The organism is Roseateles sp. P5_E8 (assembly GCF_054177665.1).
This window is the reverse complement of sequence record NZ_JBGCUM010000047.1, coordinates 1-44703: the sequence shown is the minus strand read 5'-3', so window position 1 is coordinate 44703 and position 44703 is coordinate 1. Positions and strand designations below refer to the sequence as shown.

The 44703-nt window shown below is 68.5% G+C and carries 42 protein-coding genes, 1 tRNA gene and 1 pseudogene; 22 read left to right on the top strand and 22 right to left on the bottom strand.

Going from position 1 to position 44703, the window contains the following annotated elements:
- Positions 1-529, top strand: a 529-nt coding sequence (locus ACXRVZ_RS21650; RefSeq protein WP_458232809.1) for an aldo/keto reductase, incomplete at its 5' end; no start/stop codon positions are given.
- A gap of 30 nt (positions 530-559) precedes the next feature.
- On the opposite strand, the gene ACXRVZ_RS21645 is transcribed toward ACXRVZ_RS21650, so the two are convergent.
- Positions 560-1888: an FAD-dependent oxidoreductase gene (locus ACXRVZ_RS21645; RefSeq protein ID WP_457425481.1), complete on the bottom strand. Its 1329-nt coding sequence runs from the start codon at positions 1886-1888 to the stop codon at positions 560-562.
- A 269-nt stretch (positions 1889-2157) separates the two neighbouring features.
- On the opposite strand from ACXRVZ_RS21645, the pseudogene ACXRVZ_RS21640 reads away from it, so the two are divergent.
- Positions 2158-2592: pseudogene (locus ACXRVZ_RS21640) on the top strand (M20/M25/M40 family metallo-hydrolase); the annotation flags it as partial.
- Positions 2593-2686: 94 nt separating this feature from the next.
- On the opposite strand, the gene ACXRVZ_RS21635 reads toward ACXRVZ_RS21640, so the two are convergent.
- Together ACXRVZ_RS21635 and ACXRVZ_RS21630 are read right to left on the bottom strand one after the other, a co-directional pair.
- Positions 2687-4708, bottom strand: coding sequence for a hypothetical protein (locus ACXRVZ_RS21635; RefSeq protein ID WP_458232808.1), 2022 nt, complete (start codon positions 4706-4708; stop codon positions 2687-2689).
- Positions 4709-5114: 406 nt separating this feature from the next.
- Complete coding sequence (locus ACXRVZ_RS21630) at positions 5115-5585, bottom strand: MarR family winged helix-turn-helix transcriptional regulator (RefSeq protein ID WP_457425477.1); 471 nt, start codon at positions 5583-5585, stop codon at positions 5115-5117.
- A 35-nt stretch (positions 5586-5620) separates the two neighbouring features.
- Between ACXRVZ_RS21630 and ACXRVZ_RS21625 the strand changes: the two genes are divergently transcribed.
- Entirely contained in the window at positions 5621-6349 is a 729-nt protein-coding gene (locus ACXRVZ_RS21625; protein ID WP_457425475.1) for a siderophore-interacting protein, read from the top strand.
- Positions 6350-6352: 3 nt separating this feature from the next.
- On the opposite strand, the gene ACXRVZ_RS21620 is transcribed toward ACXRVZ_RS21625, so the two are convergent.
- Positions 6353-7237: a LysR family transcriptional regulator gene (locus tag ACXRVZ_RS21620; protein ID WP_457425473.1), complete on the bottom strand. Its 885-nt coding sequence runs from the start codon at positions 7235-7237 to the stop codon at positions 6353-6355.
- Between the two features lie 113 nt (positions 7238-7350).
- Here ACXRVZ_RS21620 and ACXRVZ_RS21615 point away from each other — a divergent pair, with 113 nt between their 5' ends.
- From ACXRVZ_RS21615 to ACXRVZ_RS21600, 4 genes are read left to right on the top strand one after another with little or no spacing between them, the layout of a single operon-like run.
- Entirely contained in the window at positions 7351-8046 is a 696-nt protein-coding gene (locus ACXRVZ_RS21615) for a substrate-binding domain-containing protein (RefSeq protein ID WP_457425471.1), read from the top strand.
- Between the two features lie 8 nt (positions 8047-8054).
- On the top strand, positions 8055-9083 hold the full coding sequence (locus ACXRVZ_RS21610) for an amidohydrolase family protein (RefSeq protein ID WP_457425469.1): 1029 nt from the start codon (positions 8055-8057) through the stop codon (positions 9081-9083).
- Between the two features lies 1 nt (position 9084).
- The gene (gene ligK, locus ACXRVZ_RS21605) at positions 9085-9768 is read left to right on the top strand and encodes a 4-carboxy-4-hydroxy-2-oxoadipate aldolase/oxaloacetate decarboxylase (RefSeq protein WP_457425467.1); all 684 of its coding nucleotides are present in this window, start codon (positions 9085-9087) and stop codon (positions 9766-9768) included.
- A 26-nt stretch (positions 9769-9794) separates the two neighbouring features.
- Complete coding sequence (locus tag ACXRVZ_RS21600; RefSeq protein WP_458232807.1) at positions 9795-10787, top strand: Bug family tripartite tricarboxylate transporter substrate binding protein; 993 nt, start codon at positions 9795-9797, stop codon at positions 10785-10787.
- A gap of 12 nt (positions 10788-10799) precedes the next feature.
- On the opposite strand, the gene paoC is transcribed toward ACXRVZ_RS21600, so the two are convergent.
- From paoC to ACXRVZ_RS21560, 8 genes are all read right to left on the bottom strand, one after another.
- Positions 10800-12998, bottom strand: a complete 2199-nt coding sequence (paoC, locus tag ACXRVZ_RS21595; protein WP_458232806.1) for an aldehyde oxidoreductase molybdenum-binding subunit PaoC — start codon at positions 12996-12998, stop codon at positions 10800-10802.
- On the bottom strand, positions 12995-13960 hold the full coding sequence (locus ACXRVZ_RS21590) for an FAD binding domain-containing protein (RefSeq protein WP_457425461.1): 966 nt from the start codon (positions 13958-13960) through the stop codon (positions 12995-12997). The genes paoC and ACXRVZ_RS21590 overlap by 4 nt, the downstream gene beginning before the upstream one ends.
- Positions 13957-14592, bottom strand: a complete 636-nt coding sequence (gene paoA, locus ACXRVZ_RS21585) for an aldehyde dehydrogenase iron-sulfur subunit PaoA (RefSeq protein WP_457425459.1) — start codon at positions 14590-14592, stop codon at positions 13957-13959. The genes ACXRVZ_RS21590 and paoA overlap by 4 nt, the downstream gene beginning before the upstream one ends.
- Before the next feature lie 94 nt (positions 14593-14686).
- Entirely contained in the window at positions 14687-16432 is a 1746-nt protein-coding gene (locus ACXRVZ_RS21580; protein ID WP_457425457.1) for a gamma-glutamyltransferase family protein, read from the bottom strand.
- A gap of 8 nt (positions 16433-16440) precedes the next feature.
- Entirely contained in the window at positions 16441-17817 is a 1377-nt protein-coding gene (locus tag ACXRVZ_RS21575; RefSeq protein ID WP_457425456.1) for a DUF1501 domain-containing protein, read from the bottom strand.
- Positions 17814-19511 (bottom strand): DUF1800 domain-containing protein, encoded by a 1698-nt coding sequence (locus ACXRVZ_RS21570; RefSeq protein WP_457425454.1) that lies wholly within the window; start codon positions 19509-19511, stop codon positions 17814-17816. The genes ACXRVZ_RS21575 and ACXRVZ_RS21570 overlap by 4 nt, the downstream gene beginning before the upstream one ends.
- Positions 19512-19616: 105 nt before the next feature.
- The gene (locus ACXRVZ_RS21565) at positions 19617-20255 is read right to left on the bottom strand and encodes a 3-oxoacid CoA-transferase subunit B (protein WP_457425452.1); all 639 of its coding nucleotides are present in this window, start codon (positions 20253-20255) and stop codon (positions 19617-19619) included.
- 1 nt (position 20256) lies between these two features.
- On the bottom strand, positions 20257-20964 hold the full coding sequence (locus ACXRVZ_RS21560; protein WP_457425450.1) for a CoA transferase subunit A: 708 nt from the start codon (positions 20962-20964) through the stop codon (positions 20257-20259).
- 106 nt (positions 20965-21070) lie between these two features.
- On the opposite strand from ACXRVZ_RS21560, the gene ACXRVZ_RS21555 reads away from it, so the two are divergent.
- From ACXRVZ_RS21555 to ACXRVZ_RS21540, 4 genes are read left to right on the top strand one after another with little or no spacing between them, the layout of a single operon-like run.
- Positions 21071-22300 (top strand): hypothetical protein, encoded by a 1230-nt coding sequence (locus ACXRVZ_RS21555; protein ID WP_457425448.1) that lies wholly within the window; start codon positions 21071-21073, stop codon positions 22298-22300.
- Positions 22301-22305: 5 nt separating this feature from the next.
- Positions 22306-23385 carry a substrate-binding periplasmic protein gene (locus ACXRVZ_RS21550; RefSeq protein WP_457425446.1) on the top strand — a complete coding sequence of 360 codons (1080 nt, stop codon included), beginning with the start codon at positions 22306-22308 and terminating at the stop codon, positions 23383-23385.
- 5 nt (positions 23386-23390) lie between these two features.
- A complete protein-coding gene (locus ACXRVZ_RS21545) occupies positions 23391-23939 on the top strand; it encodes a LuxR C-terminal-related transcriptional regulator (RefSeq protein ID WP_457425444.1) in 549 nt (182 codons plus the stop codon).
- Entirely contained in the window at positions 23936-24886 is a 951-nt protein-coding gene (locus tag ACXRVZ_RS21540) for a DUF3667 domain-containing protein (RefSeq protein WP_457425442.1), read from the top strand. The genes ACXRVZ_RS21545 and ACXRVZ_RS21540 overlap by 4 nt, the downstream gene beginning before the upstream one ends.
- Positions 24887-24898: 12 nt before the next feature.
- On the opposite strand, the gene ACXRVZ_RS21535 is transcribed toward ACXRVZ_RS21540, so the two are convergent.
- The gene (locus ACXRVZ_RS21535) at positions 24899-25801 is read right to left on the bottom strand and encodes a LysR substrate-binding domain-containing protein (protein ID WP_457425440.1); all 903 of its coding nucleotides are present in this window, start codon (positions 25799-25801) and stop codon (positions 24899-24901) included.
- A 95-nt stretch (positions 25802-25896) separates the two neighbouring features.
- On the opposite strand from ACXRVZ_RS21535, the gene ACXRVZ_RS21530 reads away from it, so the two are divergent.
- Positions 25897-26736, top strand: coding sequence for an SDR family NAD(P)-dependent oxidoreductase (locus tag ACXRVZ_RS21530; protein WP_457425438.1), 840 nt, complete (start codon positions 25897-25899; stop codon positions 26734-26736).
- Between the two features lie 13 nt (positions 26737-26749).
- Positions 26750-27862 (top strand): aldo/keto reductase, encoded by a 1113-nt coding sequence (locus tag ACXRVZ_RS21525; RefSeq protein WP_457425436.1) that lies wholly within the window; start codon positions 26750-26752, stop codon positions 27860-27862.
- Between the two features lie 9 nt (positions 27863-27871).
- On the opposite strand, the gene ACXRVZ_RS21520 is transcribed toward ACXRVZ_RS21525, so the two are convergent.
- The 4 genes from ACXRVZ_RS21520 to ACXRVZ_RS21505 are packed head-to-tail and all read right to left on the bottom strand — an operon-like array spanning position 27872 to position 30330.
- Positions 27872-28714 (bottom strand): 2OG-Fe(II) oxygenase, encoded by an 843-nt coding sequence (locus ACXRVZ_RS21520; RefSeq protein WP_457425434.1) that lies wholly within the window; start codon positions 28712-28714, stop codon positions 27872-27874.
- Positions 28711-29490: a peroxide stress protein YaaA gene (yaaA, locus tag ACXRVZ_RS21515; RefSeq protein WP_457425432.1), complete on the bottom strand. Its 780-nt coding sequence runs from the start codon at positions 29488-29490 to the stop codon at positions 28711-28713. Before yaaA ends, ACXRVZ_RS21520 begins: the two co-directional genes overlap by 4 nt.
- Positions 29491-29506: 16 nt before the next feature.
- Positions 29507-29905 (bottom strand): DUF6691 family protein, encoded by a 399-nt coding sequence (locus tag ACXRVZ_RS21510; protein ID WP_457425430.1) that lies wholly within the window; start codon positions 29903-29905, stop codon positions 29507-29509.
- Positions 29902-30330: a YeeE/YedE family protein gene (locus ACXRVZ_RS21505; RefSeq protein WP_457425428.1), complete on the bottom strand. Its 429-nt coding sequence runs from the start codon at positions 30328-30330 to the stop codon at positions 29902-29904. Before ACXRVZ_RS21505 ends, ACXRVZ_RS21510 begins: the two co-directional genes overlap by 4 nt.
- 37 nt (positions 30331-30367) lie before the next feature.
- On the opposite strand from ACXRVZ_RS21505, the gene ACXRVZ_RS21500 reads away from it, so the two are divergent.
- The gene (locus tag ACXRVZ_RS21500) at positions 30368-31231 is read left to right on the top strand and encodes an MBL fold metallo-hydrolase (protein ID WP_457425426.1); all 864 of its coding nucleotides are present in this window, start codon (positions 30368-30370) and stop codon (positions 31229-31231) included.
- Here the strand turns inward: ACXRVZ_RS21500 and yedA are convergent.
- A complete protein-coding gene (gene yedA / locus ACXRVZ_RS21495) occupies positions 31200-32108 on the bottom strand; it encodes a drug/metabolite exporter YedA (RefSeq protein WP_458232805.1) in 909 nt (302 codons plus the stop codon). The genes ACXRVZ_RS21500 and yedA overlap by 32 nt on opposite strands.
- 108 nt (positions 32109-32216) lie before the next feature.
- Here yedA and ACXRVZ_RS21490 point away from each other — a divergent pair, with 108 nt between their 5' ends.
- On the top strand, positions 32217-32714 hold the full coding sequence (locus tag ACXRVZ_RS21490) for an Lrp/AsnC family transcriptional regulator (RefSeq protein WP_457425424.1): 498 nt from the start codon (positions 32217-32219) through the stop codon (positions 32712-32714).
- Between the two features lie 29 nt (positions 32715-32743).
- Here the strand turns inward: ACXRVZ_RS21490 and ACXRVZ_RS21485 are convergent, their stop codons facing one another.
- The 3 genes from ACXRVZ_RS21485 to ACXRVZ_RS21475 form a co-directional block, all read right to left on the bottom strand.
- Positions 32744-34090, bottom strand: a complete 1347-nt coding sequence (locus ACXRVZ_RS21485) for a TolC family outer membrane protein (RefSeq protein ID WP_457425422.1) — start codon at positions 34088-34090, stop codon at positions 32744-32746.
- Between the two features lie 141 nt (positions 34091-34231).
- Entirely contained in the window at positions 34232-34885 is a 654-nt protein-coding gene (locus tag ACXRVZ_RS21480) for a protein-L-isoaspartate O-methyltransferase family protein (RefSeq protein ID WP_457425420.1), read from the bottom strand.
- Positions 34886-34936: 51 nt separating this feature from the next.
- Positions 34937-35563 carry a TetR/AcrR family transcriptional regulator gene (locus ACXRVZ_RS21475; protein WP_457425418.1) on the bottom strand — a complete coding sequence of 209 codons (627 nt, stop codon included), beginning with the start codon at positions 35561-35563 and terminating at the stop codon, positions 34937-34939.
- A gap of 137 nt (positions 35564-35700) precedes the next feature.
- Here ACXRVZ_RS21475 and ACXRVZ_RS21470 point away from each other — a divergent pair, with 137 nt between their 5' ends.
- The 5 genes from ACXRVZ_RS21470 to ACXRVZ_RS21450 all read left to right on the top strand — a co-directional run bounded on the left by ACXRVZ_RS21470 (position 35701) and on the right by ACXRVZ_RS21450 (position 40534).
- Positions 35701-36525 (top strand): undecaprenyl-diphosphate phosphatase, encoded by an 825-nt coding sequence (locus tag ACXRVZ_RS21470; protein WP_457425416.1) that lies wholly within the window; start codon positions 35701-35703, stop codon positions 36523-36525.
- Between the two features lie 12 nt (positions 36526-36537).
- Positions 36538-37356, top strand: coding sequence for a type I methionyl aminopeptidase (map, locus tag ACXRVZ_RS21465; protein WP_457425414.1), 819 nt, complete (start codon positions 36538-36540; stop codon positions 37354-37356).
- Position 37357: 1 nt separating this feature from the next.
- Complete coding sequence (locus ACXRVZ_RS21460; protein WP_457425412.1) at positions 37358-39946, top strand: [protein-PII] uridylyltransferase; 2589 nt, start codon at positions 37358-37360, stop codon at positions 39944-39946.
- A gap of 79 nt (positions 39947-40025) precedes the next feature.
- Positions 40026-40101 (top strand) — tRNA-Ala (locus ACXRVZ_RS21455).
- A gap of 181 nt (positions 40102-40282) precedes the next feature.
- Positions 40283-40534, top strand: coding sequence for an Arm DNA-binding domain-containing protein (locus ACXRVZ_RS21450; RefSeq protein WP_457425410.1), 252 nt, complete (start codon positions 40283-40285; stop codon positions 40532-40534).
- Between the two features lie 109 nt (positions 40535-40643).
- Here the strand turns inward: ACXRVZ_RS21450 and ACXRVZ_RS21445 are convergent, their stop codons facing one another.
- Positions 40644-41783, bottom strand: coding sequence for an MFS transporter (locus tag ACXRVZ_RS21445; protein WP_458232804.1), 1140 nt, complete (start codon positions 41781-41783; stop codon positions 40644-40646).
- Between the two features lie 604 nt (positions 41784-42387).
- Here ACXRVZ_RS21445 and ACXRVZ_RS21440 point away from each other — a divergent pair.
- A complete protein-coding gene (locus ACXRVZ_RS21440) occupies positions 42388-43428 on the top strand; it encodes a LacI family DNA-binding transcriptional regulator (RefSeq protein WP_457425406.1) in 1041 nt (346 codons plus the stop codon).
- Between the two features lie 261 nt (positions 43429-43689).
- Positions 43690-44703 (top strand): ROK family transcriptional regulator (locus ACXRVZ_RS21435; protein ID WP_458232803.1); only part of this gene is annotated, 1014 nt, incomplete at its 3' end.

The following is a 44703-nucleotide window of genomic DNA, read 5'->3' as shown; positions in this document are numbered from 1 at the left end:
CTCGGCCGCAACGCTCAAGCGAGCGCATGCGGTGCACCCCATTGYCGCGCTGCAGACCGAGTACTCGCTGTGGACGCGCAACCCCGAGATCGCCGTGCTCGACACCTGCCGCGAGCTGGGCATCGCCTTCGTCGCCTTCAGCCCGCTGGCGCGTGGCTTCCTTGGTGGCGAACTGCGCGACGTGAGCAAGCTGGAGCCCAAGGACATCCGCCGCGCCATGCCTCGGTTTTCGCCGGAGAACTACGCGGCGAATCTGCGGCTGCTGGACGGCTTCCAGGACGAGGCCGCAGGGCTGAACTGCGCGCCGGCCACGCTGGCGCTGGTCTGGCTGCTGCATCAGGGCGAGCACATCGTGCCCATCCCGGGCACGTCCAATCCCGAGCACCTGTGGGAGCTGATGGCCGCGCCGCAGCTGGAGCTGGATGCGGCAACGTTGGTGCGCCTGGGCGAGCTTATCAACCGCCACACCGTCAGCGGCGCCCGCTACAGCGCAGCGACGCAGACCGAGATCGACACGGAAGAGTTCTAGGCTTTCACGACGGCGGCGACTGGACCACGGCTATGCAACACCCGCCGTCAAGCGGCCTCCGGCCGGCGTCTGGGCAGCGCAAGCCTCCAACCGCGCGGCCACCGCCAGCGCGGACCGCACCGCGCTCTCCAGCAGCGGCACGCCGGTTTCGGCGTAGGAGCCGCACCACCACACGCGGCGCTCAGGTTGCGCATGCAACCGCTGCAGCGAGACCAAGGCCGCAGCACTGCCGACGCCAACCAGCGGGCGCTCGAAGCGGGCGTGGCCGATGACACAGTCGTCTCGCGGCGAGCGCTGCGGCATCACGGTCTGGAACAGCGGCGCGGCATGGCGCAGCCCCGGCTGCACGCGGTTGATCCAGATCGTGCTTTCGGGCTGCTCGTGTTCGGCGCAAACGCGAGCGTTCACCGGCGACCAGTCGGCGCGGCGCTGCGGCATCAGCGCCGTGTCGCGGTGCATCAGCACCTCCAGCGCCCGGTAGCGGAAAGCGACCAGCGCCGCCGTCTCGTCCGGCGCGGCGTCGGCCAGCAGCGTGAGGGCCTGGTTGGCCTGCGTGGCGAACACAACATGGTCGAAAGTCTCCTCGCCCGCGGCGCACTGCACCACCACCCGCCCGGCGTCGGTGGGGCACGTCGATGCGGCCACGCCCGGCCTGCGCCGAACAGCCACCACGCCGGCGCTGCACTGCACGCGCGTGATGCCGGCCAGCAGCTTCGCGGCCACCGCGTCGGCGCCGTCACGCGCACGGCGCACGCTCTGGCGCCCCACGCCCGCGGTGGCGTAGCCAGCGACCACGGCAGCGGGGTAGGCGCGTGCGTCTGCTGTGCTGCAAGTGCCGATGGTGGCGATGGCCGGCAACAGCAGGCCGTCAACGAAGTCTGGGGCGATGCGCTCGGCAGTGACGAACTCGCCGATGCTCGCGGCACCCAGATCTCCAGCCGCCTGCGCCGCGCGCGCCCGGGCATGGAAGCGCAGCGCTCCCTGCACGATGCGCCACCCGCGCGCGCTGGCCACGTCATGTGGCAGCACATAGGGCAGCGACCAGCCACCCAGGCGGGCGTTGCGCCAACGGAAGTAGGCACGGCCGTCGCAGCCGCTGAAGGTGGTGGCGTAGTCCACGGGCTCGGTGGCCACGCCGAGCTCGGCATACAGGCGACTCAGCGTCGGGTAGTAGCCGGGGTAGAACACGCGCAGCGGCACGTCGACCCGCAGGCCTGGGGCGGCGGCGTCCACCGCCACCGAGCTGGCGACGAAGCCGGGCACCGCATGGCGTTCGAACAGCGTCACCGCATGGCGCCGCGACAGCTGCCACGCAGCCACCAAGCCGGCGATGCCGCCACCGATGACGGCGATATTCATGGCCGCAGGGTAGCTGGTGTCAGCAGGAGCGCGATGGTCATCTGCTCACATCGAGACCAAGGGGGCCGCTCGCGCAAGTGCATCAGCCAGGTCGGACAGATCATCTTTAAGGGCCGCGACGCGGCGAAGTGGGGGCCAGCAGGTCGCCTTCGTCCCCGTGAGCGTCGTGTTCCATCTGCGCGAGGACGGGCTAGCTGCCCGCGGCCGTCGCTCACCGTGATGCCCTAGCAATTCTCCCAGCAACCACGAGGAGCGACACGGTGGTCGAGATGGACGAGAAGACGCTGGAATCCGGTTGGGTGCGCTGGCGTCAGGACTTCCACCGCTTTCCGGAGACGGGGTTCAACGAACGAGGCACGTCAGAGCGTGTCGCGCAAGTTCTGCAGATGCTCGGGCTGGAGGTCACCGGGGCATCGGAGGAACCGGCGTTGTCGCGTCGCTCAAGGTGGGCTCCGGCCCGGGCGTGATTGGACTACGGGCCGACATGGACGCCCTGGTGATGTCGGAGACGGCGCCGGACGGGCATACGCTTCGGCGAACGCGGGCTGCATGCACGCTAGCGGGCACGACGGCCACATGGCGATGCTGCCGGGTGCCGTTCAATTCCTGACTGCGCGCCGCGACTTCGCCGGCACCGTGCGGTTCATCTTCCAGCGGCCGAGGAGCACGGGCTCGGCGCGGCGGCGATGCTGGCCGACGGCTTGCTGTTCGCGCCCACGGTCAATTGGCCGCAATGCGTGCCCGTGGCGCTTCGAGGGAGTCGACGTGGTCGGTCGTACCGCGTCGACCAAGGCACGTTCACCGCGGCGCCGACGCCTTCGGGAAGTTGTAGATCCTGACCGTCGCCGGAGCGATGTCAAAGCGCCTGGCGCGTGCATCGAAGCGCKCCTCTTCGATGACGACCTCGGGCTTCGCGCCCACCGCGTTGGTGGCTTCAAGGCTCTTGCCCACCAGCGACCAGATCCTGCCCTCTGAGCCGGTGGCGAATCCATCGAAGCTGAGCTCCAGGCTTTGCGCCGTCTCCGTCGGATTCACGACGGCCACGGTCAGCACCTGCTGGTCCTTGCTCAGTGCAGCCATCACGTCGAGAGGGTAGGTGGCGCTGCCGGTGTTCACGCGCGGCTGGTCGCCACCGGCGGGATAGGCAGGCGCCGGCTGGGGCGAGTTGCCGCCGACGCTCACCGGGACGCTGCCGAAATGCCGGTTGTAGAGCTGGAAGACGCGGCCTTTGGCGCTGATGGCCGAGCCCGTCGGCGTCACGTTCATCCAGGCGGTGGCCATCGTGTAGCCGGCCATGTCGATGAAGTCGGTRTGCTTGAAGAACTCGTGGAAGGCGATGGCGATAGGCAGCGTGCCCTTGAAGCTATCGCGGAAGCTGTAGGCCCACTCGTCGAAGAACACCTTGCCCTCGGCCAACTCGGGAAAGAGCTTCTTGTAGTCCTCCCACGCGTCCACCATCGTCGCGATGCGATTGGCCGGCTGGCGGGACCATTCGCTCAGCGACTGCTTGACGTCGAAGAGCTTGCCGGTCTGGAGGTCGAAGCGCTTGTTCTCGGGCGGGTAGGCGTGCGTGGCCAGCGCGTCGAACTTGCCCTTGGAGAACTTGAACATGCCGTAGGCCCAGTCGCGGTCCGAACCGACCTTCACTTCGGGCTGGCCGGCCACGAAGATGCCCTGGCCGGTCGTCATCTCGTCAACAAAACCGCCGGGCGCGATGATGTAGATCGACGGATCGACCTTGCGCATCGCGTCGGCGAACAGGTTGTGCTTGATGACGTACTGCTCGCGCGCCATGTGGCCGAACTGCCAGTGGCCGTACATCTCATTGCCGATGTTCCAGTACTTGACCTTGTAGGGCTGCACCCGCCCGTTGGCGGCCCGCTTGGCGCCCCAGAAGGTGTTGGCCGCGCCGTTCACGTACTCGACGATCTCGGCGCCGGAGCGGGGCTCGCCATAGCCGGTGTTGACGCACCAGTAGGGCTCGCACTGGATGAGCTCGCACATCTGCAGCAGCTCGTCGAGGCCGGCGTCGTTGGGCTGCAGCGCCTTCCAGACGGGGTCGAAGATCGGCGGGCGCTTGTCGGAGTCGCCGATGGTGTCCTTCCAGTCATAAGCCGAGATGAAGTTGCCGCCCGGCATGCGAAGGATCTTGCAGTCCATCTCCTTCATCAGCGCGATGGTGTCGGCGCGGAAGCCCTTGATGTTGTCGGCCGGCATCAGCGAGACCGCGCCGATCAACAGCTTGCCTGAGCCGGTAGCGGTGAAGCTCAGCCGCGCCTCGGTGGCGTCGCCCGATGCGGTGAACTTGAAGGGCAGGGTGCTCCAAGCAGCGCCGGCCTTGAGCTTCAGCGTCTGTTCGCGGCCGGCCGCTTCGGCCAGCGTCAGGGTGATGTCGGTGGGCTGCGTCGCCTTGAGCACGATGCGGCCGGTGTAGGTCTTGCCGCCGAGGAGGGCGATATGCCCTTGGCTGATGCCATGCGGCGTCGTGGGGCTCAGTTCGATGGCCGGGCTGTGTTCGCCCACGTAGGCGTCGGCCGTGTCGAGCGAGACGCTGGCCATGGGGCCCACGGCGGTCCACTTGTGGATGTAGGCCATGGCCGCGCGGAAGTTGGCCGGGTCGGGCTTGGGTTCCTCGGCCTCCAGCACGCCGTAGTAGAACTTCCGGTCGTGCAGCATCTCGGCCCACATCGTGTGGTTGATGATGTTGGCCCCGTGTTCCAGGAAGCCGCCGTAGAGGTAGGGGTTGATCGGCTTGAAGCGCTGGCGTGTGTCGATGGTGCTCTTGATTGCAGCAGGGGATGACGCGTGAGCCTGGGGCATGCAGGCGCCCGCGAGCGCTGCGGTTCCTAGCAGCAGGTGTCGTCTTGTGAAGGCAGCGGATGAGGTCACAGGATCGTCCATGGATCAGCCGCCCGCAGGATGCGGACGAGGGTTTCGATGCGCTGGCCAATCCACGTCAAGAGCCTGGCCAACCCGGCGGGCAATGGTAGCGCTCTCAGGTTGCCTGCTGTCCCCCGATCAAACGACAGCCACAGATGCACCCGGTTCCGCCGTGCCTCTCTTCCCAGCTGAAGAATTTGACGTCTCGGTCGTGCGCAACTGGCCGACGCTGGCGGAGCGGACGAACTCGCGGTTACCGCTACCGCCATTGGTTGCCCTACCAGGCAGCGTGGAACCGTTCCATTTCGTGGGGCGGCTTGACTGGGGCCGTGCCCAACTGCCAGATCTAGGCCCCGCCGCCGGCGAGGTTCTCGCGCAGCTTGCCCAGCAGCGCCAGCAGCTGCTGGCACTCCGCCTCGTCCAGCCCGCTGACGGCCTGGGTCGAGACGCGCTGGGCCTGCTTGCGCACCTGCTGCTGCAAGGCCTTGCCCTCTGCACTGACCTGCAGGCGCACGCTGCGCTTGTCCGCCGCATCGGCGCCGGCCTCCAGCAGGCCACGCTCGCGCAGGCCCGCAATCAGCCGCGCCACCTGGCCCTTGTCACGCCCGGCGTGCTGCACCAGCTCGCTCTGCGTGGCGCCCGGTCGGGCGGCGAAGAAGCCCAGCGCCTTGGCCTCCATATGGCTCAGGTCATGCGCGCCGTCCTTCAAGGCCTGGAACTGCAGTGAGCGGAACAGGTGCATGACCGTGTGGACGCTTTCCACAACCTCCTCGGGCAGGCTGGATTTATGGTTGACAGTATCAACTTGTTTGCGCATGATGGATGACATTATCAACCAATGTCCAAAGCATCATGTCCGAATCCATCACCCCTCCCCTGCGCCGCATCCAGCGCATCCGCCACGAGCTGCAGCGCCGTGATCTCGAAGTCACGCGCGTCGAGCAGCAAAGCCCCAACTTCGTCGCTGTCACGCTGCACGGCGAGTCGCTGGCGAGCTTTCGTTCCGACTCCTTTGACGACCACGTCAAGCTGTTCTTCGGCGACGACGCCAAGCGCGACTACACGCCGCGCAGCTTCGACACCGCACGCCAGGAGCTGACCCTCGAGTTCGCGCTGCACGGTGCCGGCGCGGCCTCCGAATGGGCGCAGCAGGCCAGCGTGGGCCAGCGCCTGGTGGTGGCCGGCCCGCGCGGCTCCATGGTCATCCCGGCCGACTACGACTGGCATCTGCTGATCGGCGACGACTCCGCGCTGCCTGCGGTGCGCCGTCGCCTCGAAGAGCTGCCCGCCGACGCGCGGGTCATCGTGCTGCTGCAGGTCGACCCGGCCGACCGCCTGCTGCCCGCCGGCCGGGCACGCGCAACGCTGCAATGGTTCGACACGACTGAGGCCCTGCACGCCGCCGTCGCCACGCTGCAGCTGCCCGAGGGCGAGGGCTTTGCCTGGGCCTCGGGCGAGGCGGCCGCCATGGCCCAGGTGCGCGCCCTGCTCGCGGACAAGGGCCTGCCCAAGGAGGCGATGAAGGTCGCCGCCTACTGGAAGGCCGGCGCCACGGCTTTCCACGAGACGCTGGAGGCCTGAGGTTCAACTACCTCGCATCAGCCGCATCAGCAAGGCGGCGCTGCGCTGCAGCAGCGGCGTGGCGCGTTTCTGCGCCGGCGTCACCAGGCACAGCGTCGCGCTGATCTCGGTGCCGGCAAAGGGCGTGATCGCCAGCCGCTCTGGCTGCTCGGCTGCGCGTATGGCCTCCTCGCCCAGCGCCGCGTGGCCGATGCCGGCGGCCACCAGGTCCAGGATGGCCGGCACGCTGGAGACCTCCCACAGCACATTGAGCTGCACGCCCGCCATCGCCGCCGACGACTCCATCAGGCTGCGGAAGATGTGGCCGCGCTGCGGCATCACCAGCGGGTAGCGCGCCAGCTGGCGCAGGCTGACCGGGCGCGACGGTGCCTCGCCGGCCGGGCTCACCAGGCAGAGCTTCTCCTGGCGCAGCGGCAGGATCTCCAGCGCCGGCAGCGGCTCGGGGCTGTAGATCAGCGCGAGGTCGGTGCGGCCGGTCAGCAGCCATTCGGTCAGGTGCGTGGAGAAGCCCTCCATGATGGCCAGCCGCGCCAGCGGCAGCTCGGCCTGGAAGGCCTGGATCAGCGCCAGCGTGTGCAGCCGCGCCAGGGTAGGCGGCATCGCAATGGTGATGTGGCCCACCGGCTCGTTGCGCTGGGCCAGCAAGTCCTCCTTGGCCTGGCTGACCAGGTGCAGGATGTCCTGGCAATGCTGCAGCAGGCGCCGCCCCGCCTCGGTCAGCTGCACGCCGCGGCCATTGCGCAGCAGCAGTGTCTCGTGCAGCTCCACCTCCAGCGCGCGCACCTGGCGGCTCAGCGCCGGCTGGGCCACGCCCAGCACCAGCGCCGCCTTGCTGAAGCTGCCGTGCTCGGCCACATGGACGAAGGTCTCCAGCTGGTTCAGGTTCATGCGGGGCATCATCGCATCGGCCATGCCGGGAACGAATAGCAGCTAGCGCCGGCCAGAACTTGTTGGACTAGCCCGGGATCACAAGAATGCGGCACGCTGCCACTGCACTCGCCATGTCACCACCCCAACTCACGCTGCTGTCTTCCATGGCCACCCAGGCGCTGCTGCGCGAGCTGACGCAGGCCTACGAGCAGGCGCAAGGCTCGGTGGTGCGGCTGGAGTCGGTCGGCGGCGTCGATGCCGCGCGCCGCGTGCAGGCCGGCGAGGTGTTCGACGTCGTCGTGCTGGCCGGCGATGCGCTCGAAGCGCTGGCCGCGCAAGGCCTGGTGAGCGCCCCCCGTGCGCTGGCCGATTCGCGCGTGGCCGTGGCCGTGCGTGAAGGTGCGCCCCAGCCCGACATCAGCTCGGAGGACGCCCTGCGCCGCAGCCTGCTGGACGCGCGCAGCATCGGTTATTCCACCGGCCCCAGCGGCCGGGCGCTGCTGCAGATTTTCGAACGCTGGGGCCTGGCCGAGACGCTGCAAGCCCGCCTGGTGCTGGCCCGGCCCGGCGTGCCCGTGGGCCGGCTGGTCGCCGACGGCGAGGCCGAGATCGGCTTCCAGCAGCTCACCGAACTGCAAGGCCTGGCCGGCATCACGCTGCTGGGCGGCCTGCCGCCCGAACTGGACATCGTCACGACCTTTGCCGGCGCCGTCGGTGCGCACAGCACGCAAGGCGAAGCCGCGCAAGGCTTGCTGGACTTCCTGGCCAGCCCGGCCACGGCGGTCCTGAAGCGCAGCCACGGCATGAGCCCATCCACTTCTACCTGAAAGACCCCATGATCATCGACGTCCACGGCCACTACACGACGGCCCCGGCGGCCCTCGGCGCCTGGCGCGACCTGCAAGTCGCCGCGCTCAAGGACCCGACCCGCGCGCCCTCGCCCGCCGACCTGAAGATCAGCGACAACGAGCTCCGCGAGAGCATCGAGACCAACCAGCTCCGGCTGATGAAGCAGCGCGGCTCGGACCTGACCATCTTCAGCCCGCGCGCCAGCTTCATGGCCCACCACATCGGCAGCTTCGAGACGTCCAGCACCTGGGCCGCCATCTGCAACGAGCTCTGCTACCGCGTGGCCCAGCTCTTCCCCGACCACTTCGTGCCGGCCGCCATGCTGCCCCAGTCGCCCGGCGTGGACCCGGCCAGCTGCATCCCCGAACTGGTCAAGTGCGTGGAGCAGTTCGGCAACGTCGGCATCAACCTCAACCCCGACCCGTCCGGCGGCCACTGGACGTCGCCGCCGCTGTCGGACCGGCACTGGTACCCCATCTACGAAAAGATGGTCGAGTACGACATCCCGGCCATGGTCCATGTGTCGACCAGCTGCAATGCCTGCTTCCACACCACCGGCGCCCACTACCTGAACGCCGATACGACGGCCTTCATGCAGTGCCTGACCAGCGACCTGTTCAAGGATTTCCCGACGCTGAAGTTCCTCATCCCCCACGGTGGCGGCGCGGTGCCCTACCACTGGGGTCGCTTTCGCGGCCTGGCCCAGGAGCTGAAGAAGCCGCTGCTGCAAGACCACCTGCTGAACAACATCTTTTTCGACACCTGCGTCTATCACCAGCCCGGCATTGACCTGCTGACCAAGGTGATCCCGGTGAAGAACATCTTGTTCGCCTCCGAGATGATCGGCGCCGTGCGCGGCATCGACCCCGAGACCGGCCACTACTACGACGACACCCGGCGCTATGTCGAGGCCACAGCCAACCTCAGCGACGAGGAGCGTCATCAGGTGTTCGAGGCCAATGCCCGCCGAGTCTTCCCGCGCCTGGATGCGCAGCTGAAGCAGAAGGGACTTTGAGATGTACGAACTGGGCGTCGTCTACCGCAACATCCAGCGCGCCGAGCGCGCCGCCGCCGATGGTCTGGCGCGTTATGGCTCGGCCACCGTGCACGAGGCCATGGGCCGCGTCGGCTTGCTCAAGCCGTATATGCGGCCCATCTACGCCGGCGCCCAGGTCTCGGGCACGGCGGTCACCGTGCTGCTGCAGCCGGGCGACAACTGGATGATGCATGTCGCGGCGGAGCAGATCCAGCCGGGTGACATCGTCGTGGCGGCAGTCACCGCGGAATGCAGCGACGGCTACTTCGGCGACCTGCTGGCCACGTCCTTCCAGGCGCGCGGCGCACGCGCCCTGGTCATCGATGCCGGTGTGCGCGACGTGAAGACGCTGGCCAAGATGGGCTTCCCGGTCTGGAGCCGCCACGTCTCGGCCAAGGGCACGATCAAGGCGACGCTGGGCTCGGTCAACATCGCTGTCGTCTGCGCCGGCATGTGGGTCACGCCGGGCGACGTCATCGTCGCGGACGATGACGGCGTCGTCTGCGTGCCGGCCGCGCGCGCCGCGCAGACACTGGAGGCCGCCGCCGCCCGCGAGGCGCTCGAACTCGCCAAGCGCGAAACTCTCGCCTCGGGCGTACTGGGGCTGGACATGTACAAGATGCGCGAGCCACTGGCCAAGGCCGGACTGCGCTACATCGACTGAATCCCGCACAACAAACGGAGACAACGATGACTACAAGGATGCCGCGCCGCAGCGCTTTCGGCCGACTCACGCTGGCCCTCACGGCGCTGGCCCTCGCAGGGTCGGCCTTCGCGACGGACTTCCCGACCAAACCCGTGCGCATCCTCACGCCCTTCCCCGCCGGCTCCGGCCCCGAGGCCGTGCTGCGCGTGCTGGCCGAGAAGCTGCAGCGCCGCTGGGGCAAGCCGGTCATCGTCGAGAACAAGCCGGGCGCTAATGGCTTTCTCGCCATCGACGCCTTCAAGCGCGGCGCGACGGATGGCTACGACCTGATCCAGCTCGACAACGTCCACCTGGTCGCCTACCCGCACCTGTTCAAGAAGCTGCCCTACGACCCGGTGCGCGACTTTGAGCCCGTGGCGCCGCTGTTCCGCACCTATTTCTTCGTGGCCGTGGCCGCCAACAGCCCCTACAAGACCGTTGGCGACATCCTGGCCGATGCCAAGGCCCACCCCGGCGAGCTGAACTACGGCTCCTGGTCGGTCGGCAACCCGGTGCACCTGGGCTCGGCGCTGCTGGAGGCCATGAGCGGCACGCAGATGCAGCACGTCGTCTACAAGGAGACCTMGCTGCTCTACACCGGCGTGGCCAATGGCGAGCTGCGCTGGGCGCTGGGCTCGCTGGCCACGGCCGGCCCGCTGTACCGCGCCGGCAAGCTGCGCTTCATCGCCGTCACGGCGCCGCAGCGGCACGGCGCCTTCCCGGACCTGCCGACGGTGGCCGAGTCGCGCGGCCCGGCGGGCTACGAGATGACCGGCTGGACCACCATCGCCGCGCCCAAGGGCCTGCCCAAGGACGTGGCCGACAAGATCAACCAGGACATCGCCGCCTCGCTGGCCGAGCCGGACATGAAGGAGCGCTACGCCGCCTTCGGCTACGAGCCCTTCCCGGTCACGCGCGAGCAGTTCACCGCGTTTATCGCCGCCGAGTCCGCCAAGTACGCCGACGTGATCAGGCGCGCCAAGGTCGCCCTGGACTGAGCGTCGCGCGCATCAAACCACCGACGGCAGCCCTTTCAGCAGCTTGTCCARCGTGAYSGGGTAGTYSCGCACGCGCACGCCSGTGGCGTTGTAGAYGGCGTTSGCCACCGCGGCGCCCACGCCGCAGATGCCSAGCTCRCCCACACCCTTGGCCTTCATCGGCGACGAGGTCGGGTCGGTCTCGTCCAGGAACACCACGTCCTGGTGCGGGATGTCGGCATGCACCGGCACCTCGTAGCCGGCCAGGTCATGGTTGACGAAGAAGCCGCGGCGAGTGTCCACCTGCAGCTCCTCCATCAGCGCCGCGCCGACGCCCATCGTCATCGCGCCGATGACCTGGCTGCGCGCCGAGGTGGGGTTGATGATGCGGCCCGCCGCGCACACGGCCAGCATGCGCCGCACGCGGATCTCGCCGGTGAAGGCGTCCACCGCCGCTTCGACGAAATGCGCGCCGAAGGTCGATTGCTGGAAGCGCTTGTCGAGGTCGCCGTACTCGATGCCGTCTTCGGCCACGAGGCCGCTGAAGGACTCCAGCGGCACAGCCTTGCCGCCGCCGCGCACCTCGCCGTCGACAAAGGCTGCGTCGTCACCCAAACCTGCCTTCGCCGCCACCATGCTCCGTAACTTCATGCAGGCCGCGAACACGCCGGCGCAGGAGTTGTTGGCGCCCCATTGCCCACCCGAGCCGCAGGACACCGGGAACTCCGAATCGCCCAGCCGCACGCGCACACGGTCCAGTGGCACGCCCATCGTTTCGGCGGCGGTCTGGGCAATGATGGTGTAGCTGCCCGTGCCGATGTCGGTCATGTCGGTCTCGACGACGATGTGGCCCTCGCCGTCGATGCGCACGCGGGCCTTGGACTTCATGGACAGGTTGTTGCGGAAGGCCGCCGCCACGCCCAGGCCCACCAGCCAGCGCCCCTCGCGCACCTGGGCCGGCTTGGGCGAGCGCTTGTTCCAGCCGAAGCGTTCAGCGCCCAGCTTGAAACACTCGGCCAGGCGGCGCTGCGAGAACGGCCGCTGCGGCTTCTCCGGGTCGACCTGGGTGTCGTTGCGCAGGCGGAAATCGATTGGGTCCAGGCCCAGCATCTCGGCCATCTCGTCCATGGCGATCTCCAGCGCCATCAGCCCCGGCGCCTCGCCGGGCGCGCGCATCGCATTGCCTTCGGGCAGGTCCAGCACGGCCAGGCGCATAGCCGTGAGCCGGTGCTCGCCGGCATAGAGCAGGCGCGTCTGCGCGGGCGCCGTCTCGGGCCCGCCGCCGGGCAGGTCGCCGGACCAGCTCTCGTGCGCAATCGCGCCGATGCGGCCGTCCTTGTCGGCGCCGATGCGGATGCGCTGGATGGTGGCCGGGCGGTGCGTCGTGTTGTTGAACATCAGGGGCCGCGTCAGCGCGATCTTGACGGGCCGGTTCACAGCACGGGCACCCAGGGCGGCCAGCAGCACGTCGGCGCGCAGGAAGAGCTTGCCGCCGAAGCCGCCACCGATATAGGGCGACTTCACGTGCACGTTGGCCTTGGGGATGCCCAGCGTCTTGGCCAGGTCCTCGACCGCCCAGCCGATCATCTGGTTGGCCGTCCACACGGTGAGCTTCCGGCCTTCCCACGCAGCCAGCGTGGCGTGCGGCTCCATCATGGCGTGGCCCTGGTCGGGCGTGCTGTAGGTCGCGTCCAGTTGCACGGGTGCCTTGGCAAAGGCGCCGTCGAAGTTGCCCACCTGGGTCTGCGCCTTGCCGCCCATGCCATCGCCCTTGGCCAGCGGCGCATGCGCCTTCTGTGCAGCCAGGTCGAAGCGGCCGGGCGTGACCTCGTAGCGAATGTCGATGAGCGCCGCGGCCGCGCGCGCGTTCTCGAAGGTCGTGGCCACGACGACGGCCAGCGCCTGGTGGTAGTGCGTGATCTCCGGGCCGCCCAGCAGCTTGGCGGTGTTCTTGCTGCCCTTGCCGAGCTTGCCGGCGTTCTTCGCCGTGACGATGGCCAGGACGCCCGGTGCCTTGCGCGCCGCCGCCAGGTCCATGGACTTGATGCGGCCCTTGGCGATGCCGGCACCGACGATGAAGCCGATGGCCGGATCGGCCGTCTCGCCGTGGTGCTCGTAGGCATAGGGCGCCGTGCCCGTGGTCTTCAGCGGCCCGTCGATGCGCGGCGTGGCCTTGCCGACGATGCGGCCCTGGTCGATGGCGTTGGTGGTGGCGGGTTTGTCGAATCTCATGACGCGCTCCTCGCGGCCTGGCTCGCTGCTTGCAGGATGCCGGCCAGCGTGCGCTCGGCCAGCGGCAGCTTGAAGGCGTTGTCCTCGGTGGTCTTGGCACCGGCAAAGGCCTGGGCCGCGAAGGCCTGGGCGCCCTTGGCCAGCGACGCCTCGGCCGCCTCGACGCGCCAGGGCCTGGGCGCCACGCCGCCAAAGGCGACGCGGCCGCTGCCGTCGGGCTGCACGATGGCCGCCACCGACACGAGGGCGAAGGCATAGGACGCGCGGTCGCGCACCTTGCGGTAGACGTGCACGCCGGCGACGGGCGCCGGCAGCAGCACCGCTGTGATCAGCTCACCATGCGTCAGCGCATGCTCGATGTGGGGCGTGTCGCCCGGCAGCTTGTGGAAGTCGGCAATCGGGATGCGACGCACCTGGCCGTCGGGCTTGACGGTCTCGACCTGGGCGTCCAGCACGCGCATGGCGACGGCCATGTCGCTCGGGTGGGTGGCGATGCAGCTCGGGCTGGCGCCGATGACGGCCAGCGAGCGTGTCACGCCGCCAAGCGCCGAGCAGCCGCTGCCCGGCTGGCGCTTGTTGCACGGCTGGGCTGTGTCGTAGAAATAGGGGCAGCGCGTGCGCTGCAACAGGTTGCCGGCCGTCGTCGCCCGGTTGCGCAACTGGCCCGAGGCGCCCGCGAGCAGCGCGCGCGACAACACGGGGTAGTCGCGCTTCACGATCGCGTCGGCAGCGAGGTCGCTGTTGCGCACCAGCGCGCCGATGCGCAGGCCATCCTTGGTTTCGTCGATGCGATCCAGGCCCAGCGCGTTCACATCCACCAGATGCGTCGGCGCCTCGATCTGCAGCTTCATCAGGTCCAGCAGATTGGTGCCGCCGGCAATGAAGCGCGCATCCGGCCGCTGCGCCACGGCAGCGGCGGCCTCGGCCGGCGTACGGGCGCGCTCGAAGGTGAAGGCTTTCATGCGGCACCTCCGCCAACCTGGGTGATGGCCTCGGCGATGTTGGAGTAGGCGCCGCAGCGGCAGAGGTTGCCGCTCATGCGCTCGCGAAGTTCGTCAGCGGACAGCAGGGGCTTCACGGCAAGGTCGGGCGTCGCGTGGCTGGGCATGCCGCGCTGGAGTTCGTCCAGCATGCCCACGGCCGAACAGATCTGTCCTGGCGTGCAGTAGCCGCACTGGTAGCCGTCCTTGGCGACGAACGCCGCCTGCAGCGGGTGCAGCTTGCCCGGCGCGCCCAGGCCTTCGATGGTGGTCACCATGGTGCCTGGCGCCATGACGGCCAGCATCAGGCAGCTGTTGATGCGCCGGCCGTCCAGCAGCACCGTGCAGGCGCCGCACTGGCCGTGGTCGCAGCCCTTCTTGGTGCCGGTCAGCTTGAGCTGCTCGCGCAGCAGGTCGAGCAGCGTCGTGCGCGTGTCGACGTCGACGGTCTGCGACTTGCCATTGATCTCCAGCGTCAGCCGGTGCACCGTGCCGGGTGGGCTGCCGAGAGCGGGCGGCGCATCGTCCGCCGCGCCAGCGACCGAGATCGTGGCCGTGCCGGCGCTGGCGATCAGCACATCCCGGCGTGAAAGACATCCGAACACTTCGTCCATGGCCGACCCCAGGGCTGCTGAAGTTTTGCAGCCTAGGTCGCACGGCCTCACCGCGCGTGTCAGACAAAACGCCGTCGCTGCGCAGGACGGCCGACTACTCCCCTAACACGACGCCTTCACGGCGCGGGTCGGCACCCCCCACCCAGCCGGCCGGGGTGCGCATCAGCACCTGCAGGCCGCTGGTCAGGTCGGCCTCGACGACGACATGGCCACGAGCGCGCAGGCTCGCGAGTTGCTCGGCCGTCAGCGCCCCGCGCTCGACGATCAGCGAGCCGCTGTTGAAGTGACCGAAGTTGGGCAGGTCCACCGCCTGCTGCACCGGCAAGCCCCAGGTCAGCGCGCCGGTGATGATCTTGGCGACGTAATGGATGATGACCGGCCCGCCCGGCGAGCCGGCGACCAGGACGAGCTTTGCATCGCGATCAAAGACGAGTGTGGGCGCCATGCTGGAGCGCGGGCGCTTGCCAGCCTCCACGCGGTTGGCCACCGGCTTGCCGTCGGCGCCGACGGGGTTCAGCGAGAAATCGGTCAGCTGGTTGTTCAGCATGAAGCCACCCGCCAGCCCCGTGCCGCCGTCGCTCATGACGCGGTTGCCGAAGGCAGACTCGACACTCGTCGTCATGGCCACGGCCTGGCCCTTGGCATCGACGACGCTGATCTGGCTGGTGCCGGCTTCGAGCTGCTCGGCCTGCGGCGCGAGGGCCAGCCTGGTGCCGGGTTGACCGGCCGTGGCGGGCGCCATCGCGCGCTCGCCGATTAAGGCGCCGCGCTCCTTGAGGTAGGCCGGTGCGAGCAGGTTCAGCCAGTCGCCGCCCGGCGCGCTGACGAAGCCGGGGTCGGCGATGAACTGCGCGCGGTCGGCAAAGGCGAGCTTGGCGGATTCGGCATAGGCATGCATCCAGTCGGCCGTCATACCCTTGGCTGCGACGGCCTGAGGCTGGATGTCGAGCAGGCCCAGGATCTGCATCAGCGTCAGATGGCCCGAGGTCGGCGGGCCGAAGCCGCAGACGCGATAACTGCGCCATTCATTGCACAGCGGTGGGCGCGTCACGGCCTTGTAGCCGGCCAGGTCGGTCATGGTCAGCAGCCCCGGCCGCGCATGGCTCTTCACGCGGCGCACGATGTCTTCGGCCACGGCACCCTCGTAGAAGCCCCTGGCGCCCTGCCTGGCGATGCCGCGCAGCACGGCGGCGTAGGCCGGGTTCTTCAGCACGGATCCCACCGGCTTGGCATTGCCGGCGGCGTCGAAGAAGTAAGGCGCGGCCTGCGGGTCGCTGCGCAGCGCGCGTTCGCTGGAGGCCAGCTCGAACAGGCGCGGGCTGATCGCAAAGCCCTGCTCGGCGAGCGCGATGGCCGGCTCGAACAGGCGCGCCCAGGGCAACTGGCCATGCTGGCGATGCGCCTCGGCCAGCATGGCCAGCACGCCAGGAACGCCGGTGGAGAGGCCACTCAGGATGGCATCGCGCATGGCCAGCGGCTTGCCGTCGGGCTTGAGGAACAGCTCGGGCGTGGCGGCGGCCGGTGCCGTCTCGCGGCCGTCATAGGTCTGCACCTGGCGCCCGTCCCAATGCAGCAGGAAGGCGCCGCCGGCAATGCCGCTGGACTGCGGCTCCACCAGGCCCAGCACGGCCTGCACGGCAACAGTGGCGTCGATGGCCGAGCCGCCGGCACGCAGGACCTCCAGGCCCGCCCGCGCAGCGAGAGGGTTGGCGGCCGTGACGGCAAAACGCTTGGCCGGCGCCTTGAGACTCGACTCCTTCGACGTGCGTGTGGTTGCTGCTTCGGGTTGCTCGACCGCCCCCGCCTGCGAAAGCAAAAAGGCCAGAGCAACAGGAAGCAAACGCAAGCTCATGTGAAGTAGCCGAGGTCTCGGGTCGAATAGTTGCCGATCTGCGGCAACACCATGGGTAGGTCGGTCGTCGACACGCCCATCCAGGTCGCCAGTGTCGCCGCGAGCTGGTCCACCGACGTGGTGGGCAGCAGCCGGCCCTGGCCGACATCATCGGGCCCGTTGACGCTGACCGACGGCAGCGCGCCGTAGAAACGCCCGCCCTTGACCGCGCCGCCCATGACGAAGTGGTGGCTGCCCCAGCCGTGGTCGCTGCCGTCGCCGTTGCTGGTCAGCGTGCGGCCGAAGTCGCTGGCGGTGAAGGTGGTCACCTTGTCGGCCACGCCCAGCTCCACGGTGGCGGCGTAGAAGCTGGCCATGGCGTCGTTGACCTGCGCCATCAGCAGCGGGTGCTGGGTGGCCAGCAGGTCGTGCAGGTCGAAGCCGCCGATGGAGACGAAGTAGACCTGGCGCGTGGCGCCCAGGCCCTGCCGCGCGGCAATGAGCTTGGCCACCATCTGCAGCTGGGTGGAGAGGCTGGTCGTGTCGAAAGTCGTGCCGAAGGCAGGCACGGCGGCCAGCGCGGCGCCGAGCGCGACCTGCGCGTCGGCCGAGCGCTTGACGACGCGATTCAGCTCGGCCTCCATCCAGTGCGTGCGGTCGGCCGTGATCAGCGAGCGCAGCGCCGTGGAGCAGGCCGCCGAACCGTAAAGCGATTTGGTGATGCCGTTGATGGGCACGGCGCCGGACGTGGACACCTGGTATTGCACGGCCTGCTTGCCGGCCATGTAGACGGCATTGCCCGACACATTGATGCAGGTGAAGGTGGACGTGCCGTTGCCGCCCATGAAGAGGTCGCCCAGGCGCCCGCCCCAGCCGGACGTGGCGCCCTCGGGCGAGCTGGCCTGCCAGACGGATTGCTGGTCGTTGTGCGAGAACAGCTTGGGCGGCARCGGCACGCTCTTGGCCTTGTACTGGGCCAGCGTGGTGGGCTGCACCAGCGTGCCCACGTTGAGCTGCACGGCCAGCTTGCCGGCATCCCACAGCCCTTTGAGCTTGCCGAGCTGGGGCGCCAGCGCCATCTGGCGGCCGTCCGTGCCCACGGGCAGCGCCGTGGCGGCCAGCGTGTCGCGCGGGATGGTCAGCGCCTGGCGTATGCCGGCGTAGGCGGCATGGCTGGCGGCGTCGTAGGGGACGAGCGTGTTGCCGTAGTCGTTGCCGCCGTACATGAAGAGGCAGACCAGGGCCTTGTAGTCGCCTGGCGTCGTCGCGGCGGCGGCTTCGCCGATGCCGGCCAGCGACAGCGCCCAGGGCGCGGCGGTACCGGCAATGCCGACGGCGGAGGCGCGGCGCAGGAACTCGCGGCGCTGCAGTTCGGGGAGTCGGTTGAGCTTCATTTCTGGACCAGGTATTCGGGACAGGCCATCAGCATCAGGACGGCGGCGTAAACGCGGTTGAGCTTGCCGGCGTCGCTGGTGGCGGTGATGGTGGCGATGGCCGTGGCGATGGCCGACTCGGTCGCCGCCGAGATGCCACCGCCGCCCAGGCGCAGCGCCAGATTGGCCACCAGCGCGGGCGGGTCGGCCACCAGCGTCAGCTCGGCCGTGTAGCTCGCCTTGACCTCGCCCACGCCGCTGGCAATGGCCGTCTGCAGAAAATTGAGATAACCCGCGGCCGTGCTCTCGTTGCAGAGCTGGAACTCGGGCGCCGTGACAGCATTCGTGCCCAGTGTGGAGCCTGGCGGCACATACCCGGGGCGGAAGAAGTTGAAGACCGACCCGCTGCGCAGCGGGCTCTGGCCCAGGCGCGTGGCGGGGTTGGTGGTATCGCCGATGTTCCACACGCCAGTGGGCGAGGCAGCGTTGAAGCTGCGCGCCCACTGCACCAGCCGCAGCACCGGCTCGCGCAGCTTGCCGCCGGCATTGCCGGTGGGCACCGTGCGGGCCTCGCTGTCCAGCAGCACGGCGCGCACGACGGCCTTCAAGTCGCCGCGCACGCCGGCGCCGTTATTGGCCCACACGGCCGCCACTCGCGCCACATAGGCCGGGCTGGGATGGGAGGCCACCAGCCGCTGGATCAACTGCCGGCCGAGGAAGGGGCCGACGTTGGCGTGGTTGGCCAGCGTGTCCATGGCCGTCTTCATGGCGGCGGCACCGTCGGCGGTGGCGGGGATGTCCACGCCCAGCACCTTCTTCGCGCCGGTGGCAAAGCGCGACGCGGTGTTGACCATAGCCTTCTTCACATAGGCCGGGTCGGTGCTGCTGGTGCCGTCGTAGTCCCAGCCGGTGAAGACGCGGGCCAGGTCGGTGATGTCGGTCAGCGAGTAGGTATCGACCGGCTTGCCGTCGCTGCCGAGCTTGGGCGACCCGTCGGCATTGAGCTGCACCAGGCCGATGGTGAACAGCTGCATCACCTCGCGGGCGTAGTTCTCGTCGGGCACGCGGCCGGTGCGGGTGTCTTCCTTCTGGTTGCCCCGCATGTTGAGGTAGACGCCCATGGCAGGCGACAGCGTGACCGCCTGCAGCAGGTCGCGGTAGTTGCCGAAGGCGTGCTGCTCAAGCAGGTCCAGATAGGCCGCGCCCATGAAACCGCGCCACTGCACCGGCAGGCCGTTCATGGAGACGACGAAGATCTCCGACAACGCCAGCACGACGCGCTGGCGCAGCGTGTCGGGGGCCGACATCAGCTTGCGCCACAGCGAGTTGTCCAGGCCGGTGAAGCTGTTGCGGTTGGCCTCCACCGCATAGCCGCGCTCCAGCATCCAGTCGAAATGACCCGCGCTCACCGGCAGGGCGAACTGCGTGTCCAGCCAGGCGGCATAACCGCTGGCCTTGACGGTGGCGATGTCGGCTGTCGGCGCGGCAAAGCCGGCCTGGGCGAGGAAGCGCACGGCTTCGGCGTCCGTTGGCGGCGGCGGTGGTGGTGGGGCGGCGGTCGCGTTCGCGCCGGGTGCCGAACTGCTGTCGCCGCCACCGCCGCCGCCGCAGGCGCTCAGCAGCGTGGCGGCGGCCAGTGCCGCGGCAACCGGGGTCAGTGGCGAAAGCGTGTCGTCTTCGGTCGGGGCCGGCGGCAAGGCGAGCAGGTCAGGCATGAAACGTCCGGGTTGCGGGGCGGATGATGCCCATCCCACGCGCTCCGGCACGCCTCTCAAGAACAGGACGTGACATACGCCCTGCGCCTTACCTGATGAAACACCTCAGAGCAGTGGAACCCCGGTCTTGCTTTGTGCGAACTCGCGTGTCACGCCCTCGGCCAGCTCGACGAGCTTGAGGCCTTCCGGCACGACGTCGAAGACCCCCAGGTCGGTGATGACACGGTCCACCACGCCCACGCCAGTCAGCGGCAGCGTGCAGGCGGGGATGATCTTGAGGTCCTCGCTGCCATCCTTCTTCTTCGCGACGTGCTCCATCAGCACGATGACGCGCTTGACGCCGGCCACCAGGTCCATGGCGCCGCCCATGCCCTTGACCATCTTGCCGGGGATCATCCAGTTGGCCAGGTCGCCCTTGCCGCTGACCTGCATGGCGCCCAGGATGCTCAGGTTGATCTTGCCGCCGCGGATCATCGCGAAGCTGTCGTGGCTGCCGAAGATGCTGGAGCCGGCAATGGTGGTGACGGTCTGCTTGCCGGCGTTGATGAGGTCGGCGTCGACCTCGTCCTCGGTCGGAAAGGGGCCGATGCCCAGCATGCCGTTCTCGCTCTGCAGCCAGACTTCCTTGTCCGCCGGCACATGGTTGGCCACCAGCGTCGGGATGCCGATGCCGAGGTTCACGTAGAAGCCGTCTTCCAGCTCCTGGGCCGCGCGTGCGGCCATCTGGTCTTGGGTCCAGGGCATGTCAGGCCTCCGTCTTGAGCGTCAGGGTTTTCTTCTCGATGCGCTTCTCGGGGTTCGCATTGAGAACGATGCGGTGCACGTAGATGCCTGGCAGGTGGACGCTGTCCGGGTCGATCTCGCCGGTCTCGACGATCTGCTCCACCTCCACGATGGTCAGCTTGCCGGCCATGGCCGCCGCCGGGTTGAAGTTGCGCGCCGTGCGGCGGAACACGAGGTTGCCGCTCCTGTCGGCCTTCCAGGCCTTGACCAGCGACACGTCGGGCGTCAGCGCCCTCTCCATGATGTAGGTCTCGCCGTCGAATTCGCGCGTCTCCTTGCCCTCGGCGATCAGCGTGCCCACGCCGGTGCGCACGAAGAAGGCCGGGATGCCGGCGCCACCGGCGCGCAGCTTCTCGGCCAGCGTGCCCTGGGGCGTGAATTCCAGCTCCAGTTCCTTCGCCAGGAACTGACGCTCGAACTCCTTGTTCTCGCCGACGTAGCTGGAGATCATCTTCTTGATCTGGCGCGTCTCCAGCAGCTGGCCGAGGCCGAAGCCGTCGACACCGGCGTTGTTGGAGATGACCGTCAGATCCTTCTTGCCGCTGTCGCGCAGCGCGGCGATCAGCGCCTCGGGGATGCCGCAGAGGCCGAAGCCGCCGACGGCCAGCAACTGCCCGTCCTCCACGACGCCGCGCAGCGCTTCGTCGGCGCTCGGGTACACCTTGTTCATGCCGTTGTCTCCATCTGAACCTCGGGAAGGCGCACAGCGTATCCGCGCCGGCCTACGTATGGCGTTACGTAGAATCGCCTAATCCCCCCAGAGCAAAAGAGGCTGCATGTCGGCATGGCGGCGCATCGCGGCGAGTTGTCTGCTGCTGGCCAGCACCTTGGCCACGGCGGGCGACGTCGAGTTCAGCGGCTTCGGCACGCTGTCCGCCTACCGGGGCGACGACGAGACGGTTGCCGTGCGGCCGCGCCGCTTCGTCGTCGAGTCCTCCAGGGGCGGCGATTGGCGCTGGGATGGCGACTCGGTGCTGGGCGCGCAAGCGCGCTGGCTGATCAGCGATTCCGTCCAGGCCGTCTGGCAGCTGCAGGCCGCAGACGAAGTGGACCGCCGCTGGCTGCCGCGCACCGAGTGGCTCTACCTGGGCTGGACGCTGTCGCCCGCCTGGAGCCTGCGCGTGGGCCGCCAGCCGCAACCGCTGCAGCAGCATTCCGAGACACGCAGCGTCGGCCTGGCGCGCGTCACCGTGCGGCCCGTGGCCACGGTCTATGAGCTGATCTCCAACAACCCCGTCGATGGCGCCACGCTGAGCTGGAACGGCGACGTGGCCGGCGGCAGCCTGTTCGTGGACGTGGCCTGGGGCCGGTTCGACATCCGCAGCAACTCGGGGCGGGCCGTAGGCCGCAGCCTCAGCAGCCTCGCGGCGCGCTGGCAGGTCGGGCCCGCCACGCTGCGGGCCGGTTTCTCGCGCGGCGGGCTGGACCTGCTGAACTCGTCGCTGGAAGCCCTGGGCACCTCGCTGCGCCAGCCGGGCGGGCCGTGCCCCAACTGCGAAGCCGTCTTCGGCGACCGGGTCAAGACACGGGACATTGCCGTGGACCGCATCACGGTCGGCCAGACCTGGGCCTGGGGCCCGTGGACGCTGGACATGGAATACCTGCGGCGCAACAGCAATTCGGTGGTCACCGCGTCGGTGGACGGCTGGTACGCGCTGCTGTCGCATCGCACGGGCGCGCTGACGCCCTTTGTCGCATACGGCAGGACCCGCTACCGCGAAGCCCCGTTGGGCTTGCAAGTCGCCACCGGCACACCGCCCGAAGTGGCGGCCAGCATCACCGCGCTGGACAACCGTTTCCAGGCACGCCAGGACCGGCAGATCGCCCTGCTTGGCCTGCGCTGGGACCTGCACGAACGCGCGGCGCTGAAGCTGCAGCTCGAGCACTGGCGCTCCACGCGCGACACGCTGACACCGCGCAACGACGAGATCCTGTTCAGCGGCGGCGCCACGGGCTGGGACGGCCGCGTCAACCTGCTCAGCGCGAGCCTGGACTTCGTGTTCTGACCGCCATGTCGCGCGCCGCCCTACTCCTCACCGCACTGCTGCTGGCCGGGCCGGCGCTGGCCCAGGAGAAGTTGCGCGTGGCCATCGCGCAGTCGCTGAGCCCGCCCTTTGTCGTCTGGCGCGACACGCAGCCGGTGGGCGGACTGGACGTGGAGCTGGCCAAGGCCATCGCCGAGCAGCTGCGCCTGGGCGTGGAGCTGCTGCCGCTGCCCCGCCCGCGCGTGGAAGTGGCGCTGTCGGCGGGTGACGTGGACCTGGCCTGCAACATCACGCCGACCCGCCGCGACGCCGCCCTGCCCGGCCCGGTGCTGTTCGAGACCCAGGACCTGCTGCTGGGCCAGGAGGCCTCGCCCGCGCCAGACAGCGTCGAGCAACTGCCGGCCGGCGCCACGGTGGGCAGCGTGCAAGGCCAGCTCCACGCGCCCCTGGAGCCTCTGTTCACCGAAGGCCGGCTCAAGCGCGATGAAGCACCCAGCGATGAGAAGCTGCTGCGCAAACTGGCACTCAACCGCCACCCCTACGGCGCCGGCAGCCAGCCGGTGCTGAGCTGGTACACCAGCCAGGAACCCATCGAAGGCCTCGCGCCGTGGCGGCTGCAGCTGGGCAGCCGGCCCTATCGCTGCGTGGTCTCGGCACGCGGCCGCGTGGAGGCGCGCCAGCTCATCGCCGCCATCGAGCAGCTGCAGGCCAATGGCCGCGTGCAGCAGCTGCTGACCACCCATGTCGGCACGCCGCTGGCGGTGGTCGTGTCGGTGAACAGCCCGCTGCGCGGCATCAGCCGCCAGACGCTGGCCGAGATCTTCCTGGGGCAGCGCCTGCGCCTGCGCGACGGCAGCGCGCCCGAGCCGGTCATGACCAACGCCGCCGCCGAGCGCGAGCTGTTCTTCAACACCGTGCTGCGCCGACCCGCCGCCGAGTACCGCAGCGCCTGGGCCGCCCAGCAGTTCGGCGGGCGCCGCCGCGCGCCGCCCGAGCTGGCCGGCGCCGAGGCCATCAAGGCGCATCTGCAACGCCATGCCGGCGCCATCGGCTACCTGCCGCTGGCGCTCGTCGATGCGTCGCTGCGCATCGTCTTCCTGCCGTGACGGCGATGCCCGCTATGCCTGACTACCGCCTCGCCTTCGACCTGGCCCCCATCGGCCTGATCCTGTCCGAACAACGCATCGTGCGCGACTGCAACCAGCAGGTGCTGGCCATCTTCGGCGCGCGGCGCGAGCAGCTCGTGGGGCACAGCTTCGAGCAGCTCTACCCCTCGCACGACGAGTTCCAGCGCACCGGCGACCGCATCGTCGCCAGCCTGGACGCGCGCGGCTGCTATGGCGATGACCGCGTCATGAAGCGTTGCGACGGCAGCCTGTTCTGGTGCCATGTGATGGGCCGCGCGCTGGACCCGAAGGACCCGCATGCGCGCGGCATCTGGAGCTTCGAGGACTTGTCCGCCCGCCGCGGCCTGACGGCCGAGCTGACGCCGCGCGAGCGCGAGATCGCCGCGCTGCTCATCGACGGCCTGACCAGCAAGCTCATCGGCCGCCGCCTGGGCATCAGCCACCGCACGGTGGACGTCTATCGTGCGCGGCTGATGAAAAAATATGCGGCGGCCAGCACGCCCGACCTGATCCACAAACTGTTGTCCGCATGAGTCATTCGCACGCGCCCGCCCTGCCCTACTGCCGCAACTGCCACTTCACGCTGGCTGCGCCGCGCCCCGTCTACTGCGGCCACTGCGGCCAGGAGACCGACCTGCATCCGCCGTCGGTGCGCGAGATGTTCACCGAATACCTGGGCCACTACGTCGCCTTCGACGGCCCGCTGTGGCGCACGCTGTGGGCGCTGGTCGCGCTGCCGGGGCATTTGACCAACGCCTATTTCCACGGCCGGCGGCGCCGCTATGTGTTGCCGCTGCGGGTCTACCTGAGCGCCAGCTTCATCTTCTTCGTCGGCTGGGCGCTGCTGCCGCAGGGGCCGACGCAGACGGTCGAACCCGATACGGAGGTCACCGCGCCGGGCGAACCTGGCAAGCCCGTCCGGCTGCGCGTCAAGCCCGGCAAGACGCCGGCCGAAACCGCCGCTGCGGCGGAAGCGATCTCCAAAGGGGCCAGCGCCGCGACGAGCGTGAAGGTCAGTACCAAGATCGGCGACTGCGACCTGGCTCACCCGGAGACCTGCACCACTTTCACGCGCTGGGTGACGCTGGTCGCCAACAAAGCCGAGGCCATGACCTTCGAGCAATGGAAGTCACGCGCCCGTGCGCTGGCGCCCTACGCCATGCTGGCCATGCAGCCCATCTTTGCCGCCCTGCTGCTGGTGATGTTTGCCGGCAGCGGGCGACGCTATGCCGAGCACTTCGTGTTCTCGCTGCACAGCCACAGCCTGTGGTTCCTGGCCCTGCTGCTGGCCCTCGAGACCAACCTGGAGGGGCCGATGATGTTCGCCGTCTTCGGCCACGGCCTGATGGCGATGCGGCACGTCTACAACCTCGGTTGGCTCGGCGCACTGTGGCGCGGCGTGCTGCTGAGCGCCCTCTATTTCGTGTTGCTGGCAGGCTTGGCGTTGAGCTTGGTGGTCTTGATTGCGCTGACCGCTTGACTGACCGCGCGTTCATGCCCGAGCGAAATGCGCCAGCGCGTAGTCGACGAACGCCTTGAGCTTGGCGGGCTGCTGCCTTCGGCTCGGGTAGTACAGGTAGAAGCCGGGGAAAGTGGGTGAGAAGTCGGTCAGCACGCGCCGCAGCGTCTTGGCCTTGATGTGCGGGAGGGCCAGCGACTCGAAGACGTAGGCCAGCGCGATGCCGTCCAGCGCGGCTTCCAGGTTGAACAGCGAGTCACGCACCGTCAGGTTGCCGCCGATCTCGTACTCGACGATGTGGTCGTCGACCTGCAGCTCCCACTTGTGGATGGCGCCGCTGCCCGAGAACCGGAAGCGAACGCAGTTCTGGTGCACCAGGTCGGCCGGGTGCCTGGGCACGGGGTAGCGGCGGAAATAGTCGGGTGAGCCGACCACGGCGAACTTGATGGCCTTGCCCAGCGGCACGGCGATCATGTCCTTCTGCACGCTCTCGCCCAGGCGCACGCCGGCATCGAAGCCGCGCTCGACGATGTCGACATAGCCTTCATCGTTGGTCAGCTCGATCTGGACGTCAGGGTAGGTCTTGAGGAAGCCCGCCAGCAGTGGTTTGAGCACCATCGCGGTGGAGATGCGCGCCGCGTTGATCCGCAGCAGGCCCGACGGCCGGCCGTCGAGCGCGTGCAGCCGCTCAGCAGCGGCCAGCACGTCCACCAGCGCTGGCCCGACCGTGGCCAGGTAGGCCTCGCCCGCCTCGGTCAGGCTCACGCTGCGGGTGTTGCGGTTCAGCAGCCGCACGTCGAGCCGCGCCTCCAGGCTGCGGATGGCCTGGCTCAAGGCCGACGGCGACACCTCCAGTGCCGCAGCGGCCGCCGTGAAGCCGCGGTGCTCGGCCACCTTGCAGAACGCCAGCAAACCGTCGAGCTGATTGAGCTTCATGTCTTGAAGCTTAGCTTCACAAGCTTTTCAGATTTAAGCCATTTTTCTTTTCAGTGCGGCTGCCTACATTGCGTCCATCTGATCTGGAGCACGCAATGACTGAGAAGCAAGTTTGGTTCATCACCGGCGCCGGCCGGGGCCTGGGCGTGGACATCGCCAAGGCTGCACTGGCAGCCGGCCACGCCGTCGTGGCGACGGGGCGGGACCCCGCCAAGGTAGCAGCCGCCATCGGCGCGCATGAGGATTTGCTGGCGCTGAAGCTGGACGTCACCCATGCGCAGGACGCCGAAGCAGCCATCGCGGCAACCTGGGCCAGGCTCGGGCGGCTCGACGTGCTGGTCAACAACGCCGGCAACTTCTACGCGGGCTTCTTCGAGGAGCTCAGCCCCGAGCAGGTGCGCAGCCAGATCGAGACGCTGCTGTTCGGGCCGATGAACGTGGTGCGAGCGGCGCTGCCGGCGCTGCGCCAACAGCGCTCGGGCTTGCTGCTCACGATCTCGTCGACGGCGGGCATCGCCGGCGGCATGTTCTGCACCGCCTACGCAGCGGCGAAGTTCGGCCTCGAAGGCTGGATGGAATCGCTCACGCCGGAGATCGAGCCGTTCGGCATCCGCACGATGCTGGTGGAGCCGGGCTTCTTCCGCACCGAACTGCTGACCGCCGAATCCACGACCTTCGCGCCGCCGTCGATTGCCGACTACGCCGAGCGCACCCGGGAGACAGTCACGGCCTGGAGCGGCATGGACGGCAAGCAGGGTGGCGACCCGGTGAAGCTGGCCCGCGCCATCGTGCAGTTGGCCGGGCTCGACGCGCCGCCTGCACGCTTCGCTGCGGGGGCGGATGCGGTCAAGACTTTCGAGGACAAGGCGCAAGCGCTGTTGGCGCAGGCCGATGCGCATCGCGCGCTGTCCTCGTCGCTCGCCATCGACGGCTGAAAGGACAGACGCCATGAACACCAACGATCCATCGACACAAATGCCCGATGGCGACCGCCGCGACTTCCTGTCGCGCGTGGCGCTGGCCGGCGCGGGCCTTGCCATTGCCCCGCTCTCAAATGCCGCCGCGGGCAACCAGGTGCATGCGATGAAAGTCCGCCAGCTCGGGCAAGTCAAGGTCGCCGAACTCGGCGCGGGCTGCATGAGCATCAGCGCCAACTACGGCCCGCCTGCCGACCGGCGGCAAGGCATCCGCGTCATCCGCACAGCCTTCGAGCGCGGCGTCAGCTTGTTCGACACCGCCGAGGTCTACGGCCCGTACACCAACGAGGACCTGGTGGGTGAGGCCCTGGCGCCGATGCGCGACCAAGTCGTCATCGCCACCAAGTTCGGCTTCAACATCGAGGCCGGCGGGCTCAACAGCCGGCCCGAGCAGATCCGCAAGGCGGTCGAGGCCTCGCTGAAGCGGCTGCGCACGGACCGAATCGACCTGCTCTACCAGCACCGCGTGGACCCGGCGGTGCCCATCGAGGACGTGGCGGGAACCGTCCAGGACCTCGTCAGGCAGGGCAAGGTGCTGCATTTCGGCCTGTCGGAGGCCAGCGCAAGGACGATCAGGCGGGCACATGCCGTCCTGCCGGTGACTGCCGTGCAGACCGAGTACTCCTTCATGGAGCGGGCGGTCGAGCGCAACGGCGTGCTGGCGGCCTGCGAGGAACTGGGCATCGGCTTCGTGCCCTGGGGGCCGGTCGGCATGGGCTATCTGACGGGCATGGTGACACCGGAAACCAGGCTGGACGCGGCCGCCGATCTGCGCTCGGGATTCGATCGCTTCACGGCGGCCGCCCTGCGCCAGAACCGCGTGTTCGTCGATGCGCTGCAACGGTTCGCGCAAACGCGGGACGCCACGCCGTCGCAGGTGGCGCTGGCCTGGCTGCTGGCGCAGAAGCCTTGGATCGTGCCTATCCCCGGCACGCGACGCCTGGACCATCTGGACGAGAACCTGGGCGCCGTCAGGCTTCAGCTGTCCACCGCAGACCTGCGTACGCTCAACGACGCCGTGGCCTCGTCGCCCGTTCGCGGCGGCCGCATGAACGAGATGCAGATGAAGGTGGTGGACGCCTGATCGACCAGGTCAGGTGAACACGCCCTGGCGCAGCCACTTGGTCGCCACCCATTTCTCGCCCTCGATGACGGGCGCGCCGCCGTGCAGGGTCTGCGTGGCCGGGTGCGGCCGGTCATAGCTGAAGAAGACGGCATTGCCCTTGACGGGCGCGACGTCCAGGCCGATGTCCGGAAAGATGGTGGCGCCGCCGGCCACGGGCGTGTTCAGGTAGATGACCAGGGTGCCGACGCGCTGACCACCACGCGTGAGGATGTTGGGCGTGCTGACGTGGCCGGGGTCGAAGTAGTCGTAGTGCGGCTGGTACTCGGCGCCCGGGCTGTAGCGCAGCACCTGCAGGCCCTCGCCATGGTCCAGCGGCCAGCGCAGCAGCGTGGCGATGCGCGACTCGACCTTGCGGATCAGGTCCGTCTCGCAGCGCTCGAAGAACATGCCGTCGCTGGTGCGCGCGGCGTTCACCTCGCTGCCGTCGGCGGCGGTGGCCACCGTCTCGGAGCGCGCCAGGCGCTTGTTGGCCAGGGCGACGATGCCGTCGCATTCCTCGTCGGACAGCAGATCGCCGAAGACGACGACGCGCGGCTGGCGCAGCGCCATCAGGATCTTGACGGGGCGGTCACCGCCGTTGACGACCGGCGTGAAGCGGGTCAGGTCGGGCTCGGGCAGGCCCGCTGTGGCGCCGGGCGGCGGCGTCAGCGTGGCGGACTGGCCGAGCGTGCGCGCCAGTGCCTGTCGGGCGACCTGCTCGTCCCAGCCGCTGCCCAGCATGGCGGCCAGCACGCTCTCGGAGGCATGCCCGGCACGGGTCTGCTCGGCGATCCATTCGCAGAGCTCGGGGGTGATGACTTGTTGGCTCATGACTTGCGACGAAAAACCAGGCGTTCGGGCGATGACACCTCGGGGGCCCAACGATAGCCGTCCAGATTGAAAGCTCGGAGACCGTCCGGCGTTTCCAGGCGCTGCTGGATGGCATAGCGCGCCATCAGGCCACGGGCGCGCTTGGCGAAGAAGCTGATGATCTTGTACTCACCGTTCTTCCAGTCCTCGAACTGGCAGTCGATGACCCCGGGCTTGAGTGCCTTGCGGTCGGCCGCGCGGAAGTATTCCTGCGAGGCGAGGTTGACGATGACCGGCGCCTTTTCAGCCTTGGCGAGCTTGTTCAGGTGCAGGGCCAGGCGGTCGCCCCACCAGTCGTAGAGGCTGGCGCCGGCGGGTGTCGCCAGCCGCGTGCCCATCTCCAGGCGATAGGGCTGCATGCGGTCCAGCGGGCGCAGGATGCCGTACAGGCCCGATAGCATGCGCACATGGCCTTGAGCCCAGGCGATGTCGTCGGCGCTCAGCGTCTTGGCGTCCAGCCCGTCGTAGACATCGCCGTTGAAGGCCAGCACGGCCGGCTTGCTGTTGTGCTCGGTGAAGCGCGGGCGCCAGGCCTTGTACCGGTCGACATTGAGCTGGGCCAGCGGCTCGGACAAGTCCATCAGCTCGCGCACATCGGCCACGGTCTTGGTGCGCAGCACGTCGATCAGGGCGGCGGTGTCGTCGAGGAACTGCGGGCGGGTCAGCGCCGGCGCCAGTTCGGGCGGCGCGGGCGTGTCGTAGTCGAGTGACTTGGCGGGCGAGAGCAGGAACAGCATGGGCGCGGATTTTGGCTCACCGTTTGCGATGCTCCAGCGCCTCGAAGATCGCCATGCCGACCAGCATCGCCGCGACGAAGCCCAGCGCCTTCGCGTCGCCCAGCCCCGCCAACACCAGCGCCGGCCCCGGGCACAGGCCGGCCAGCCCCCAGCCGATGCCGAACAGCAGGCTGCCGCCGACCAGGCGGCGGTCGATGCGGGTCGAGTCGGGCAGCTTCAGCTTGGCGCGGCGTGCCCAGGCGAAGGCCGGCAGGCCCACGGCGATGGCGCCGGCCATGACCAGGGCCAGCGAAGGGTCCCAGGCGCCAGCGAGGTCCAGGAAGCCCAGCACTTTGGCCGGGAACACCATGCCCGACACGATCAGCCCCAGGCCGAAGACCAGACCCGCGATGGCGGCAACAACGATGTGCTTCACAGCAGATGCCTCAGCACGAAGACCGTCGCAAAGCCGGCCACCATGAACACCGCCGTCGCCACCGCCGAGCGTGGCGACAACCGCGACAGGCCGCAGACGCCATGGCCACTGGTGCAGCCGGCGCCGTAGCGCGTGCCGATGCCGACCAGCAACCCGGCCGCCAGCAGCGTGCCCCAGCCGGCGTCGATGCGTGGCACCAGCGGCCCGGCGAAGAGCGTGTAGACCCAGGGCGCCGCCAGCAACCCGCCCAGGAAGGCCAGCCGCCAGGCGCGGTCCCCAGCCACCGGCCGCAGCAGCCCGCCGACGATGCCGCTGATGCCCGCGATGCGGCCGGCAAAGCGAATCAGCACGGCTGCGGCCAGGCCGATGAGCAGCCCGCCGGCCAGCGCCGGCCAGGGGGTAAAGACGTTCCAGTCGATGTTCATGTAGAAATGATGGCATCACCGGCTCGCCTACACCCGAATGCCCATCGCCATCCAAGGTTTCCACGACCCCGCCACCGGCACGGTCAGCTATGTCGTGCACGACTCGGCCACGCGCCAGGCCGCCATCATCGACCCGGTGCTGGACTACGACGCCGCAGCGGGCCGCACGTCCACGCGCTCCGCAGACTTGCTGCTGGCCCATCTGCGCGAGCAGGGCTTGAGCCTGCAATGGATCCTGGAGACCCACGCCCACGCCGACCACCTCTCCGCCGCGCCCTGGCTGAAGAGGCAGGCCGGCGGCCTCATCGCCATCGGCGAGCACATCCGCGAGGTGCAGGCGACGTTCGGGCGGCTCTACAACCAGGCTGTGGTCGACGGCGGCTTTGACCGACTGCTGCGCGACGGCGAGTCATTCCAGATCGGCGGCGTGGCGGCTACCGCCCTGCTCGTGCCCGGTCACACGCCGGCCGACCTGGCCTACCGCATCGAGGATGCGGTGTTCGTCGGCGACACCCTCTTCATGCCCGATCTCGGCAGCGCCCGTGCCGACTTCCCCGGCGGCGATGCGGCCCAGCTCTACCGCTCCATGCACAAGCTGCTGACCCTGCCGCACGAGACGCGCCTGTTCGTCTGCCACGACTATCCGCAAGGCCGCGAAGCGCACTGGCAGACGACGGTGGCGGAGCAGCGCGCCGCCAATATCCATGTGCGCGACGGCACGACCGAAGCGCAGTTCGTCGCGATGCGCCAGGCCCGCGACAAGACGCTGGGCGTGCCGGCGCTGATGCTGGCGGCCTTGCAGGTCAATATCCGCGCCGGCCAGTTGCCGCCGGTGGAGGACAACGGCGTGGCCTACCTGCGCATTCCCATCAACGCCCTGCCGAGCGCCCCCGCCCCATGAGCAAGAGCACCACGCCCACCAGCACGATGCCCGCCGCCAGCCATTCGTGGCCGCTGATGTGCTCGCCGGCCAGCGTCACGCCCAGCAGCATGGCGATGACCGGGTTGACGAAGGAATAGCTGGACGCCAGCCCCGCCGACGCCTMCGCCAGCAGCACCATGTAGGCGTTGAAGGCGATCAGCGAGCCGAAAACGACGAGATAGGCCCAGGCCCACAGCGCGCTGGCCTCAATGTGCGACGGCAGCGCCTCGCCGTTGAACCAGCTCAAGGCCATCAGCACGGCGCCACCCGCCAGCATCTCGCTCGCAAAGCCCATCGCACCCGGCGCCAGCGGCCAGACGCGCTGCGACAGCACGCTGCCCACCGCCCAGCTCGCGCAGGCGACGATGATGGCCGCCAGCCCGGCCGGCGACGCACCGAAGCCCTGCCCCTGCGTCAGCAGCAGCACGCCCACCAGGCCGCAGGCGATGCCCAGGCTCTCGACCCAGCTCGGCTTCTCCCCCCACAGCAGGTTGAGGCCGGCAATCATCAGCGGCATGACCGCGATGAAGGCCACGACCAGCCCCGAGCCCACGGTCTGCTCGGCCACCGCCGTGCCGCCCATACCGCCACCCAGCATGAGCCCGCCGATGACGAGGGCGTGCAGCCACTGCCTGCGGCTGGGCCAGGCCACGCCACGCCAGCGCATCCACGCAGCCAGCAGCACACCGGCGACAAGGAAGCGGCTGCCCATCTGCAGGAAGGGCGGCAGGCTGACCAGTGCCAGCTTGATGGCCAGGTAGGTCGAGCCCCAGACCAGCCACGTCGCGGCCAGGCAGAGCATCAGTTTCGGGCTCAGGCCGGGGGTGGTCTTGAGCGGCAGCGTCGTCGTGTTCATGGCGGGCATCGTAGAAATTCCAGCCTTCCGGCGACAGGGCGCATTGAAGGTTGATTCAGCGTGCCGCCTTAATATTCAATAATATTTCTCCGCTTTGAAGAGACTTTCATGGCCATCGAGCTTGATCCCCATGACCACCGCATCCTGGCCGAACTGCAGGCCGACGCCCGCCTGACGATGGCCGAGCTGGGCCGGCGCGTGCACCTGAGCCAGCCGGCCGTCACCGAGCGCGTGCGCAAGCTGGAGGAAGGCGGCGTCATCTGCGGCTACCGGGCCGTCGTCGATGCCGGCAAGCTGGGCTACGGCATCCGCGCCATCATCCGCATCGCCAGCCTGGACGACGCGTCGATGGCCAGGGCGCTCGAATCGAGCCCGGAGGTGCTGACCGCCTACGGCGTGACGGGCGAGGACAGCTGGATCCTCGAACTGGCGGTGCGCGACGTGGCGCATCTGCGGGCGGCGCTGTCGCGCTTCTGCCAGCAGGCGCCGACATCGACGGCCATCATCCTGCACGCGCTGCGCGAGCACGCGCCGATCAGGCCCTTGCCCACGACCGAACAGGCCCCCATCGCCGCCGTGCCGGCCAAGAAAAAGCCCCGCAAATAGCGGGGCTCCTGGGTGAGGTGACGCGTTGACTACTTGACCAGCAGCGTGTTGACCGCGTTCACGTCCTCGGCGCGCAGCTGGCCCGAGGCCTGGCGCAGCTTGAGGCTGTTGACGACGACGTCGTAGCGCGCCTTGGCCAGGTCGCGCTGGGTCGAGTAGAGCTGGGTYTGSGCGTTCAGCACGTCCAGGTTCACMCGCACGCCGACCTTGTAGCCCAGCTGAGTGGCTTCCAGCGCCAGCTTGGTGGACGACTCGGCGGCCTCGTAGGCGGCGACCTGGGCCTTCAGCGACTGCACGCCGAAGAAGGCGCGGCGCGTGGCTTCGGAGACGGCGCGGCGCGCGAAGTCGAGGTCGTTGCGGGCCTTGTCCTCCAGCACCAGGGTTTCCTTGATGCGGTTCTGCGTCAGGCCGCCGCTGTAGAGCGGGTAGGTCAGCGTCAGACCGATGCTGGCCGTCTTGGACGTGCCGACACCGGTGGCCGCTGCGGCCGCGCCGCTCAGGTTGTTGTGCAGGTTCTGGCCGCCCAGCGAGGCGCTGGCGTCCAGCGTCGGCTTCTCGCCGGCACGGGCGATCTGCGTGTCGAGCTGGGCCACTTCCAGGCCCAGGCGGGCCTTGCGCACGACCGGGTGCTGCTCGTCGGCGGTGGCGACCCAGGTGTCAACGTTGGTGCTCGGCAGCGCCGGCAGCGCCACCGGCACGGCCAGGCCCTTGGGCTCGACGCCGACGCGGCCGACGAACTGGTCCAGCGTCACGCGCTTGACGCGCAGGTCGTTGTCGGCGGCCAGTTCCTGGGCCACGGCCAGGTCGTAGCGGGCCTGGGCTTCACGCGTGTCGGTGATGGTGGCGGTGCCGACCTCGAAATTGCGCTTGGCCGAGGCCAACTGCTCGGCGATGCCGGCCTTGTTGGCCTGCGAGGTGGTCAGTGCATCCTTGGCGGCCAGCACGTCGAAATAAGCCGTGGCCAGGCGGACGATGAGGTCTTGCTCGGCCGACTCCAGATCGGCCTGCGCCACCTCGTAGCCGCGGCGGGCCTTGTCGATGGTGGGCATGTTGGCCGCGTTGTAGACCGAATAGCGGCCCTGCAGGCCGGCCGTCAGCGTGCGGTTGTTGACCGCGCTGCCTGCGGGCGGATCGGAGCGCGACTGGGTGCCGGAGGCCGACAGGCCCAGCGAGGGGCGAATCAGCGCCTCGGCCTGGGCCGCGCGGGCGGCTGCGGCGTCGGCGGTGGCGCGGCTGGACATGAAGGTCGCGTCATAGCCCCGCGCGGCGTCATAGAGCTCCTGCAGGCTCTGGGCCTGGGCCGCGCCGGCGAGCAGAAGGCAGGCGGCAAGGGCCAGCGGTTGCAGGGTCAGGCGTTGGGCGGTGACGAGAAGCATGGGATTCCTTGGCTGGAGCAATGTTTTAAGCAGCGGCCGGGGTTATAGACGCAAAGCCCGACGGTGACTGAAGCCATGTGACGAGTTGCCCCCCAAAGGCGGCAGGCGGCGTCTGGCGGCGACGGGCGGCGTCCATCCAGCTCAGAAGCTGAAGGCGGGCGCTTCGGCAAAGCCGGGCAGGCGGCCGGCCACAGTGTCGAACAGTTCGACACGGCGGAAGTCGCTCGCGCCGGTGCGCGTGAAGATGACGGCGCGCATGACCGGCTCGTCGCCGACGATGGCCACCAGGCGGCCGCCGACCTTGAGCTGGTTGAGCAGCACCTGCGGCACGGCGGCCACCGAGCCGGACAGCAGGATGGCGTCGAAGGGTTCCTCGGCGGCCAGGCCGCTGGCGCCGTCCTGGTTGAGCACGCTGACGTTGAGCACGCCGGCGCGCTTGAGGTTGGCGGCGGCCTGGGCGGCCAGGCCGGCATCGGCTTCCACGGCGATGACGCGCTGCGCCTTGTGGCCCAGCAGCGCGGCCAGGTGGCCGGTGGCGGCGCCGATCTCCAGCACCTTCTCGTGGCGCTGCACCTTGAGTTCCTGGAACAGGCGCGCCTCGACTTTGGGCGCCAGCATGCGGCGCGTGGCGGTCAGCGGCAGCTCGACGTCGACAAAGGCCTGATGCTGGTGCGCCTCGGGCACGAAGTCCTCCCGGTGCACGACGTGCAGCAGCTCCAGCACGCTGGGGTCGAGCACGTCCCAGGGGCGGATCTGCTGCTCGATCATGTTGAAGCGGGCTTGTTCGAGATTCATCTTGTTCTCCGGGCGCGGGGTACGGCAAAAAGCAAAATTCTAGGTGACCCTCTAAGCCAGCAGGCCGTGCAGCAGCAACGACATCTGCGCCTCCAGCAAGGCCTCGGCGCTCATGGTCTGGTGGCAGACGTCGTGGTTGCCGAAGGAGTGGTCGTGCAGCAGCATGTGCAGCATGGGCGCGATCAGCAGGTGCACCGTCGCCTCCACCGGCACGGCGCGGAACTCGCCGCTGCGGATGCCGCGCTCGATGAGGCCGCCGATGAGCTGCTTGGACGGGTTGATGACCTCATCGACATAGAACTGGGCCAGCTCCGGGAAGTTGCGCGCCTCGACCATCATGATCTTGCAGACGCCACCCGCATTGCCATGGCCCACCTTGGCCCACCAGGCCTGCATCATCTGGCTCAACAGCTCGGCGATGGGGCCCTCGTACTGCGCCGCCTGGGCCGCCGACTCGGCGATGTGCACGGACAGGTTCTCGCGCACCATGGCCTTGAACAGCTCGTCCTTGCTCGGGTAGTAGCGGTAGAGCGTGCCCTTGGCCACACCGGCGCGCGCGGCGACCTCTTCGCTGCGCGTGGCGGCAAAGCCCTTCTCGACAAAAAGCTCCAGCGCCGCGTCCAGCAGTTCCTGCGGGCGGGCGTCCTTGCGGCGTTGACGGGGGGTGGCAGTGGCCAAGACGGCGAAGTTAATGACCGAAGGGTCAGTAATGTAGCCCTGGGGTCAGCGCGCGGCAAGTTCCGGCACGAGTCCTGCAACAGGCCCTCGCTACACTGCGCCGCCCTTTTGCATTCCCAGCCTTCGGAGCCTTTTACGTGGACGTCATCCTGCTGATCAAAGCCGCCATCATGGGCATCGTCGAAGGGCTGACCGAATTCCTGCCGGTCTCGTCCACGGGCCACCTGATCCTGACCGGCAGCCTGCTGGGCATGACGGACGCCAAGTCCAAGGTCTTCGACATCGCCATCCAGAGCGGCGCCATCCTCGCCGTGCTGATCGTCTACTGGGCGCGCATCCGCGAGGCGCTGGGCGGCATCACCAACAGCGCCAAGCAGCAGCGCTTCGTGATGAACATCGCCATCGGCTTCCTGCCGGCCGGCCTCGTCGGGCTGACGGTCTACAAGGCCATCAAGGCGCATCTCTTCAATGCGCCAGTCGTGGCCGGCGCCTTCATCGTCGGCGCGCTGATCATCCTGTGGGCCGAGAAGCGCGCCCAGCCGGTCGCTCGCGTGCAGAGCGTGGACGACATGACGGCGCTGGACGCGCTGAAGGTCGGACTCGTGCAATGCCTGGGCATGATCCCTGGCACCAGCCGCTCGGGCGCCACCATCATCGGCGGCATGCTGCTGGGCCTGTCGCGCAAGGCGGCAACGGACTTCTCCTTCTTCCTGGCCATCCCGACGCTGATCTCGGCCGGCGGCTACAGCCTGTGGAAGGAACGCCATGCGCTGTCCATCGCCGACGCGCCGATGTTCGCCGTCGGCTTCATCGTCAGCTTCCTGGCCGCCTGGGCCTGCGTGCGCTGGCTGCTGCGCTACGTGGCCACGCACAACTTCGTGCCCTTCGCCTGGTATCGCATCGCCTTCGGCATCGTCGTGCTGGCGACGTGGATGACCGGCACAGTCGTCTGGGCCGACTGAGATAATCCGCGCATGGCCATCACGATCAAGACCGCTGCCGATGTCGAAGGCATGCGCATCGCCGGACGCCTGGCGTCCGAAGTCCTGGACATGCTCACGGCGCACGTCCAGCCGGGCATCACGACCAACGAGCTGGACAAGCTCGCGCACGACTACATCGTCAACGTGCAGCAAGGCATCCCGGCGCCGCTGAACTACTGCCCGCCCGGCTACATCCCCTACCCGAAGTCGATCTGCACGTCGGTGAACCAGGTGGTCTGCCACGGCATCCCGAACGAGAAGGCGCTGAAGAACGGCGACATCGTCAACATCGACGTCACCGTCATCAAGGACGGCTGGCACGGCGACACCAGCCGCATGTTCGTCGTCGGCGAGGGCTCTATCGCCGCCAAGCGGCTGTGCGCCTTCACGTATGAAGCCATGTGGAAGGGCATCGCCAAGGTCAAGCCCGGCGCGCGCCTGGGCGACATCGGCCATGCCATCCAGACCTTTGCCGAGAACGCCGGCTTCTCCATCGTGCGCGAGTTCTGCGGCCACGGCATCGGCCAGGTCTTCCACGAAGACCCGCAGGTGCTGCACTACGGCCGCCCCGGCACGCTGGACGAACTGGTCCCCGGCATGATGTTCACCATCGAGCCCATGATCAACGCCGGCCGCCGCGAGATCCGCGAGATGGGTGATGGCTGGACCATCGCGACCAAGGACCGGTCGCTGTCGGCCCAGTGGGAACACACCATCCTCGTCACCGACACCGGCTACGAAGTCATGACCGTGTCCGCCGGCAGCCCACCGCCGCCGGCCTTCATCACGCAGGCTGCGGTCACCGCCTGACGTGGCGACGCTCGCCGATCTCCGCCAGCAGTTCAAGGCCGGCAAGCAGGCGCTGATCGACGGCTTCCTGGCCGAGCGCCCGACGCAGGCCGATGCCCAGCGCCTGCTGCGCCGCCTGGCCCGCCATGTCGACGACACGCTGCGCGCGCTGTGGACACAGGCCGGCATGCCGGAAGGCTCCTGCCTCGCCGCCGTTGGCGGCTACGGCCGCGGCGAGCTGTTCCCGCATTCCGATGTCGACGTGCTCGTGCTGCTGCCCGACGGCGTCGAGGCCCATGTGCCCGGCGCCATCAAGGCGGCCATCGAGGGTTTCATCACCGCCTGCTGGGATGTCGGCCTGGAAATCGGCTCCTCGGTGCGCACGCTGGGCGAATGCCTGAGCGAGTCAGAGGGCGACGTGACCGTGCAGACAGCCCTGCTCGAAGCCCGCCCGCTGGCCGGCGACACCCGGCTGTTCAAGCAGATGGCCAAGCGCTTCATGCTGGCCATGGACCCGAAAGCCTTCTTCCGCGCCAAGACGCTGGAGAGCCTGCAGCGCCACACCAAGTTCGACGACACGCCCTACGCGCTGGAGCCCAACTGCAAGGAAAGCCCCGGCGGCCTGCGCGACCTGCAGATGCTGATCTGGATCGCCCGCGCAGCCGGCCTGGGCCGGACGTGGAAGGAACTGGCGCAGCGCGGCCTCATCACGCCGTTCGAGAGCCGCCAGCTGCAGCGCAACGAGGGCCAGCTCACGCTCATCCGCGCCCGCCTGCATGCCGTGGCCGGCCGGCGCGAGGACCGCCTCGTCTTCGACCTGCAGACCGCCGTGGCCCAGAGCTTCGGCTTCGAGGGCACGGCCTCGCAGCGCGCCTCCGAGGTGCTGATGCGGCGCTACTACTGGGCGGCCAAGGCCGTCACCCAGCTGCACCAGATCCTGTTGCTCAATCTGGAAGAGCAGATCAACGAATCCCAGCAAGGCCTGCTGCACGCCATCGAGGGCCAGCCGGACTACCGCGACCGCGGCCGCATGCTGGAGGTGGCGAGCGACGATCTCTACCAACGCGACCCGCACGCCATCCTGCGCACCTTCCTCGTCTACCAGCAGACGCCGGGCATCAAGGGCTTGTCGGCACGCACGCTGCGGGCGCTCTACAACGCCCGCAGCCTGATGGACGCCGCCTGGCGGCGCGACCCTGTCAACCGCGCCACCTTCATGGCCATGCTGAGGGCGCCCGAGGGCCAGACGCACGCGTTCCGGCTCATGAACGAGACCTCGGTGATGGGCCGCTACCTGTGGGTGTTCCGCGCCATCGTCGGGCAGATGCAGCACGACCTCTTCCATGTCTACACCGTGGACCAGCACATCCTGATGGTGCTGCGCAATGTGCGGCGCTTCTTCGTGCCCGAGCATGTTCACGAGTACCCCTTCTGCTCGCAGCTCGCCGCGCAGTTCGACACGCCCGAGCTGCTCTACATCGCCGCCCTCTTCCACGATGTCGCCAAGGGCCGCGGCGGCGACCACTCCGAGCTGGGCGCCGTGGAGGTGAAGCGCTTCTGCCGCCAGCACGGCGTGGACGCCGAGGAGACGGCCCTGTGCGTCTTCCTCGTCGAGCACCACCTGACGATGTCGCGCGTGGCGCAGAAGGAAGACCTCTCCGACCCCGACGTCATTGCCGCCTTCGCCGCCAAGGTCGGCGACGTGCGCCACCTCACGGCCCTCTATCTGCTCACGGTGGCCGACATCCGCGGCACCAGCCCCAAGGTCTGGAATGCCTGGAAGGGCAAGCTGCTGGAGGACCTCTTCCGCATCACGCTGCGCGCTTTAGGCGGCGCCAAGATCAACGTCGACGCCGAGATTGAGGCCCGCAAGCAGGAGGCCCGGCAAGGCCTGGCCCTGCACTCCCAGCTGCCCGGCACCGAAGAGCCGCTGTGGAAGACGCTGGCCGTCAGCTACTTCGCCCGCCACGACGGCGCCGAACTGGCCTGGCATGCGCGCTCGCTGTGGCGCCACGTCGAGACCACCGTGCCCGTCGTGCGCGCCCGCCCCTCGCCCATCGGTGAAGGCCTGCAAGTGCTGGTCTACGCGCCCGACCAGCCCGACCTGTTCGCCCGCATCTGCGGCTACTTCGACACGGCCGGCTTCAGCATCCTGGACGCCAAGGTGCACACCACGCGCAAGGGCTATGCGCTGGACACATTCCAGGCCATCCGCCCCGAGGCGGACGTGCACCACCGCGACCTCGTGCCCATGGTCGAGCAAAAGCTCGCCGCCATCCTGCTGGCCGGCGGCCCGCTGCCCGAGCCGCGTCGCGGGCGGCTGTCCCGCCGCGTCAAGAGCTTCCCCTACACGCCGCGCATCTCGTTGCGCCCCGACGAGCGCGCCACCGCCTGGCTGCTGACCATCTCCACCAGCGACCGCGCCGGCCTGCTCTACGCCATCGCCCGCGTGCTGGCGCGGCACGGCATCAACCTCCAGCTCGCCAAGATCTCGACGCTGGGCGAGCGCGTGGAAGACACCTTCCTGCTCGACGGCCCGGCCCTCCAGCACAACAAGGCGCAACTGCAGATCGAGACCGAGCTGCTGGACGCCGTGTCGCTGCCGGCCTGAGGGGCCGCCAGGCCAGTGAACTGGCGCGCGCAACGGGTGCGTTTGTCGGGACCCGCGTGGCTATACTGCCGCGTCGCGTGGGGGGGTAGCTCAGCTGGGAGAGCGCCGCGTTCGCAATGCGGAGGTCGGGAGTTCGATCCTCCTCCTCTCCACCAACCGATCATTCCAAGCGGTCCCGCACCGTCCCGGAAACTCCGAAAAGCCCTTGAGAATCAAAGCTCTAGGGCTTTTTTCTTTTCCTAACAGTCCCAAGCGATCCCACGAGATCCGAGATCACATTGCAGTAGCTGGCGCAGTAACTCGAAAATTTCGACGTTCCCGCTGAAAAGTTACTGCATGCCGCAGCACCTCATCCCCTCAAACGCCACCATCAAAGCCATCAAGCCGGGCGATCCCAGGCCCCGGCTTGGCGACGGCGCAGGGCTCTACCTTCTTCTGTTCGTCAAGGGCGGCTCGCATGGCTGGCGCTTCGACTACTCTTTCGACGGCAAGCGCAAGACGCTCATGCCAGCGGCGCGACCCGCCGCTCCTGGCTGCCGGAAGCCCCAGCCATCGCGCTTGCGCAAACGACCGTCATCATCACCATGAATGCAGTTTTGCAGGCCAAAAGCACCTCTCGTTGTGTGTGTGGGTCACTATGCAAACGAGAGTGCCGCCCGATCCTCGGTACTTGCCCTGACCGTGCCGATATCGAAGGTCAGCGCTTGAAGGCCAGCGACGCGAGCCCCAGCAGCGCCAGCGCCGCGCCGAACAGGCCCAGCGCATGCAGCCCTAGCCCGTTCAGCACCGCGCCGCCCAGGCCCGACCCCAGCGTCGCGCCGACGTAGATGGCCGACGCGTTCAGCGCGAACAGCACCGGCAGCCGCGCCGGGTCCAGCGCCGCCAGCCGCGCCTGCTGCGGCACCATGAAGCTCCAGCCGAACACGCTCCACACCGTGATCAGCACGCCGACGACCGGCAACGGCCACGTCGGCAGCGTCAGCGCCGGCATCAGCACACATTGCGCCAGACACAGCGCAACAAGCGTGCGGCGCGAACCGACGCGGTCGGTCAGCCGGCCGCCCATCGCGTTGCCGATGACGGCGCCGATGCCGAACAGCACCAGCATGCCGGTCACGCCATCACGGCTCAGGCCGTAGAGCGTCTCCAGCAACGGCGCGATGAAGGTGTAGGGCACGTAGAGCGCCCCGATGAACAGCGCCGTGAAGGCGACGGCGATCATCAGCCGGCCGCTGCGCAGCACGGCGCCGAGGCTGGCCAGGCTGACCACCGGCACCGCGATGCCTGCCGGCAGCGCCAGCGCGATGACCGCCAAGCCCAACAGCGACAGCAACGCTACGACCGCGAAGGCCGCCGGCCAGCCGAAGGCATAACCGAGCCATGCGCCGGCCGGCACGCCCAGCACCTGCGCGAACGTCAGGCCGCCGAAGACGATGGCGAGTGCGCGGCCCCTCTCCTCGGCGAGCGACAGGGCCGCGCCGATCGACGCCGCCACCGGCGTGACGATGCCGCCGCCCAGCGCCATCAGCGCCCGGGCGGCCAGCAGCCACGCAAAGCTCGGCGCCAGCGCTGCCGCCAGCGAGCCGACGCCGAACAGCGCCAGGCCGATGCTCATCAGCCGCCGGCGGTCGACACGGCCGGTGGCGGCCACCAGCAGCGGCGACGTCAGCGCATAGGTGGCAGCGTAGACGCTCATCAGCGCACCGGCCTCTGGCCGCGTGACGCCGAAGGCCTGCGTCACCGGCGTCAGCACGCYCACCACGACGAAGCCGCCCATGCCGATGACGAAGTTGGCCAGGGCCAGCAGCCAGAGCTGGCGTGTCGTAAAGGCATTCATGGCGGCATCTTCGCCGCCCGGGGCCAGTCCTTGCTTGTCGGAGGACTTCAGGGCTTGGGCTTGGCCGGCCCCTTGCTGTCAGACGCATCCGCCGGTGCGACGACGCCCTTCACGGCCACCTGGGCGAGCTTGAAGAACGGCCAGGCCATGTTCGCCACCACGCGCGCGGGGGCACGCTCCTCATCAACGTCCAGGCCAGATCGATGAGCACGCAATCCAGTCACCATGAGCACCGGCGGCAGCCAGCAGGTGACACAGCTCGGTGAGTCGGCTTTGCAGMGGCTGCCGTCGTTCGCCCCACGAAGTTGACCGCCCGGTCAGTGGCGTGAAGCGGTCATCGACTCCCCCGGCCGGTGGTCGGCATCAATGATCAGTCCCGGGGGGAACGGTCGTCCAGCTTTGGAGGCAGCTGCTCGCGCGTCGACTGGCTAGCGGTCTCGGCCTCAATCAAGGCACTTTGGGGTTCCAAGCACCAATACTAATGAGGCACTAAAAGTTTAGTAAACTGAGCTTCAATTGCTCGCGGCTATCACAACATGACGATGCCTGCCGCGCAGCTTGGTGCGCGTTTGTGGACGCGCTGTGCTGGCCAAAGAGAAGCTCAATGCCTGGGAAAAAGATCACCGTGCGGGAGATCGCTCTCGCTTCGGGGGTGTCGATTGGGACCGTGTCCCGGGCTTTGAAGGGCCAGCCCGGCCTCTCGGACGAGACGCGCGCTCAGATTTTGAAGGTGGCATCAACCCTTCGGTATGACGTCACCCGCTTGCGCAAGAGCAGACCGAGTCGCATCCTCTTCCTCTACCCGCGCGTGCTGGGCGCGGTCGCCGCGAACCAGTTCTACTCGCTGGTGCTGCACGGCGTTGAGTCCGCCTGCCGTGAAGAAGACGTGTCCTTGAGCCTGCTGTCAGTGGCTGCTGGCGACGACATCGCGAGGCAGGTGCACCGTGACAGCGCGGACGCGCTTCTGGCCATGGGTCACTTCGATCCGGAGATCATGAATGCAATGCGCAATTGCGACTTGCCCATGGTGCTTGCGCTGAACTCCCATCCCGCCTACCGGTGCATCAGTGACGACAACCTTCGCGGAGCCTATCTCGCTACGCAGCATCTCATAGCAGGCGGCGCGCAGCGGCCGGCCTTGATCATCGGGCCGCTGACGCACGCCTCGATGTCGCAACGGGCCAAGGGCTTCAGATCGGCGYTGTTCGAAGCTGGCCTGCTGGCGAATCCGAATCTGGAGGTGGAACTGGACACCAGCCTGGAGTACGCCGAGGCTGGACGGCAAGCGATGCGCCAGTTGCTGGCCCTGCCTTCACCGCCCGACGCCGTGTTTGCGTTCAACGACGACACCGCGCTCAATGCCATCGCGGCCTGTACTGAAGCAGGCTTGCGCGTTCCGCAGGACATTCGATTTGTCGGCTACGACGACATCGCCGTCGCTGCCCGCGGCAGCCCGTCGCTGACCACCATCCGTGTGGACAAGGAAGCCATAGGCCGTGAGGCCGCGATGGCGTTGATAGAAGACAACACGGGCCCGGGAGAGATCGTTCTGCCGGTCGAACTGGTGGTGCGGGAAAGTTCTGTCACTTCCGCTGCTCCTGCGACGGCCAGGCGGTCCGGCGCCAAGCGTCGCGTAGCCGCATAGCGCTAGATCCCGGCCTCATCGGCCGCCAATCCAGTCACCTTGCGCGGGCGGGCGTGGCACGCCCAGCGCCCAGCGCCCAGCGCCCAGCGCCCAGCGACAGAAGGTCAATCCAACAGATTTGCCATTCCCTGTTTACATTCGAAGACTAAACGTTTAGTCTTTAGTAAAGTTTTATCAGGGCATGCAGCGCTCATGGGTCGCTGACGAACCGCCCGCACAGGAGACTGCCTTGGCGCCGATGTTTGACGGAAGACCTCGCTCATGATCGATACCCCGGTGATCGGCGATCAACACTTCGTCAAGACCATCAACAGGACCGTGCTGCTGCGCGCCCTTTTTGCGGAGCCCGCCCAGTCAAGGGCGGCGCTGTCCGAACGCACTGGACTGACGAAATCCACCGTGAGCAGCCTGGTCAACGAGTTGCTCGAGGAGGGGTGGGTCGCAGAGGAAAGCGCGGCAGGAACGGGAACACTGGGCCGCCCGCCGACGCCTCTGCGCATCGATGGCAGCGGCTTGGTTCTGATCGGTAGTGAGTTGGGTGTCGACAGCATCCGGGTCGTGAGCACGACCGTGCATGGTGAAGTGCTCAATTCGTTGGTCGAACCACTTCGGGACCGCCTGCCGGAGCTGGCGCTGCATCAGTTGAGCCATCTCATCACGGCAGAGGCCGCGAGAGCGACGCAAGCGGGCGGGCAACTCCTGGGCATTGGCGTCGGATTGCCGGGCACCGTGGATGTCAACCGAGGTGTCATCGACGTGGCGCCGAATCTGGGCTGGCGCGGTGTGGCGGTGAGAGGGCCGCTATCGCGCGGCCTGCAGAAGGCGGGCTTGCAGCACATACCGCTTCATTGCCTGAACGAGGCGGACGCGGCTGTGATCGGGGAAAGTGAATTCGGAGACAACCGCAGTGACGGCCTCCTGGTCTACGTGAGCTGCAATGCCGGCGTCGGGGCTGGGATTGTGCTGAACGGCGCGCTCTTCGCTGGCTCAACCGGCGCCGGCGGCGAGATCGGGCACACGATCATGCATCCAGACGGGCGGCAATGTTCCTGCGGACGCAAGGGCTGTGCGGAGGCGTACATCGGCTTGAGAGCGGTGGCGACGGCCGTCGGCATACCCAGTGATCGTGAAGTCACGGCCGTCAGCCTTGCAGCTGCGCTGGCAAGGCGAAAGCCGCCGCGCCGGGACAAGGCTTTTGAGAACGCGGGGGACGCCTTGGGCGTCCTTCTGCAGAACGTGTGGTCCACCTTCAGGCCAACGGCCATTGTCTTGGGC

Excerpts from the sequence above, each read along its gene's own strand:
- ACXRVZ_RS21480 (WP_457425420.1), bottom strand. The coding sequence starts at position 34,885 with ATGAATCTCGAACAAGCCCGCTTCAACATGATCGAGCAGCAGATCCGC.
- ACXRVZ_RS21565 (WP_457425452.1), bottom strand. The coding sequence starts at position 20,255 with ATGCCCTGGACCCAAGACCAGATGGCCGCACGCGCGGCCCAGGAGCTG.
- ACXRVZ_RS21530 (WP_457425438.1), top strand. The coding sequence starts at position 25,897 with ATGACTGAGAAGCAAGTTTGGTTCATCACCGGCGCCGGCCGGGGCCTG.
- ACXRVZ_RS21450 (WP_457425410.1), top strand. The coding sequence starts at position 40,283 with ATGCCGCAGCACCTCATCCCCTCAAACGCCACCATCAAAGCCATCAAG.
- ACXRVZ_RS21615 (WP_457425471.1), top strand. The coding sequence starts at position 7,351 with ATGTCACCACCCCAACTCACGCTGCTGTCTTCCATGGCCACCCAGGCG.
- ACXRVZ_RS21490 (WP_457425424.1), top strand. The coding sequence starts at position 32,217 with ATGGCCATCGAGCTTGATCCCCATGACCACCGCATCCTGGCCGAACTG.
- ACXRVZ_RS21500 (WP_457425426.1), top strand. The coding sequence starts at position 30,368 with ATGCCCATCGCCATCCAAGGTTTCCACGACCCCGCCACCGGCACGGTC.
- ACXRVZ_RS21645 (WP_457425481.1), bottom strand. The coding sequence starts at position 1,888 with ATGAATATCGCCGTCATCGGTGGCGGCATCGCCGGCTTGGTGGCTGCG.
- ACXRVZ_RS21550 (WP_457425446.1), top strand. The coding sequence starts at position 22,306 with ATGTCGCGCGCCGCCCTACTCCTCACCGCACTGCTGCTGGCCGGGCCG.
- ACXRVZ_RS21535 (WP_457425440.1), bottom strand. The coding sequence starts at position 25,801 with ATGAAGCTCAATCAGCTCGACGGTTTGCTGGCGTTCTGCAAGGTGGCC.
- paoA (WP_457425459.1), bottom strand. The coding sequence starts at position 14,592 with ATGGACGAAGTGTTCGGATGTCTTTCACGCCGGGATGTGCTGATCGCC.
- ACXRVZ_RS21610 (WP_457425469.1), top strand. The coding sequence starts at position 8,055 with ATGATCATCGACGTCCACGGCCACTACACGACGGCCCCGGCGGCCCTC.
- ACXRVZ_RS21560 (WP_457425450.1), bottom strand. The coding sequence starts at position 20,964 with ATGAACAAGGTGTACCCGAGCGCCGACGAAGCGCTGCGCGGCGTCGTG.
- ACXRVZ_RS21505 (WP_457425428.1), bottom strand. The coding sequence starts at position 30,330 with ATGAACATCGACTGGAACGTCTTTACCCCCTGGCCGGCGCTGGCCGGC.
- yaaA (WP_457425432.1), bottom strand. The coding sequence starts at position 29,490 with ATGCTGTTCCTGCTCTCGCCCGCCAAGTCACTCGACTACGACACGCCC.
- ACXRVZ_RS21525 (WP_457425436.1), top strand. The coding sequence starts at position 26,750 with ATGAACACCAACGATCCATCGACACAAATGCCCGATGGCGACCGCCGC.
- ACXRVZ_RS21570 (WP_457425454.1), bottom strand. The coding sequence starts at position 19,511 with ATGCCTGACCTGCTCGCCTTGCCGCCGGCCCCGACCGAAGACGACACG.
- ACXRVZ_RS21545 (WP_457425444.1), top strand. The coding sequence starts at position 23,391 with ATGCCCGCTATGCCTGACTACCGCCTCGCCTTCGACCTGGCCCCCATC.
- ACXRVZ_RS21625 (WP_457425475.1), top strand. The coding sequence starts at position 5,621 with ATGTCCGAATCCATCACCCCTCCCCTGCGCCGCATCCAGCGCATCCGC.
- ACXRVZ_RS21620 (WP_457425473.1), bottom strand. The coding sequence starts at position 7,237 with ATGAACCTGAACCAGCTGGAGACCTTCGTCCATGTGGCCGAGCACGGC.
- ACXRVZ_RS21555 (WP_457425448.1), top strand. The coding sequence starts at position 21,071 with ATGTCGGCATGGCGGCGCATCGCGGCGAGTTGTCTGCTGCTGGCCAGC.
- map (WP_457425414.1), top strand. The coding sequence starts at position 36,538 with ATGGCCATCACGATCAAGACCGCTGCCGATGTCGAAGGCATGCGCATC.
- ACXRVZ_RS21520 (WP_457425434.1), bottom strand. The coding sequence starts at position 28,714 with ATGAGCCAACAAGTCATCACCCCCGAGCTCTGCGAATGGATCGCCGAG.
- ligK (WP_457425467.1), top strand. The coding sequence starts at position 9,085 with ATGTACGAACTGGGCGTCGTCTACCGCAACATCCAGCGCGCCGAGCGC.
- ACXRVZ_RS21540 (WP_457425442.1), top strand. The coding sequence starts at position 23,936 with ATGAGTCATTCGCACGCGCCCGCCCTGCCCTACTGCCGCAACTGCCAC.
- ACXRVZ_RS21590 (WP_457425461.1), bottom strand. The coding sequence starts at position 13,960 with ATGAAAGCCTTCACCTTCGAGCGCGCCCGTACGCCGGCCGAGGCCGCC.
- ACXRVZ_RS21630 (WP_457425477.1), bottom strand. The coding sequence starts at position 5,585 with ATGCGCAAACAAGTTGATACTGTCAACCATAAATCCAGCCTGCCCGAG.